Source organism: Citrobacter sp. RHBSTW-00887, from assembly GCF_013728095.1.
In the GTDB taxonomy this organism is placed as follows: Bacteria; Pseudomonadota; Gammaproteobacteria; order Enterobacterales; family Enterobacteriaceae; genus Citrobacter; species Citrobacter braakii.
In genome coordinates, this window is the sequence record NZ_CP056267.1 from 1 (window position 1) to 56,988 (window position 56,988).

The following is a 56,988-nucleotide window of genomic DNA, read 5'->3' on the forward strand; positions in this document are numbered from 1 at the left end:
GTGTCACTTTCGCTTTGGCAGCAGTGTCTTGCCCGATTGCAGGATGAGTTACCAGCCACAGAGTTCAGTATGTGGATACGCCCGTTGCAGGCGGAACTGAGCGATAACACGCTGGCTTTGTATGCGCCAAACCGTTTCGTGCTTGATTGGGTAAGGGATAAATACCTTAATAATATTAATGGATTACTCAATAACTTCTGTGGAGCGGATGCCCCGCAGCTGCGCTTTGAAGTCGGTACTAAACCCGTCACGCAAACGCTGAAAACGCCGGTAAACAACGTTGTTGCGCCCGCCTACGTGGCTCAGCAAGTGCAACCGCAACGTGCCGCTCCGTCGGCGCGCTCAGGCTGGGATAACGTCCCGGCACCGGCAGAACCTACCTATCGTTCTAACGTCAACGTCAAACACACGTTTGATAACTTCGTTGAAGGTAAATCTAACCAACTGGCGCGCGCGGCGGCACGGCAGGTGGCGGACAATCCTGGCGGCGCCTACAATCCGTTATTCCTTTATGGTGGTACGGGTCTGGGTAAAACCCACCTTCTGCACGCTGTCGGTAACGGTATTATGGCGCGTAAGCCAAACGCGAAAGTGGTGTATATGCACTCCGAACGTTTTGTGCAGGACATGGTTAAGGCCCTGCAAAACAACGCGATCGAAGAGTTTAAACGCTACTACCGTTCCGTGGATGCGCTGCTGATTGACGATATCCAATTCTTCGCGAATAAAGAACGTTCGCAGGAAGAGTTTTTCCACACCTTTAACGCCCTGCTGGAAGGCAATCAGCAGATCATCCTGACTTCGGATCGCTATCCGAAAGAGATCAACGGCGTTGAAGATCGTCTGAAATCCCGCTTCGGCTGGGGACTGACTGTTGCGATCGAGCCGCCTGAGCTGGAAACGCGCGTTGCGATCCTGATGAAAAAAGCCGACGAAAACGACATTCGTCTGCCGGGTGAAGTGGCGTTCTTTATTGCCAAGCGTCTACGCTCTAACGTACGTGAGTTGGAAGGCGCGCTGAACCGTGTGATCGCCAACGCTAATTTTACCGGCCGGGCGATTACCATCGATTTCGTGCGCGAAGCGTTGCGCGATCTGCTGGCTTTGCAGGAAAAGCTGGTCACCATCGACAATATTCAGAAGACGGTGGCGGAGTATTACAAAATCAAAATTGCGGATCTGCTTTCTAAGCGTCGATCTCGCTCGGTAGCTCGTCCGCGCCAGATGGCGATGGCGCTGGCAAAAGAGCTCACTAACCACAGTCTGCCGGAAATTGGCGACGCGTTTGGTGGGCGTGACCATACTACCGTGCTTCATGCCTGTCGCAAGATTGAGCAGTTGCGTGAAGAAAGCCATGATATTAAAGAAGATTTCTCCAATTTAATCAGAACATTATCTTCGTGACGCTATGAAATTTACCGTTGAACGTGAACATTTATTAAAACCGCTTCAGCAGGTCAGCGGCCCGCTGGGTGGACGTCCTACACTGCCTATTCTCGGAAATCTGCTGCTGCAGGTTGCTGACGGCGCGCTTTCTCTGACCGGTACCGATCTCGAAATGGAGATGGTGGCGCGCGTGGCGCTGATCCAGCCTCATGAACCTGGTGCGACCACCGTTCCGGCGCGTAAATTCTTCGATATTTGCCGTGGGTTGCCGGAAGGCGCGGAAATTGCCGTTCAACTGGAAGGCGATCGCATGCTGGTGCGTTCTGGCCGCAGCCGTTTCTCGCTGTCTACGCTGCCTGCCGCCGACTTCCCGAATCTGGACGACTGGCAGAGCGAAGTCGAATTCACTCTGCCGCAGGCCACGATGAAGCGCCTGATTGAAGCCACGCAGTTTTCGATGGCGCATCAGGACGTGCGTTACTACTTAAACGGCATGCTGTTTGAAACCGAAGGGGAAGAGCTGCGTACCGTGGCGACCGACGGTCACCGCCTGGCGGTCTGTTCAATGCCAGTCGGTCAGCAGTTACCCAGCCATTCGGTGATCGTTCCGCGTAAAGGCGTGATTGAACTGATGCGTATGCTCGACGGCGGCGACAACCCGCTGCGCGTGCAGATTGGCAGCAACAACATTCGTGCGCACGTGGGTGACTTCATCTTTACCTCCAAGCTGGTTGATGGCCGTTTCCCGGATTATCGCCGCGTATTGCCGAAGAATCCGGACAAACATCTGGAAGCCGGTTGCGATATCCTCAAACAGGCATTTGCTCGTGCGGCGATCCTCTCTAACGAGAAATTCCGCGGCGTGCGTCTGTATGTCAGTGAAAACCAGCTGAAAATCACCGCCAACAACCCGGAGCAGGAAGAAGCGGAAGAAATTCTGGATGTCTCCTATCCTGGTACTGAACTGGAAATCGGTTTTAACGTTAGCTACGTACTGGACGTACTAAACGCGCTGAAGTGCGAGAACGTTCGTATTCTGCTGACCGATTCCGTATCGAGCGTACAGATTGAAGATGCAGCCAGCCAGAGCGCGGCTTATGTTGTTATGCCAATGAGACTGTAATGTCGCTCACCCGTCTGTTGATCCGCGACTTTCGCAATATCGAAAGCGCGGATCTCGCTTTATCCCCTGGCTTTAACTTCCTGGTTGGCGCGAACGGCAGCGGCAAAACCAGCGTGCTGGAAGCCATCTATACGCTCGGCCACGGCCGGGCGTTTCGCAGTTTGCAGATTGGCCGCGTAATTCGCCACGAGCAGGAGTCGTTTGTTTTACACGGGCGTTTGCAGGGGGAAGAGCGTGAGACATCGATTGGCCTGACGAAAGACAAACTGGGCGACAGCAAAGTGCGCATTGACGGCACTGACGGGCACAAGGTCGCGGAACTGGCGCACCTGATGCCAATGCAGCTGATCACGCCAGAGGGGTTTACTTTACTCAATGGCGGCCCCAAATACAGAAGAGCATTCCTTGACTGGGGATGCTTTCACAATGAAGCCGGATTTTTCACCGCCTGGAGCAATCTGAAGCGACTGCTCAAGCAGCGCAACGCGGCCCTGCGCCAGGTGAGTCGTTATGAGCAACTGCGTCCGTGGGATAAAGAACTGATCCCGCTGGCGGAACAAATCAGCACCTGGCGCGCGGAGTACAGCGCCGGTATCGCGCAGGATATGGCGGATACCTGTCAGCAGTTTCTACCCGAGTTTTCTCTCTCCTTCTCATTCCAGCGTGGCTGGGAGAAAGAGACCGATTATGCCGAAGTGCTGGAACGCAGTTTTGAACGCGATCGCATGTTGACCTACACCGCGCACGGTCCGCACAAAGCGGATTTTCGCATTCGCGCTGACGGTGCGCCGGTGGAAGACACGTTGTCGCGTGGGCAGCTAAAGCTGCTGATGTGCGCCTTACGTCTGGCGCAAGGGGAGTTCCTCACCCGCGAAAGTGGGCGGCGGTGTCTCTACCTGATAGATGATTTTGCCTCTGAACTTGATGATGCCCGTCGTGGGCTGTTAGCCAGCCGCTTAAAAGCGACGCAATCTCAGGTCTTTGTCAGCGCAATCAGCGCTGAACACGTTCTGGACATGTCGGACAAAAATTCGAAGATGTTCACCGTGGAAAAGGGTAAAATAACGGATTAACCCAAGTTTAAATGAGCGAGAAACGTTGATGTCGAATTCTTATGACTCCTCCAGTATCAAAGTCCTGAAAGGACTGGATGCGGTGCGTAAGCGCCCGGGTATGTATATCGGCGACACGGATGACGGCACCGGTCTGCACCACATGGTATTCGAGGTGGTAGATAACGCTATCGACGAAGCGCTCGCGGGTCACTGTAAAGATATCGTTGTAACGATTCACGCGGACAACTCCGTGTCCGTTACCGATGATGGCCGTGGTATCCCAACCGGTATCCACCCGGAAGAGGGCGTTTCGGCGGCGGAAGTTATCATGACCGTTCTGCACGCAGGCGGTAAATTCGATGATAACTCCTATAAAGTTTCCGGTGGTCTGCACGGCGTAGGTGTTTCCGTAGTAAACGCCCTGTCACAGAAACTGGAGCTGGTGATTCGCCGCGAAGGTAAAGTGCATCAGCAAACTTACGTGCACGGTGTGCCGCAGGCGCCGCTGGCGGTAACCGGCGAAACAGAAGCGACGGGTACTCAGGTACGTTTCTGGCCAAGCCACGAAACCTTTACCAACGTCGTTGAGTTTGAATACGAGATTCTGGCTAAGCGTCTGCGCGAGCTGTCGTTCCTGAACTCCGGCGTCTCTATTCGTCTGCGCGACAAGCGCGATGGTAAAGAAGACCATTTCCACTACGAAGGCGGCATCAAGGCGTTTGTTGAATACCTCAACAAAAACAAAACGCCGATCCACCCAAATATCTTCTACTTCTCCACCGAAAAAGACGGTATCGGCGTTGAAGTTGCGCTGCAGTGGAACGATGGTTTCCAGGAAAACATTTACTGCTTCACCAACAACATTCCGCAGCGTGACGGCGGTACTCACCTTGCAGGCTTCCGTGCGGCGATGACCCGTACCCTGAACGCCTACATGGACAAAGAAGGCTACAGCAAAAAAGCCAAAGTCAGCGCCACCGGTGATGATGCCCGTGAAGGCTTGATTGCCGTTGTTTCCGTGAAAGTACCGGATCCGAAGTTCTCCTCACAGACCAAAGACAAGCTGGTCTCCTCTGAGGTGAAATCGGCGGTAGAACAGCAGATGAACGAACTGCTGAGCGAATACCTACTGGAAAACCCGTCTGACGCGAAAATCGTCGTTGGCAAAATTATTGATGCTGCACGTGCCCGTGAAGCGGCACGTCGCGCGCGTGAAATGACCCGTCGTAAAGGCGCGCTGGACTTAGCGGGCCTGCCGGGCAAGCTGGCGGACTGTCAGGAACGCGACCCGGCGCTGTCCGAACTATACCTTGTGGAAGGGGACTCCGCGGGCGGTTCTGCGAAGCAGGGCCGTAACCGTAAAAACCAAGCGATTCTGCCGCTGAAGGGTAAAATCCTCAACGTCGAGAAAGCGCGCTTTGATAAAATGCTCTCTTCTCAGGAAGTGGCGACGCTGATCACCGCGCTCGGCTGTGGCATCGGTCGTGACGAGTACAACCCGGACAAACTGCGTTATCACAGCATCATCATCATGACCGATGCGGACGTCGACGGCTCGCATATTCGTACGCTGCTGTTGACCTTCTTCTATCGTCAGATGCCGGAAATCGTGGAACGCGGCCACGTTTACATTGCACAGCCACCGCTGTACAAAGTGAAAAAAGGTAAGCAGGAACAGTATATTAAAGATGACGAAGCGATGGATCAGTACCAAATTTCTATCGCTCTGGATGGTGCAACGCTGCACACTAATGCCAGCGCACCTGCTCTTTCAGGTGAGTCGTTAGAAAAACTGGTTTCTGAATACAACGCGACGCAGAAAATGATTGGCCGTATGGAACGTCGTTTCCCGAAAGCGCTGCTGAAAGAACTGGTTTATCAACCGACGCTGCCGGAAGCTGATTTGGCGAACGAGCAGACCGTTACCCGCTGGGTTAATACGCTGATTACCGAGCTGAACGAAAAAGAACAGCACGGCAGCCTGTGGAAGTTTGATATCCACCACAACGCAGAGCAGAACCTGTTTGAGCCGATTGTGCGCGTCCGTACTCACGGTGTGGATACCGACTATATTCTGGACCACGAGTTTGTGACCGGTGGCGAATACCGTCGTATTTGTACGCTCGGTGAGAAGCTGCGCGGGCTGATCGAAGACGATGCGTTTATCGAACGTGGCGAGCGCCGCCAGCCGGTTGCCAGCTTTGAGCAGGCGCTGGAATGGCTGCAGAAAGAGTCACGTCGCGGCCTCGCTATCCAGCGTTATAAAGGTCTGGGCGAGATGAACCCGGATCAGCTGTGGGAAACCACCATGGATCCGGAAAGCCGTCGTATGCTGCGCGTTACCGTGAAGGATGCGATTGCCGCCGACCAGCTCTTCACTACGCTGATGGGCGATGCCGTTGAACCGCGTCGCGCGTTTATCGAAGAAAACGCCCTGAAAGCGGCGAACATCGATATCTAACTTGCACCCAGGTCTACAACCGTCCTGCAAAAGGGGAATCTCGATTCCCCTTTCTATCCCCCTTTTCGTAGCTGTTTTTTGAGCGGAATCGCGTTAGCATGAGGACGGACTCATTTAATCCGGGGAACTCATGGCTATCAAACTTATTGCTATCGATATGGATGGCACACTTCTGCTGCCCGATCACACCATTTCACCCGCGGTCAAAACGGCGATTGCCGCAGCGCGCGCGCGTGGCGTAAATGTGGTGCTGACCACGGGGCGCCCGTATGCCGGCGTCCACAGCTATCTGAAAGAATTGCATATGGAAGAACCCGGTGACTACTGCATTACCTACAATGGCGCGCTAGTGCAGAAAGCAGGGGATGGCAGTACTGTCGCGCAAACCGCGTTGAGCTATGATGATTATCGTTATCTGGAGCAGCTCTCCCGGGACGTTGGCTCGCATTTCCACGCTCTCGATCGCAACACCCTGTATACCGCGAACCGTGATATCAGCTACTACACGGTGCATGAATCGTTTGTTGCGACGATTCCGCTGGTGTTCTGTGAAGCCGAGAAAATGGATCCCGCAACCCAGTTCCTGAAAGTGATGATGATTGACGAGCCGGAGATCCTCGATAAAGCTATCTCGCGCATACCTGCGGAAGTAAAAGAGAAGTACACCGTGCTGAAAAGTGCACCGTATTTCCTCGAAATCCTCGATAAACGCGTCAATAAAGGGACTGGCGTGAAATCGCTGGCCGATGCGTTGGGTATAAAAGCTGAAGAGGTGATGGCGATTGGCGATCAGGAAAACGACATCGCGATGATTGAATACGCAGGCGTGGGCGTTGCCATGGACAACGCTATTGGGTCAGTCAAAGAAATCGCCAACTTTGTGACGAAATCTAACCTTGAAGATGGCGTCGCGTATGCCATTGAGAAGTTTGCGCTGAAATAAGATGTTATGGGCAAATGCCTTGGCGCATTTGCCCTGTTTCAGCAATTATTTGTGATACTGAGTGGTCACCTTGAGGAATATGCGCCACGCCGCTGCGCATTATCCATTTGCGGGAAAACGCCGACGTCAGGGCACGACTTTTCAGGATTTTGCCAAACAGTTTGAGACGTAACTTGCGGGTGGCTTTGCGGTAAGCGTGATTCATATCTGGTGCATCCCGCAACAATACAGATTTGAGTGCCTCCGCGCTGTCCAGCGCATAGCTAATCCCCTCCAGTGAGCTGGCGCTGATAAAACCGGCCGCTTCGCCAATCAAAAATGCGTTGTCCTTGCCACAGACGAAGTCTTTCCAGCGTGAAGGAAACAGCACCGTACATTTTTCACTTTTCACCGGTTTGCCGAACTGAAATTGGAACGCTTCCATCTTCGCTTTCAGCGCGTCAAAGCGCGCCTGGCCGTCCTTCATCGGGTAGGCACCGCCAAAGATAAAATAGCCATCTTTGCTGATACTCCAGGAATAACAGTCGGTTGCGTCGTTATCAAAAATGCAGGAATAGAACGGGACGGGATGCTTTTCCGCAAACCATTGTTGAATAGCAACATATTTACGGATCTGGTGCCGGGGATAGAGATGACGGCGTACCAGTGAGTTCGCGCCGTCGGCTCCCACCAGATAACGCGCGGTGATCTGCTGCTCCCAACCGTCGGCGCGGAAGATGACATGCCATTTATTGCCCTCGCGCCAGATTTTCCGACACAGGCTGTCGTGGTACACCTGTACATCATCAGGAATGAGAGATTTAAGCCATAAATCAAAAGCATGGCGGTTGATATTAATGTAGCTGCGCTGGTAGTTACGCGTCAAAGAGGCTGCAACATCAACCGTTTTAACGCTAAATATCTGTGGGTTAGCGATGACATCAACGGGTAAGGTTATCCCGTCGCGGATAAACGAACGCTGGGCATCCGGGGCCAACAGACCGCCGCAGGGTTTGGTGAAACCTTCGTTGCCGCACTGGTGTTTTTTATCCAACGCGATCACGCGCATTTTTCCACTCAACTGCCGCGCCAGCGCTGCGCCTGCCGGGCCTAACCCGATAATGGCTACGTCAAAATGTTCCATCTTTCTGTCCGCAAAAATGAAGATGGCGATACGCTAAAGCCTGAAAGTGAAGTGCTTGTGAAGTATGATTGCTGAAATCGTCTTGTATCAGGGCATTCCATGAAGCAAATCACCTTTACGCCGCGTAATCATCAGCTTACCAATATCAATACCTGGACACCGGACAGCCAGTGGCTGGTCTTTGATGTGCGTCCTTCCGGTGCCTCTTTTACCGGCGACACAATTGAGCGCGTCAATATTCATACTGGCGAGCTGGAGGTGATTTATCGGGCCATGCAGGGATCGCACGTTGGCGTGGTGACCGTTCATCCAAAGTCGGAAAAATATGTGTTTATTCATGGGCCTGAAAATCCTGATGAAACATGGCATTACGACTTCCATCATCGGCGTGGGGTGATAGCTACACAGGCAAAAGTGGAGAATCTGGATGCGATGGATATTACCGCCCCATATACGCCGGGTGCGCTGCGCGGTGGTAGCCATGTGCATGTATTTAGCCCGAGCGGCGAGTTTGTCAGTTTCACCTATAACGACCATGTGCTGCATGAGCGCTCACCGGCGCTGGATCTACGCAATGTCGGTGTGGCTGCGCCCTATGGTCCGGTGACGGTCTCCGCGCAGCATCCCCGTGAGTACAGCGGGAGCCATTGGTGCGTGCTGGTAACCCAGACGACACCCACGCCTAAACCGGGTAGCGATGAGATTAACCGCGCCTATGAAGAGGGCTGGGTAGGGGAAAACAGACTGGCGTTTATCGGTGATACGTTATCAGTCTCGGGCGAGAAAGTGCCGGAGTTATTTATTGTTGATTTACCACAGGATGAAAGCGGCTGGAAACAGCCGGGCGACGCTCCGCTGGAGGGCACTGAGGCAACAATGCCTGCGCCGCCATTCGGTATTAATCAACGCCGCCTGACGTTTACTCATGCGCGCGCCTTTCCCGGTCTGGTAAATCAGCCGCGCCATTGGGTGCGCAGTAATCCAAAGGCATCTGAGATTGCGTTTTTAATGCGTGATGACGTCGGCATTGTGCAACTGTGGCTGATTTCCCCACAAGGAGGAGAACCGCGTCAGCTTACCCGCTGCGCCACGGATATTCAGTCAGCATTCAACTGGCATCCGTCAGGGAAATGGCTGGGGTTTGTACTGGATAACAAAATTGCTTGTTGTGATGCTCAGACGGGAGAGGTTGATTTTCTAACGGACCGTCACGGCAACCCACCATCGGGCGATGCGATCATCTTCTCTCCTGATGGTCGACAGGTTGCGTGGATGGAAGACGTCGAGGGTTTCCGCCAGCTGTGGGTAACAGAGACTGGGCGTTAACTTAAGGAGCAGGCATTTCAGCCGGAGGGATAACGGCGTTCGCGGCCTGCGTTCTCTCCTCGCTTTTTTCTACACGGGATCTCACCGAGCTATCTTTGCGAAAGAGATCCCACGGAAGTAATACGGTATCCAGTACTGCGGTAAACGGCATATCCAGAATCGCCAGTGACTTGGTTCCCCAGTTTGTATCACTTTCGCTAATCATTGTGGCGCTGGCGCGCGTGCCAGGATACGTCCCTTCTTTGCCCCCGGTATGCGACATAATGCTGGAACAGCCGCTCACAAACGCCATCCCGCTGCACATTGTCAGTGTTACCAACATTTTTTTTATCATCATTTTTTTCATCTGTATTTATTGTGTTTGCATGGTGAGTTAAAGCGATCCGTTGCGAAAATAACATCACCATTTCGTCACACTGTGGCGGCTATCGCGATTTAACGATAACAACTGCTCCCACCAGTGTATGCAATAGACAACAAACTGCAAAAAAAGTCAGATGAATACGCTTGAAAAGTTTGTATTAAGACCCATTTTTAGAGTGTAGACAAATGAAGGGCATGCCTGATGGGTGTCCTGGCTACCTGACCTGTCCATGATGGAAGGTCTATTATTCTCGCTGATTTCAGGAGCTATTGATTATGCGTAACTTTGATTTATCCCCGCTGTACCGTTCTGCTATTGGTTTTGATCGCCTGTTTAACCTGCTGGAAAACAATCAGGGCCAGAGCAATGGCGGCTACCCTCCGTATAACGTTGAGCTGGTAGACGAAAACCATTACCGAATTGCGATTGCCGTTGCTGGTTTTGCTGAAAGCGAACTGGAAATTACTGCCCAGGACAATCTGCTGGTGGTGAAAGGTGCCCATGCGGACGATCAAAAAGAACGTACTTACCTGTATCAGGGGATTGCCGAGCGCAACTTCGAACGTAAGTTCCAGTTAGCGGAGAACATTCATGTTCGCGGCGCGAACCTGGTGAATGGTCTGCTGTATATCGATCTCGAACGCGTGATTCCCGAGGCGAATAAGCCGCGCCGCATCGAAATCAACTAATTCTGTGGGCCGCTTCAGGCGGCCCTGCTAAGCAATCGGCTTGCCGTCAGGGAGCCAAAAGGTACTTACTCGCTTCTTAGAAGGAGATTATTATGCGTAACTACGATTTATCCCCACTGCTGCGTCAATGGATCGGTTTTGACAAACTGGCCAATGCCTTGCAAAACACGGGCGAAAGCCAGAGCTTCCCGCCTTATAACATCGAAAAGAGCGATGATAACCACTACCGCATTACCCTTGCGTTAGCCGGTTTCCGCCAGGAAGATCTGGATATTCAACTGGAAGGCACGCGCCTGACCGTGAAAGGTACGCCGCAGCAGCCGGAAAAAGAGACCAAATGGTTGCATCAGGGGCTGGTCACTCAGCCGTTCAGCCTGAGCTTTACGCTGGCTGAAAATATGGAAGTCTCCGGCGCAAGCTTCACTAACGGCTTGCTGCATATCGATTTGACCCGGAATGAACCTGAAACCATCACTCCACAACGTATCGCCATCAGCGAACGTCCCGCATTAGACAGTTAAATAGCTCCATGCCTTTGCCCCGCCAGAAATGACGGGGCTTTTTTGTGCCTCAGCCCACATGAAACTATGATCTGGAGGGCAGGATGCCGGAAGCGCTGCCATTGCCAGAAAAAAGCATTCAGCAATTTCAAATCGACGTGAAGAAAAACAGTAAAGAACGCTCTTCTTAAGCGCTCCTGGGCGCTCTGTAGCATGATAATGTGCGCCACTCTGCATTCATGCCTGAACGGTTCAGTCATAATCCTCGTTAAATAAAATGTTATTCACAGGGAACAGGAAAATGAGTGATATAGCATTGACGGTCAGCGTTCTGGCAATGGTGGCAGTTGTCGGATTATGGATCGGCAACATAAAAATACGTGGTGTTGGTTTTGGCATCGGAGGCGTGCTGTTCGGCGGTATTATTGTCGGGCATTTTGTCGATCAGGCAGGGATGACCCTGAGCGGCGACATGCTGCATTTTATTCAGGAATTTGGCCTGATTCTTTTCGTCTACACCATCGGTATTCAGGTGGGGCCGGGCTTTTTTGCGTCACTGCGCGTTTCGGGCCTACGGCTGAATTTGTTTGCCGTGCTGATTGTTATCATGGGTGGCCTGGTCACCGCGATCCTGCATAAGATTTTTGCCATTCCCCTTCCCGTGGTGCTGGGCATTTTTTCCGGTGCGGTCACTAATACTCCGGCGTTAGGCGCGGGGCAGCAGATTCTGCGCGATCTGGGTACTCCTGTTGATGTGGTGGATCAGATGGGGATGAGCTATGCCATGGCTTATCCTTTTGGTATCTGCGGTATTTTGCTCACTATGTGGCTGATACGCCTAATTTTTCGCGTTAACGTCGATGCCGAAGCCCATCAGCATGAATCCACGCTGACCAACGGACACGCGCTGATTCAGACGATGAATATCCGTGTGGAAAACCCGAACCTTAACAATATGGCGATTCAGGATGTCCCAATCCTGAACAGCGACAAAATCATCTGCTCACGTTTAAAACGTGAAGAAACATTGATGGTGCCGTCGCCGGGGACGATTATTCAGATGGGCGACCTGCTACACCTGGTTGGTCAGCCTGCTGATCTGCACAATGCGCAGGTGGTGATTGGGCAGGAGGTGGACACATCGCTGTCGACGCGAGGCACCGATTTACGCGTTGAGCGCGTGGTGGTGACCAACGAACAGGTGCTGGGGAAACGAATCCGCGACCTGCATTTCAAAGAACGTTACGACGTGGTTATCTCCCGTCTGAACCGTGCGGGGGTTGAGCTGGTAGCCAGCAGCGACGCCAGCCTGCAGTTTGGCGACATCCTCAATCTGGTCGGTCGACCTTCCTCGATTGATGCTGTTGCTAATGTGGTGGGTAACGCCCAGCAAAAACTGCAGCAGGTGCAGATGCTGCCGGTATTTATCGGGATCGGGCTGGGTGTTCTGCTGGGTTCAATCCCGCTGTTCATTCCTGGGTTCCCGGTGGCGCTTAAACTGGGGTTGGCCGGTGGGCCGCTGATTATGGCGTTGATCCTGGGGCGTATTGGCAGCATCGGTAAGTTGTATTGGTTTATGCCCCCCAGCGCTAACCTGGCGCTGCGAGAGTTGGGTATCGTGCTGTTTCTCGCAGTGGTTGGTCTGAAGTCAGGCGGTGATTTTGTTCATACCCTGACGCAGGGGGATGGCCTGAGCTGGGTGGGTTACGGTATTTTCATCACCGCGATTCCGCTGATTACCGTGGGGCTGCTGGCGAGGATTTTCGTCAAAATGAACTACCTCACGCTGTGCGGAATGCTGGCTGGCTCAATGACCGATCCGCCTGCACTGGCATTTGCTAACAACCTGCATGCCACCAGCGGGGCGGCGGCGCTGTCGTATGCGACCGTTTATCCGCTGGTGATGTTCCTGCGAATTATCACGCCGCAACTGCTGGCGGTGATTTTTTGGGGGATGGGTTAAAGAGCGAGTATCCGGCCTGCATCACCTGTAGGCCGGGTAAGATGAACGTCGCCATCTGGCATGCAAACTAAACCGGTGAAACGTTGCCGAGAAAGGAGAAGATCAGAATAAGCAGGATGATGGCGCAGATAATTCCAATACCAAAAAGCAGGGCGTGAAAGGTGAGCGTTCCGCCACCAAAGCACATCGCACCACAAATACCCCAACGATTTTCTTTGCGCATGCCGCCAATAAATGCACATACCAGCGCGATGACGGCAAGAGCAATGCCGCTGTTATCCAGTATCTTATCGATATCTGTTGCTGGTTTTTCCACTGCGGCAGATGCTTGTTCGCCTTTCAGTCCAGCAAGAATACCTTTTTTAATGGCTGATACCTTCTCTGATACCACGCTTTCAAGCGTAGGAGGCGGGGCGGAAAAAGGACCGAAAGAAAAATGAAAAATGCCAAGGATCAATGCAATGGCGCCAAAAAGCATTCCCAATGAGCTACATTTGTTTTGCGATAATATGTCCATCAGACCTCCTTGTGCTGGATGGCATAAAGAGTATCAGCAATACCATGTTCGCAATTCTGAAAGTGAGCAGCGTTTTAGCTGAACTGTGAAAGTAAAAAGGAGTCCTGATGAAAATTTCCCGCCTTGGAGAAGCCCCGGATTACCGCTTCTCACTGGCAAATGAGCGTACCTTTCTGGCGTGGATCCGTACCGCGCTGGGGTTTCTGGCGGCGGGCGTTGGTCTCGACCAACTAGCACCGGATTTTGCCACGCCGGTAATTCGTGAGCTTTTGGCGCTGTTGCTATGCCTGTTTGCCGGTGGTCTGGCGATTTATGGCTACCTGCGCTGGCTGCGTAATGAGAGGGCGATGCGCCTGAAAGAGGATTTGCCCTATACCCATAGCCTATTAATCATCAGTCTGATTTTGTTGATCGTCGCGGTGATTGTCATGGGACTGGTGCTGTATGCCGGATAGCCGTAAGTCGCGACGTATCGCCGAGCCGGGGTTACAACCGGAGCGAACATCGCTGGCCTGGTTTCGTACGCTTCTGGGTTATGGCGCGCTAATGGCGTTGGCGCTGAAGCACAACTGGCATCAGGCGGGCTTCCTGTTTTGGGTTTCAATTGTGGTGCTGGCGCTGGTGGCAATCGTTTTGTGGCGCTATACCCGCAGCCGTAATCTGATGGATGTTACGCATAGCGATTTTTCTGAATCTCGCGCGGTGCGTGACAAATTTATGATCTCCCTCGCGGTGTTATCCCTCGCAATACTGTTTGCTGTAACGCATGTCCGCCAACTTATTGCGTTTATCGGGAATTTAGCATGACAGGATGTCAGGTCATGGCCAAACCAGCCAGCTCTCGTTGTAACCTGGATTGTCGTTACTGTTTTTACATCGATAAACCCACTCAACCCGAAATGGATGACGCCACCTTAGAGACGTTTATTCGTCAGCATATCACCGCACAGCCGGGGGCTGACGTGATGTTCGCCTGGCAGGGCGGAGAGCCAACCCTCTGTGGCATCGACTTTTTCCGCCGCGTAGTGACGTTGCAAAAACAGTACGGGGAAGGGAAGAAAATCCATAACGCGTTCCAGACCAACGGGATTTTGCTCAACGACGAATGGTGTCAGTTTTTGCACGATAACGGCTGGCTGGTGGGGATTTCGTTGGATGGCCCCGCCGAGTTGCACGATGCTTATCGTGTTAACCGTAGTGGAAAACCGACTCACCATAAGGTGGTGGACGCCATTGCCAGGCTCCGTAAGCATCAGGTGGAGTTCAATCTGCTGGTAGTGGTTAATTCTCTGAACAGCCAGCAACCTGAGTTGATGTATCGCTACCTTCGCCAGCTTGGCACGCCTTTTTTGCAGTTCATTCCGCTGGTTGAATATGATGAAGACGGCGAGCTTACCGCCGAATCCGTCCCGCCTCAGGCGTGGGGAACCTTCCTGAATACCGTCTTTGATATCTGGGTCAGAGAAGATATTGGCCGCGTATTCATCCAGTTATTTGATTCAACTCTGGGCGTATGGTGCGGACACCCGGCGCAGATGTGTTCGCTAAGCTCCACCTGCGGACATGCTTTTGCTCTGGAAGCGAATGGCGATTTGTATCAGTGCGATCACTATGTTCACCCTGATTTTCGCCTGGGTAATATTCATCGCACGTCGTTGAGTGAGCTCAACGCCAGCCCGAGGGCAGCGGCGTTTGGTCAGTCCAAGAGAACCACGCTGAGCGCGGAATGCCAGGCGTGTTCGCTATTACGCTTTTGCCATGGTGATTGCCCAAAGCATCGCGACAGCAGTGGAAAGAGTGCGATTTGCGGCGGATACAGCGCTTTCTTCAATCATACCGCGCCGCATATGCGCGTGATGCGTGACCTTCTGAAGCAACATCGCTCACCGATGGAACTGATGGCGATGCTGCGTTAAGTTCAGCGGCGTTTAACGTCCTTTGGTCAGATACTGCGCCATTTCGGCTTCCGGCACCATGCCGCCGCCGGTCGCCCACACCAGGTGGGTGGCGTTATTGAGCTGCTCCGCGCTGAAGCCGTGCATTTGCTGATAGTCAGCAGAAGCGCAAACGTGCTGCGGACCGGCCATCCCGGCCAGCGCCGACGGCTCAAGGTGAATGCCTTCTTCCTGCGCCAGCCAGCCCAGCATGTCGTACATAGTCTGATCGTCCAGGGTGTACAGACCGTCGAGCAGACGTTCCATTGCCCGGCCAACAAAGCCGGACGCGCGGCCCACCGCCAGCCCATCTGCCGCTGTCAGGTTATCGATGCCAATGTCCTGCACAGAAATCGTATCGTGCAGCCCGGTATAAATCCCCAGCAGCATGCACGGTGAATGGGTCGGTTCTGCGAAGAAGCAGTGCACGTTATCGCCGAATGCCAGCTTCAGGCCAAACGCCACCCCGCCAGGCCCACCGCCGACGCCGCACGGCAGGTAAACAAACAGCGGATGGTCGGCATCCACCACGCGCCCCTGCTGCGCGAACTGCGCCTTCAGACGCTGGCCGGCGACCGCATAACCTAAAAACAACGTGCGGGAATTTTCATCATCGATAAAGAAACAGTTCGGATCGGACTGTGCCGCTTTACGGCCCTGCTCAACCGCCACGCCATAATCTTCTTCATACTCCACGACCGTCACACCGTGGCTGCGCAGTTTGGCTTTTTTCCATGCGCGAGCGTCGGCAGACATATGAACCGTCACCTTAAAGCCGATACGGGCGCTCATAATGCCGATCGACATCCCAAGGTTGCCAGTGGAGCCTACGGCGATGCTGTACTGACTGAAGAACTGTTTAAACTCAGGCGAAAGCAGAATGCTGTAATCGTCTTGTGTGGTCAGCAGACCGGCTTCCAGCGCCAGTTTTTCCGCGTGGGTTAGCACTTCATAAATACCGCCTCGCGCTTTAATTGAGCCGGAAATCGGTAGATGGCTGTCTTTCTTCAGCAGAATTTCGCCGTTGATGCGCTGCCCATACTCTTTTTCCAGCCGCTTTTGCATCGCCGGGATCGCGGCCAGTTCAGATTCGATAATGCCGCCGGTGGCTGCGGTTTCCGGGAATGCCTGCGCCAGATACGGCGCGAAGCGCGTCAGACGAGCGTGGGCATCCTGAACATCGTGCTCTGTCAGGCCAACATACGGTAAACCTTCCGCAAGAGAGGTAGTGCCAGGGTTAAACCAGGTCGTCTCCTTGAGAGCGACCAGATCTTTCACTAAAGGATGCTGGGCGATAAGTGTTTGAATGTTTTCCATAGTCAGTCTCTTTGCGCTTAGATAATAAAGGAAAGCAGGAATGTGCAAACCAGTGCAATAACGGACGCGATAAATGTCGCGGTCGTATAATATTTGAACGTCTCATTTAGGGTGGCGCCGCAGTACTGCTTCACCAGCCAGAAGAGGGAATCGGTGACGATCGTGCAGCCAATCGCGCCGGAACCGATGGCAATGGCGATGATCTCCGGGCTAACGTTGGGGTAGAGCGGCAGCATCGGGGCCACGATTGCCGTCGCGCCCATCATCGCCACCGTGGCAGAGCCCACCGCAGCATGCAGGATTAACGCCACCAGCCAAGCCAGCAGAATCGGGTGCATATGCATGTTCGAGAGGATCAGCGCGAGGGTATCCGCCAGTCCGCTGCTCTTGAGGATAGCGTTGAATGCGCCGCCTGCGCCGATAATCAGCAAAATGTTAGCAATGGAGCCAAAACCGTTTTCGGTGTGGGTCAGCAGCGCACCCATGCCAATGTGCTGACGCAGGCCGAGAATGTAATAGGCCACGAAAACAGCAATAAACATCGCGGTGATCGGGTTACCAATAAACTCCAACAGCGTATAAACCGTGCTGCCTTTCGTCATGTTCAGCTCAGCGACGGTTTTTACCAGCATCAGGCCAATCGGCAGCAGTACGGTAAACAGCGTAGCGCCCAACGATGGCAGCGTACTTTCGTCGCGCACCTTGAGGTCGGAAAACTCAGCCGGAACCGGCTTAAACGGCAGACGGTTACCGAGGAATTTCAGATACAGCGGACCGCCGATCAGTGAAGCCATTAAGCCCACCAGTAAGCCGTAGACAATCACGGTGCCAATGTCCGCGCCCAGCTTGTTCGCCACGAACAGGGCGGCTGGATGCGGCGGCACGACGCAGTGTACCGCCATCAGCGCTGTACATAACGGAATCGCCAGCTTCAGTAGCGAGGTATTGGTTTTTTTGGCAATTGAAAAGGCCAGAGGAATCAACAGCACTACGCCGACTTCAACAAACAGCGTGATCCCGCAAATCAGCCCGACCAGTATCATAATGACGTCAGCGGAAAGCCAGCGACAGCGCTGTAGCGTCAGGCCGATACGTTCGGCCGCGCCGGACACTTCCATCATTTTGCCAAGAATGGTCCCAAGGCCGATAACCGCGGCGAGGAAGCCCAGCGTACCGCCGATGCCACTCTCAATGGCATTGACCATATCCAGCGGCCCCATACCCATCATCGTACCCACGAAGAAGCTGGCTAACAGCAGCGCCAGAAACGGGTGGAATTTGAACTTCACGATGGTCAAAACGATTAACACGATGCTTATCAGCAGCGTGCTCACAACCCAGATTTGAGAGTGCATAACTCACCTTGCCCTGTGATTAATATAGGGTTATTGGACAAAAATAAGGCATGGTCTGACAAACGATATAAATCCCCTTTCACATGAACCAGATTGCATCAAGTAGGTGATTTACGTCTAATTACGCTTTGTTTATGCGATATGGTTCACCTTGATTCATCTTTGTGCTGATTTTTGCAGCGAACTTTTTTACACTCCGGCGAATGAATCAGGAGGACAGGAGGTGAACATGGATCCCTTACGCGAGGTCAGAAATCGGCTGCTCAACGGCTGGCAGTTGTCAAAGCTGTATACCTTTGAAGTGGCGGCCCGACATCAGTCGTTTGCGCTGGCGGCAGATGAGCTGTCATTAAGCCCCAGCGCTGTCAGCCATCGCATTAATCAGCTGGAAGATGAGCTGGGTATTCAGCTGTTTGTTCGTTCGCATCGTAAAGTGGAACTCACCCACGAAGGCAAGCGGGTGTTCTGGGCGCTGAAATCATCGCTGGATACGCTGAATCAGGAAATCCTTGATATTAAAAATCAGGAGTTGTCCGGGACGCTCACCGTCTACTCACGGCCTTCTATCGCTCAGTGCTGGCTGGTTCCGGCGCTCGGCGACTTTACCCGTCGCTATCCATCGATTTCGCTGACCATGCTGACCGGGAACGACAACGTCAATCTGCAGCGTGCCGGGGTCGATCTGGCCATCTATTTTGACGACGCGCCCTCCGCGCAGCTCACGCACCACTTCCTGATGGATGAAGAGATCCTGCCGGTATGCAGCCCGGACTACGCTCGCCGCCATGACCTTACCGGTTCGCTGGTGAATTTACCGCACTGTACGTTGCTGCATGACAGACAGGCGTGGAGTAACGACTCCGGGACCGATGAATGGCACAGTTGGGCGCAGCATTTTTCGGTGAATCTGCCGACATCGTCGGGAATTGGTTTCGATCGTTCTGATTTGGCGGTAATTGCGGCGATGAATCATATCGGCGTAGCGATGGGCCGAAAGCGGCTGGTGCAAAAACGCCTCGACAGCGGAGAGCTGGTTGCGCCTTTTGGCGATATGGCGCTGAAATGCCATCAGCACTACTACATCACCACCCTGCCTGGCAGACAGTGGCCGAAAATCGAGGCGTTTATTCGCTGGCTTCAGGAACAGGTTAAATAAGCGGGCCGCGAATATTTTTTACGCTTTCTCGCTACACGCAAAGTGAAAAAGCATGCTAAATACGTGATATCACTCCTGATGATTTGCGTAAGGACGACCGTGTTAAAGCCGATTGTTTCCCTTTTACTGTTAGCCAGCGCCACCGTGTGTGCCGCGCAACCTGTGCTGACCGCGGCGCAGTATGCGCAGCAGCTTGGCGTTGGGATGGACGTAGACTGGGCGCGCACCGATCGGGGTATCCGTGAATTCGATCCGCTGGTGGTGCGGGATTACAGGGCGAAAGGGTTAACCCACGTGCGCATTCGCGTGGCGGGAGAGCCTACGGAGGCGCGGCTTATTCATCTGCGCAAGCTGGTGGAAGCCTGCGAGCAGTATGGCGTGATCCCGATAATTGCCTATCAGGCTGACGAATATAAAAAAGATCCCAGTACCGGTAACGAAAAAGAGGTGGTTAACTGGTGGGTGGCGGTGGCGCATTACTTTGGTCAAAGCTCGCCGTTGCTGGGTTTCGACCTGATATACGAACCCTCTGATAAGCTCAACCATAATCAGGTGTCGCTCAATCGGGTGTATGACAAAACCATTCGTACTGTCCATGCCATCGACCCGCAGCGGATGATTTTTATCGCGCCGCGACTACGCGCCGCGCCGGAAGATTTGCCTGACCTGAAACTGCCGCCGCAAAGTCAGAATACCGTGCTGGCTCAATGGCATATTTTTCCGTGGGGGCCGCTGAAAAATAATGGTAAATATCCGTGGACCTCAGGCACAGCGGCAGAAAAGGCCGCTATTCGCGCCCGTATCAATACCGCCATTCACTGGCAGCAGAAAACGGGTCATGTCAGTTGGGTGGGAGGCTGGTCGCCAGGAGAAACCATCAGGAACGCGCCTTCTGCCTCGCAAATGGCGTTTGCCCGATTTATGGCGTGCGAACTGAAAAAAGCGAAAATTCCCTATGCTATCAATGCGGATACGCAGTTTTATGATGGCGAGGAAGGCGCCTGGCGTCCGGCGCTGGAGCCGTTACTGACGACGATGATCGCGCCTGAATGCGAAAAGCCCGGCGATAAGCCGGGCCATCATACGCTTAAACCGCCTGCCCCTGATGCGACACGCGTGACGCCAGCGGAAGCCAGCAAACAAAAATCAACAGTCCCATAAGGGTCATCAGCAGGCCCAGACTGGCTTGCCCGGTCTGCGGCAGCATTGCAGAGAACCACGCCAGCACGCCGGAACCAATATTCTGTAATCCCCCAACCAGCGCACCGGCAGTGCCTGCCAGGAATGGGAAAGGCTCCATTGCGCCACTGGTTGCCAGCGGAAACAGCATCCCGGCACCGAAGAAAAATAGTGCGGCGGGAATCAGCAGCGTCCAGACGTTCATCACGTCAAACAGGCCCGGAATCCACATAATTAAACCGGCTACCAGACAGCAGATAACCGACTGCCACATCAGCGTCGAGAAACGCTTATTCGGGCGACCGGCGAACCAGGCGCCGAAAAATGCCGCCGGGATGGGCAGAATAAACAGGATACTGACCACCATGCTGCTTAAACCGAGCCTTGCGCCCAACAATACCCCGGAGCAGGCCTCGAAGACTGCAACGCCCGCCAGGCCGCCGATCAGCATCAGCACGTAACAGGTGAAAGAACTGTTACCAAACAGCGTTTTATAGCTGGCGATAAGGCGTGGACGCGGTGCGCCCGCAGGACGCGTTTCCGGCATCCAGCGCGCCATGCTAAACGTGACGCCCGCGCACAGAACCAGCAGGAAAATGTAACAGGCGCGCCAGTTCCACAAGGTATCCAGCATGCCGCCAATCAGCGGGGCCAGCAGCGGACTCACCAGAATCCCCATGTTTAACAAACTATTCGCGTGGCGCAGCTGCGTGCCTTCGTACAGATCGCGCGGTAAGGTTCGCGCCATTACACCGCCGACGCCTGTGCCCATGCCCTGGATTGCACTGGCGATAATCAGTACCGTCAGGCTGTGAGTGGTAATCGCGACCAGCGTGGCCAGCATAAAAATAGACATTCCGGCGAGGATCACCGGACGGCGGCCAACGCGATCGGAAAGTGGGCCGTAAAACAGTTGTGACAGGCCGTAGGTCAGCAGGTAGGCGGCCATCACGCTTTGCACCGCTCCTTCGCGAACGTTCAGTTCACGCGCCATATCAGCAATCGCGGGGATATAAATGGTTTGCGCCATCTGACCTACCGCCACCAGTAATACCAACATCAACAACAAATTGACGCTTCTATGCCTTTTCATTTCGCTGATTACTTTTAAAAAAGAGAAAAAAGAAGAATAAGGTGCTGTACTTTCCCGTAAATGCGCGTGGAATCTACCACAACAGAAAAAGAAGGCCAGATAGTGGGCTGGAATGTTTACGCGATGAACGGCAGGAAATGTAAACAAAAAGCGGCAACAAATGTTGCCGGATTGAATCGGGTTTACGGCGCGATCATGACAAGCGGAGTAAGACAGCGCCTACGGCAATGCCGGCGGCCGCGACAAGGCGTATTCCGGCAACCTTTTCTTTCAGCAGTAGCCAGGCGAGCAGAGCGCCAAACAGAATGGAGGTTTCACGCAGCGCTGCGACCACCGCCAACGGAGCCTGGGTCATGGCCCACAGCGCCAGACCGTAAGAACCCATCGTACCAATCCCGCCCAGAATACCTTTCTTCCACTGTTGTACCAGATAGCGCGATGCTTCCCGGCGCCGGGCGATCATCGCCCAGCCCAGCAGACAGGAACCGTTCAGAAAGAAGGTCCACAGCGTATAACCGAGCGCGGTTTCTGATAAGCGTACGCCGGTGCCATCAACCAGCGTGTAACCGGCGATAAAGCAGGCGTTAATGAGCGCCAGTACGATCCCGCGTTGTGAGCTGCTGCGTCCGTTAAATGCCATGCCGAGAATGGCCAGACAGATCGTAGCAATCCCCACCCAGGCAAACACAGACAGGCTATCGCCAAGGAACAAGACGCTGATAATCGCAACCAGCAGCGGTGCTGTCCCACGCATCAGAGGATAGGTCTGGCTCATATCCGAAACCTGATAGGTTTTGGCGACCAGGACCGTATACACCACTTGCAACGCGGTTGAGACGGCCAAAAACGGCAGGCTGGCGGCTGAAGGCTGAGGCGCGAAGGGTAAGCAGATCAATGCCATAATCGCCGCGGAGCCGCTGACGCCAATCGCCGAGTACAGTTTATCGTTTCCAGCTTTAACAATGGCATTCCAACTGGCATGCAGCAGCGCGGCAAACAGCAAAATGCAGAAAACAGAAAGCGTCATGGTGGCGTTCTTCCCTGAGAATGTCATAAAAACGTAACATATTGGCGCGAGACAAGCACCAGGGAGAAGGTGAAAGGGGAGCGGAGTGTTACCCGCTCCCCTTAGGTGCGACTTGAATCCGAATTACTTAACGTATTTCAGAACGGCATCAAGTAGTTGCAGTGCTGCAACAATGAGTTTGAGGATAAGAATAGCGATATCCACGAGGCTCATACGCTCTCCTTTTGGTACAAGGAGCACGGTGCTGACGTACCTCGCCGCTGCCTGTTGCCAGCACCTTTGTTGACATAACACAGTGTGCTCACACGGGGGTTAAGGCGCTGACGGCACCACCCGTTTCAGCCAGGACTTTGATGCGCCGGTTTACGATGCGGCCCCCGCATAACACATTGCGTACCGAGACATTATAGATAAATACTGTATAAATTAACAGTATTTTATGGACATTGTGCCATTCATGTTCCATACTCAAAACCATCAAAATTCGTGCCGAAATTGCGTGTTCTTCGCAGAACGCGTATACTTTTTCCGTTGACATAACACAGTGTGTTCGGCGGCTACCAACCGCACAGCGCTGAAAAAAACCTCGCTCCGGCGGGGTTTTTTGTTTTCCGACTCTGCACAGCGAAATGTGATCGTTGACGCATTTTTATGCAGATGAAAAATTTTCCATTGTCACGCTGAAAAACCTGTGTTTGTATAAATCCAGTTAATCAACAAACAGACAGGTCCCTAATGAACCCTTCCATGCTGACTGCGACCCTACTAAAAACTGCGCCATCTCGCGCAGCGGTCGTCGTGCGTGTGGTGGTGGTCGTCGGCAATGCGCCGTAGGGTCCGGATCAACACACGATTCCAAAACCCCGCCGGCGCAAACCGGGCGGGGTTTTTCGTTTAAGAGACCTGCCCGAAGCAAAGGCCCAGAATAAAAGGACTGGAGCATGGCAAGTTCGGGCATAACATCCAAGCGTACGCGTTTTACGGGCGCAGAATTCATCGTTCATTTCATGGAACGCCAGGGGATTCAGGTGGTCACCGGTATTCCTGGCGGATCGATTCTTCCCGTCTATGACGCCTTGAGCCAAAGCACGCAAATCCGTCATATCCTGGCGCGCCACGAGCAGGGCGCGGGGTTTATCGCGCAGGGGATGGCGAGAACCGATGGTAAACCCGCCGTCTGTATGGCCTGCAGCGGACCGGGCGCGACCAACCTGGTGACCGCCATTGCCGACGCGCGGCTGGATTCCATCCCGCTGGTGTGTATCACCGGGCAGGTTCCGGCCTCAATGATCGGGACCGACGCCTTTCAGGAAGTCGATACCTACGGCATCTCTATCCCCATCACCAAGCACAACTATCTGGTCCGCCATATCAGTGAATTACCTCAGGTCATGAGCGATGCGTTCCGCATTGCGCAGTCCGGCCGTCCGGGACCGGTGTGGATAGACATTCCTAAGGATATTCAAACCGCCGTTTTTGAAATTGAAGAGATGCCGGAGCCCGCGCAGAAAATGGCGGCACCGGCGTTCAGCCAGGACAGCATTCGCGATGCCGCAGCCATGATTAACGCCGCACAGCGTCCGGTGCTGTATCTCGGCGGCGGCGTGATTAACGCGCCTGAGCGGGTTCGTGAACTGGCAGAAAAAGCCATGCTGCCCACCACCATGACCTTAATGGCGCTCGGTATGCTGCCGAAAGCGCATCCGCTGTCGTTAGGCATGTTAGGTATGCACGGCGCGCGCAGCACTAACTTTATTCTGCAAGAAGCGGACTTATTGATTGTTCTGGGCGCACGTTTTGATGACCGGGCGATTGGTAAAACCGAGCAGTTCTGTCCGAACGCCAAAATCATCCATGTGGACATCGACCGCGCGGAGCTGGGTAAAATCAAACAGCCGCATGTGGCGATTCAGGCGGATGTCGATGAGGTTCTGGCGCAACTGATCCCATTAATTGACGCGCAGCCGCGAGAGTCGTGGCATCAAATGGTGGCCGATTTACAACGCGAATTCCCCTGCAGCATTCCGCAGGAAAGCGACCCGCTCAGCCACTATGGGCTGATCAACGCCGTAGCGGCCTGCGTGGATGACAATGCCATTATCACCACCGACGTAGGCCAGCATCAGATGTGGGCCGCACAGGCTTACCCGCTGAACCGTCCGCGTCAGTGGCTGACCTCCGGCGGTCTGGGAACCATGGGCTTTGGCCTGCCGGCGGCAATTGGCGCAGCGCTGGCCAACCCGGACAAAAAGGTGCTGTGCTTCTCCGGCGACGGTAGCCTGATGATGAATATTCAGGAAATGGCGACGGCCAGCGAAAATCAGCTGGATATTAAAATCATCCTGATGAATAACGAAGCGTTGGGTCTGGTGTATCAGCAGCAGAGTTTGTTCTATAAGCAGGGCGTTTTTGCGGCGACATATCCGGGGATGATTAACTTTATGCAGATAGCCGCCGGGTTTGGCCTCGAAACCTGCGATTTGAATAACGAAGCGGATCCACAGGCAGCGTTGCAGGAGATTATTAATCGCCCTGGACCTGCGCTGATCCACGTGCGCATCGATGCCGAAGAAAAAGTGTACCCGATGGTGCCGCCGGGTGCGGCAAACACAGAAATGGTGGGGGAATAAGCCATGCAACAGCAGACTCATGACAACGTAATCCTGGAACTCACCGTACGCAACCATCCGGGCGTAATGACCCACGTCTGCGGGCTGTTTGCCCGCCGCGCGTTCAACGTGGAAGGCATTCTCTGTCTACCGATTCAGGACAGCGACAAGAGCCGCATCTGGCTACTGGTCAATGACGATCAACGTCTTGAGCAGATGATAAGCCAGATCGACAAGCTGGAAGATGTGGTGAAAGTGGCCCGCAACCAGTCCGACCCGTCGATGTTTAACAAAATCACGGTTTTCTTTGAGTGAGTTAGTCGCCGTCTGAATCCGGGGTGATGACTTTGACAGAGCCGTTCCGGCAGTGGGTTGCGTAATCTGCCGGCAACGGGCGATCGCTTATCAGTACGTCAAAAGTGGAAAGCGGACCAATGCTGGCGGGAGCAACCTCATCAAACAGGGCGTGGCGGGTTAGCAGAATTTTGCGCAATCCGCGTTCCATCGCTTTGCGTTTGGTGGCCAGATCGTCCGGATTGAACCAGCTAACGCCGAAATGCTCATGGACTCCGCTGGCAGAGATAAACACTTTTCGTGGGTTGAGCGCATCCAGCGGAGAGGGATTGCTGGTGTCGTAAAAGGCATCACTTTTCGCCCGATAGGTGCCCCCGCAAAGAATCACCGTGGCGTTGGGTTTTTCATTTAGCGCCACGAATACCCGGTGTGAGTAGCAAATTCCGGTAAAGGTAATATCGTCCGGGATCATGCTGACGACTAATGGCATTTCCGCACCATTATCAAAAAAGACCAGATCGTTTTCACTGACCAGTCCCGCGGCCAGAATGGCAACCGGTAAATCGTCGCGATGATACTGCTTTTGCACGGGGAGCGGAGCGTTAACGAGGGTGGCGGGCTTGTTCACCATCACGATGTAACCACCGAGTAGCGTAAGCGGCAATGGTTCGTCATCCTGGCTGAGATCCCGACGGATGGTCATCACGGAAACCTCCAGCATGCGCGCCGCCTCTTTCAGATGGATTCTGTCGGTCTTCTTCAACAATTCCATCAGACGTCGAATACGTTCTTTTTGCTTGGTTTCCATGCACACTCTCCACGAATCATGTTTTCATGTTCCTTCAGTAACATTTATGTGTTTCTGGGGACATGATATTGCTGCATTACTATACGTCTGACCATTGGGAAATAAAAGCGTGTTTTTACACGTTTTATTGATTATAAGCAGCGAGTTTTCAGTCAATTGTAAGCAATTTAATCATTTTGAGTGTGATAGAGATGCAACATTTAGCATAATAAATAAACAATAAAATGATCCTCCAATCGCGATCCTAGTCACAAATGATACGGAAGTAACATGATAATGTTATTTTAATATCATTGTTGTGTGATTGTTTCTGAGAGGTAGTAAAATGGATATCGCGGTTATTGGCTCCAACATGGTGGATCTCATCACCTACATCAACCAGATGCCCAAAGAAGGGGAAACACTGGAAGCACCCGCCTTTAAAATTGGTTGTGGCGGTAAAGGGGCAAATCAGGCCGTTGCGGCTGCTAAGCTCAATTCCAAAGTGCTGATGCTGACGAAAGTCGGTGATGATATTTTTGCGGATAACACCATTCGTAATCTCGAATCCTGGGGGATTAATACAACCTATGTCGAAAAGGTACCCTGCACCAGCAGCGGCGTTGCACCGATCTTTGTTAATGCAAACTCCAGCAACAGCATTCTGATTATTAAAGGTGCCAACAAGTTTCTCTCCCCGGAAGATATCGATCGCGCGGCGGAAGATCTGAAAAAGTGTCAACTTATTGTCCTGCAGCTGGAAGTACAGTTGGAAACGGTTTATCACGCGATTGAATTCGGTAAAAAAAACGGTATTGAAGTGTTATTAAATCCCGCCCCTGCATTACGGGAATTAGATATGTCTTATGCCTGTAAATGCGATTTCTTCGTGCCAAATGAAACCGAGCTCGAAATATTAACCGGTATGCCGGTGGATACCTATGACCATATTCGCGCCGCGGCACGTTCTTTGGTCGATAAAGGTCTGAACAATATTATCGTCACCATGGGGGAGAAAGGTGCTCTGTGGATGACGCGTGACCAGGAAGTCCATGTCCCGGCGTTTAAAGTGAACGCTGTCGATACCAGTGGCGCAGGTGACGCTTTCATCGGTTGTTTTGCCCACTATTACGTTCAAAGCGGTGATGTCGAAGCCGCCATGAAAAAAGCCGCTCTCTTCGCTGCATTCAGCGTTACCGGGAAAGGCACTCAATCATCTTATCCAAGTATCGAACAATTTAATGAGTTTCTTACCTTAAACGAATAATACTCCTGCATTGTAAAAGGTAGCACTATGAACGATAAAAACATCATTCAGATGCCCGACGGCTATCTGAATAAGACGCCTCTGTTCCAGTTTATTTTGTTATCCTGTTTATTCCCTTTATGGGGATGCGCAGCCGCATTAAATGATATTCTGATTACGCAATTCAAAAGCGTATTTTCACTCAGCAACTTTGCTTCGGCATTAGTTCAGAGTGCCTTTTATGGCGGTTATTTTTTAATTGCGATTCCTGCATCTTTGGTGATTAAAAAGACCAGTTATAAAATCGCCATCTTAATGGGACTGACCCTTTATATTGTTGGCTGTACGCTCTTTTTCCCGGCATCGCACATGGCCACCTACACCATGTTCCTCGCGGCAATTTTTGCGATTGCGATTGGCCTGAGCTTCCTGGAAACTGCAGCCAACACCTACAGCTCCATGATTGGCCCAAAAGCGTATGCCACCCTGCGCCTGAACATCAGCCAGACCTTTTACCCCATTGGCGCAGCCGCCGGTATTCTGCTGGGTAAATATCTGGTCTTCTCTGAAGGCGAGAGTCTGGAAAAACAGATGGCTGGGATGAACGCGGAGCAGATCCACAACTTTAAAGTGTTGATGCTGGAAAATACCCTTGAGCCTTACAAGTACATGATTATGGTGCTGGTTGTGGTGATGGTGTTGTTCCTGCTGACCCGCTTCCCGACCTGTAAAGTCGCGCAAACGGCGAGTCATAAACGTCCGTCAGCGATGGATACGCTGCGTTATCTGGCCAGCAATGCCCGTTTCCGCCGTGGGATTGTGGCGCAGTTCCTGTACGTGGGGATGCAGGTCGCGGTGTGGTCATTTACCATCCGTCTGGCGCTGGAATTGGGTGATATCAACGAGCGCGACGCCTCAACCTTCATGGTCTATAGCTTTGCCTGCTTCTTTATCGGCAAGTTTATCGCCAACATCTTGATGACACGCTTCAATCCGGAAAAAGTGCTGATCCTCTACTCCATCATTGGCGCACTGTTTCTGGTCTATGTTGCGCTGGCGCCAAGCTTCAGCGCCGTGTACGTTGCCGTACTGGTGAGCGTCCTGTTTGGACCCTGCTGGGCGACAATCTATGCCGGTACGCTGGATACCGTGGATAACGAACATACTGAAATGGCGGGAGCGGTTATTGTCATGGCCATTGTTGGTGCAGCGGTGGTTCCGGCAATTCAGGGCTATGTGGCCGATATGTTCCACTCGCTACAACTCTCGTTCCTGGTCTCCATGTTGTGCTTCGTGTACGTCGGTATCTACTTCTGGCGTGAAAGCAAAGTGCGCAATAACCTGGCTGAAGCGACTGTTTCCTGAGGAGAGCGATCATGACAACACGTATCACGCTGTGGCGGGAACTCTTTGCAGAGCATCCGCGAATCTTACTGAAGAATAGCAACTTCACGGTTACCGCATTTCGTTACGCCAGCGGTGTGGAAGGGCTGAAGATAGAAAACAGTCGTGGACATCTGGTTATTCTGCCCTGGATGGGGCAGATGATCTGGGATGCTCAGTTTGACGGGCATGAACTGACCATGCGCAACATGTTCAGTCAGCCGAAACCGGCTGCGGAAGTGGTAGCGACATACGGCTGCTTTGCTTTCCACTCGGGTATATTGGCTAATGGCTGCCCTTCGCCGGAAGATTCTCACCCGTTGCATGGCGAAATGGCCTGTGCCGCGATGGATGAGGCCTGGCTGGAGCTGGAGGGAGAGAATTTGCGCGTGAGCGGACGCTACGAGTATGTGATGGGGTTCGGTCATCATTATCAGGCGCATCCTGCAGTGATTATGCGTAAAGCGAGTGCGCTGTTTGATATCCAGATGGCGGTCACCAACCTCGCCTCAGTGGCAATGCCTTTACAGTATATGTGCCATATGAACTATGCCTACGTACCGGAAGCGACCTTCAGCCAGAATATCCCGGATGAAGCCATGAAGCTGCGTGAGTCGGTACCCGCGCATGTTAAGCCTACCGAGCAGTGGCTGGCGTTTAATCAGCGGATCATCCAGGGCGAGACCTCGCTGGGGCGCCTCAACGAGCCCGATTTTTACGATCCGGAAATCGTTTTCTTCGCTGACCAACTGGACCGATACACGGATAAGCCTGAATTTCGCATGATCGCACCTGATGGCACCACGTTCGTGACGCGTTTCTCCAGCGCGGAGCTGAATTATGTCACCCGTTGGATCCTCTATAACGGCGATCAACAGGTGGCAGCCTTCGCCCTACCTGCGACCTGTCGCCCTGAAGGCTTCCTGGCGGCGCAGCGAAAAGGCACGTTGATTCAGCTAGAACCGCAGCACACCCGCACATTTACCGTCACAACTGGCATCGCCTGATCGCTCAAGGCTTAAACAGCAGCGCGTCGGAACACAAAATCCTTCAAGCTGCATAAGGCGGCAAGTCTGATAATCCCCAGGAGCTTACTTAAGTCAGTGACTGGGGTCAGCAGACCAAGCCAACGCAGAGGCTGCTTGAAGGATAAAGTGTATATCGTTAAGGTAAGCACGTTTTTTATCCCCCAGGACAGAACCCATGATCACCGTTGCCCTTATCGACGACCACACTATCGTCCGCTCCGGCTTTGCCCAGTTGCTGGGGCTGGAACCTGATTTGCAGGTTGTGGCTGAGTTCGGCTCAGGCAGTGAGGCGTTGGCGGGATTACCGGGACGTGGCGTGCAGGTATGTATCTGTGATATCTCGATGCCTGATATCTCCGGTCTTGAACTGTTAAGCCAGTTGCCAAAAGGGATGGCGATTATCATGCTCTCCGTCCACGACAGCCCGGCGCTGGTGGAGCAGGCGCTCAACGCGGGTGCGCGTGGTTTCCTTTCTAAACGCTGTAGTCCTGATGAGCTGATCGCGGCGGTGCATACCGTGGCGACCGGCGGCTGCTATTTGACTCCGGATATCGCCGTTAAACTAGCGGCTGGTCGTCAGGATCCGCTGACCAAACGCGAACGTCAGGTGGCGGAGAAACTGGCGCAAGGCATGGCGGTTAAAGAGATTGCCGCCGAACTGGGCCTGTCGCCGAAAACGGTGCACGTGCATCGCGCTAACCTGATGGAAAAACTGGGCGTTAGCAACGATGTCGAACTGGCCCGCCGGATGTTTGACGGCTGGCAATGAACACGCTCTGTTCCCGGTTAATCACCGTTGTTGCCTGCTTCTTTATCTTCTCTGCCGCGTGGTTCTGCTTGTGGAGTATCAGCCTGCACCTGGTTGAGCGCCCGGAGCTGGCGGTACTGCTGTTTCCGTTTGGCCTGCGTCTGGGGCTGATGCTGCAATGTCCACGCGGCTACTGGCCGGTGCTGCTGGGTGCGGAATGGCTGCTTCTTTTCTGGCTGGCGCAGGAAGTGGCGCTGGCTCACTTGCCACTTTTGATGATCGGAAGCTTCCTCACGTTACTCCCGGTGATGCTGATTTCGCGATACCGCCATCAGCGCGACTGGCGCACGCTGCTGTTACAGGGCGCGGCGCTGACGGCGGCGGCGTTGCTGCAATCGCTGCCCTGGCTTGGGCAAGGCGAAGAGGCGTGGAATGCCCTACTGCTGACGCTCACTGGTGGATTAACGCTGGCTCCGATCTGTCTGGTTTTCTGGCACTATCTTACCAGCACCACCTGGTTGCCGCTGGGCCCGGCGGTGGTGTCTCAGCCGGTGAACTGGCGCGGGCGGCATCTGGTCTGGTATCTGCTGCTGTTTAGCGTCAGCCTGTGGTTGCAGCTTGGCCTGCCCGATGAACTGTCACGCTTCACGCCGTTTTGCCTCGCACTGCCGATCATTGCGCTCGCCTGGCACTACGGCTGGCAGGGGGCACTGATTGCCACGTTAATGAACGCCATTGCGCTGATTGCCAGCCAGACCTGGCACGATCATCCCGTAGACCTGTTGCTCTCCCTGCTGGTGCAAAGCCTGACCGGGCTGCTGCTCGGCGCGGGGATCCAGCGTCTGCGCGAGCTTAACCAGTCGCTGCAAAACGAATTAGCGCGCAACCACCGTCTGGCGGAACGCCTGCTGGAGACCGAAGAGAGCGTGCGCCGGGATGTGGCGCGCGAACTGCACGATGATATCGGTCAGACCATCACCGCCATTCGCACCCAGGCGGGCATTGTCCAGCGGCTGGCGCCGGAAAACGCAGGGGTGAAGCGCAGCGGGGCGCATATCGAACAACTTTCTCTTGGCGTTTACGATTCGGTGCGTCGTCTGTTGGGTCGTCTGCGTCCGCGCCAGTTGGATGATCTCACGCTGGAACAAGCGATCCGCTCATTGATGCGTGAAATGGAGCTGGAAAGCCGTGGCATCGTCAGCCACCTTGACTGGCGAATTGACGAATCTGCACTCAGCGAAAGTCAGCGGGTGACGCTGTTTCGCGTCTGTCAGGAAGGGCTGAACAACATCGTTAAGCACGCCAACGCCAGCGCGGTGACGCTTCAGGGCTGGCAGCAGGATGAACGGCTGATGCTGGTGATTGAGGACGACGGCAGCGGCCTGCCGCCGGGGTCGAATCAGCAGGGATTTGGCCTCACCGGGATGCGTGAACGTATTACCGCCCTCGGGGGATCGCTCTCGATTTCCTGTACGCACGGCACGCGGGTCAGCGTGTCGTTACCCCAGCGTTATGTGTAAGGAGCGGTCATGTTTTCGTTTTTAAAAGCCCCAGTCAGCGCGCCGCTCATCACCGATAAGCGTGAAGTGGATGCCCTCTACCGCTACTGGCGGCGGCATATTCTGACCACTATCTGGCTCGGCTACGCGCTGTTCTATTTCACACGCAAGAGCTTCAACGCCGCCGTACCGGATATCCTCACCAGCGGCGTGCTGACCCGCAGCGACATTGGTCTGCTGGCGACGCTGTTTTACATCACCTACGGCCTGTCGAAGTTTGTTTCCGGTATCGTCAGTGACCGTTCCAACGCCCGTTATTTTATGGGGTTTGGGCTTATCGCCACCGGCGTGGTGAACATTCTGTTTGGCTTCTCCACCTCGCTCTGGGCTTTTGCGGTGCTCTGGGCGCTGAACGCCTTTTTCCAGGGCTGGGGGTCGCCGGTCTGCGCGCGTTTATTGACCGCGTGGTATTCGCGTACCGAACGCGGCGGCTGGTGGGCGCTGTGGAATACTGCGCACAATGTTGGCGGGGCGCTGATCCCTATCGTGATGGCGGCGACGGCGCTGCACTACGGCTGGCGTGCCGGGATGATGATCGCCGGGCTGCTGGCGATTGTGGTGGGGGTTTTTCTCTGCTGGCGGCTGCGCGACAGGCCGCAGGCGATTGGTCTGCCGCCGATTGGCGACTGGCGCCATGATGAGCTGGAAATCGCCCAGCAGCAGGAAGGCGCAGGGCTGAGCCGTAAAGAGATCCTCACCCGCTATGTATTGCTGAATCCCTATATCTGGCTGCTGTCGCTGTGTTACGTGCTGGTGTACGTCGTCCGCGCCGCCATCAACGACTGGGGCAATCTGTATATGTCGGAGACGCTCGGCGTGGATCTGGTGACCGCCAATACCGCCGTGACCATGTTCGAATTGGGCGGATTTATCGGCGCGCTGGTCGCAGGCTGGGGCTCGGACAAACTGTTTAACGGCAACCGCGGTCCAATGAACCTGATTTTCGCTGCCGGAATTTTGCTCTCCGTGGGCTCGTTGTGGCTGATGCCGTTCGCCAGTTACGTGATGCAGGCGGCGTGCTTCTTCACCACCGGATTCTTCGTCTTCGGCCCGCAAATGCTGATCGGCATGGCGGCGGCGGAGTGCTCGCACAAAGAGGCAGCGGGCGCGGCAACCGGATTTGTCGGGCTGTTTGCCTATCTGGGGGCATCGCTTTCCGGCTGGCCGCTGGCGAAGGTGATGGAGGTCTGGCACTGGACCGGATTCTTTGTGGTGATCGCCATTGCGGCGGGGATATCCGCGCTGCTGCTGCTGCCGTTTTTGAACGCCCAGGCTCCACGCGAACTCAACGAAGCGTGATGCACCTCACCTTTTTGCCCCGAGTAGGGTAAAACTAAGAAATTTTCCCGGTTTCACCTGGACGCTGTCTCAGGCGCGTCTCCCGGCTGATTTTTACAATGCCTGCCATTCGCAGGTATAAAAATTAGCTCGGGAGTGTCAAATGCTGGCCTTTCTAAACCAGGTACGCAAGCCGACCCTGGATCTGCCGCTCGATGTGCGGCGTAAAATGTGGTTCAAACCGTTCATGCAGTCCTATCTGGTGGTCTTTATTGGCTACCTGACCATGTATCTGATCCGCAAAAACTTCAACATCGCGCAGAACGACATGATCTCCACCTACGGGCTGAGCATGACGCAGCTGGGGATGATTGGCCTGGGCTTCTCCATCACCTACGGCGTGGGTAAAACGCTGGTTTCCTACTATGCCGACGGCAAAAATACCAAGCAGTTCCTGCCGTTTATGCTGATCCTCTCCGCCATCTGTATGCTCGGCTTCAGCGCCAGCATGGGGGCGGGTTCAACCAGCCTGTTCCTGATGATCGCCTTCTACGCGCTGAGCGGTTTTTTCCAGAGTACCGGTGGCTCGTGTAGCTATTCCACCATCACCAAATGGACGCCGCGTCGCAAGCGGGGTTCTTACCTCGGTATGTGGAATATCTCCCATAACCTCGGTGGTGCGGGTGCGGCTGGCGTGGCGCTGTTTGGCGCCAACTATCTGTTCGACGGTCACGTCATTGGTATGTTTATCTTCCCGTCAATTATCGCCCTGATTGTCGGCTTTATCGGCCTGCGCTACGGCAGCGACTCCCCGGAGTCTTATGGCCTCGGTAAAGCTGAAGAGCTGTTCGGCGAGGAGATAAGCGAAGAGGACAAAGAGACTGAAGAAAATGAGATGACCAAATGGCAGATCTTTGTTGAGTACGTGCTGAAAAACAAAGTGATCTGGCTGCTGTGCTTCTCCAACATTTTCCTGTACGTGGTGCGCATCGGTATCGACCAGTGGTCCACTGTCTACGCTTTCCAGGAGCTGAAGCTCTCCAAAGAGGTGGCGATTCAGGGCTTTACCCTGTTTGAAGTGGGCGCGTTGGTCGGCACGCTATTGTGGGGTTGGCTCTCTGACCTGGCTAACGGTCGTCGTGCGCTGGTAGCCTGCGTGGCGCTGGCGTTGATTATCGCGACCCTGGGCGTTTATCAGCACGCCAGCAACCAGTATGTCTATCTGGCTTCGCTGTTTGCGCTGGGCTTCCTGGTGTTTGGCCCTCAGCTGTTAATCGGCGTTGCAGCCGTCGGATTCGTACCGAAAAAAGCGATCGGCGCAGCCGATGGGATTAAAGGCACCTTCGCATACCTGATTGGTGACAGCTTCGCCAAGCTGGGTCTGGGGATGATTGCCGACGGCACGCCGATCTTTGGTCTGACCGGCTGGGCGGGCACGTTCGCCGCGCTGGATACCGCCGCCATCGGTTGTATCTGCCTGATGGCCATCGTGGCCGTGTTTGAAGAACGTAAAATTCGCCGCGAGAAAAAAATTCAACAATTGAAAGTCGCTTAAGTTAAGTGTGCATTGGTAACTTTTGCCCGCCTGGATGGCGGGCTTTTTTATGTCGCGGATCCATCCTGAATCGTGTTGATACGTTCAGTCGTCGACAGAGAGGAATTTGCCGTTATGATGGGCATCCTGTCTGGTAATGGATGTGCGCATGATTTGGATAATGCTGGCCACATTGGTCGTTGTTTTTGTAGTGGGTTTTCGGGTGTTGACGTCCGGATCTCGACGGGCAATTCGCCGTCTGAGCGAGCGACTGAATATTGATGTTGTGCCGGTAGAGTCGATGATCGATCAGATGGGAAAAGTACAGGGTGAGGCCTTTTTACAGTACCTCCACCGCCCAGATGAATCGCATCTGCAAAATGCTGCCCAGGTGTTGTTGATCTGGCAAATCGTTATTGTCGACGGCAGTGAGTCGAATCTGCTGCAATGGCACCGTTGGCTGCAAAAAGCCCGATTGGCCACGCCGATTACTGACGCACAGGTGCGTCTGGCGCTCGGTTTTCTGCGCGAAATAGAGCCGGATATGCAGGAGTTTAATGCGTTTCAGATGCGCTATAACGCCTTTTTCCAGCCCGAAGATGGCGTGCACTGGCTGCACTGACAGTCATGCCTGTTGGCGTTACGTGACTCAGGCCGACAAAGGGACCCTGCCGCTGGTCGAATAAGACACGTCGACATTCAGCGGTAAAGTTGCCAAAACGTTAAATGCGTCACAAATTTAGTGTTACACTGCGTAACTTTTCTGCAATAACCCCACGCAGGTAACAAAATGAGAGAAGCTGTTGAACAAAAATCCCGCGCTGAGGCAAATGCCCGACCGAACTGGTCGGCGGTATTCGCCGTGGCGTTCTGCGTTGCCTGCCTGATAACCGTTGAGTTTCTGCCCGTTAGCCTGTTAACGCCGATGGCGCAGGATCTGGGGATTTCTGAAGGTGTTGCCGGACAATCGGTGACTGTGACGGCATTTGTTGCCATGTTCGCCAGCCTGTTTGTGACGCAAATTATCCAGGCGACCGATCGTCGCTACGTGGTGATCGTGTTTTCGGTGCTGCTGACGCTCTCCTGCCTGTTGGTTTCCTTTGCCAACTCTTTTTCACTGCTGCTCATTGGCCGCGCCTGTCTCGGTCTGGCGCTTGGCGGATTCTGGGCGATGTCGGCGTCGCTGACCATGCGTCTGGTTCCCGCCCGTACGGTACCGAAAGCGCTGTCGGTGATTTTTGGCGCGGTCTCTGTCGCGCTGGTGATTGCTGCGCCGCTGGGGAGTTTTTTGGGCGGTATTATCGGCTGGCGCAACGTGTTTAATGCGGCGGCGGTAATGGGCGTGCTGTGCACGATTTGGGTGGTGAGAGCGCTGCCGTCGTTGCCAGGTGAACCTTCGCATCAGAAACAAAATATGTTCAGCCTGCTGCAGCGCCCGGGGGTGATGGCCGGGATGATTGCCATCTTTATGTCCTTTGCCGGACAGTTCGCCTTCTTTACCTATATTCGCCCGATCTATATGAATCTGGCAGGCTTTGAAGTTGATGGCCTGACGTTGGTGCTGCTGAGTTTTGGTATCGCCAGCTTTGTCGGGACATCGCTCTCCTCGGTGGTTCTGAAGCGCTCGGTCAAACTGGCCTTAGCCGGTGCGCCGCTGGTGCTGGCGCTTAGCGCGCTGGTCCTGATCCTGTGGGGTAGCGACAAAGTTGTGGCGGCAGGTATTGCGATTATCTGGGGCCTGGCGTTTGCGTTGGTTCCGGTCGGCTGGTCGACGTGGATCACCCGATCGCTTGCCGATCAGGCAGAAAAAGCCGGATCCGTCCAGGTCGCCGTGATCCAGCTTGCCAATACCTGCGGGGCAGCGGTGGGAGGCTATGCGCTCGATAACCTCGGACTGCTTTCACCCCTGATGCTTTCCGGCAGCCTGATGCTGCTGACGGCGCTTCTGGTCACGATGAAGGTCAGAATACAGTGAGATTGTTGCCTGATGGCGCGCAGCTTTCAGGCAACACCGTTATCTGACGACTGAATCAATCAAAACCATTGTTTTCGGCGGTATGGGCAAACCATTCGCCGCTTTTCTTCACCGTACGTTTTTGCGTATCTAAATCTAACTGGACAAAACCGTAGCGGTTTTTATATCCGTTGAGCCAGGACCAGTTATCAATAAAGGTCCACATATGGTAGCCAAGACAATTACACCCTTCGCTAATGCCTTTATGTAGCCATTTAAGATGCGCGGAAACAAATTCAATACGGTAGCTGTCGTTGATTTGGTCCTGCTGAATAAAACGTTGCTCATTTTCGACTCCCATGCCGTTTTCAGAAATAAAACAGCGCGGGTTGCCGTAGTTATCACGCAGATTAGTAATAATATCGTATATACCTGGCTCGTAAATTTCCCAGCCACGGTAAGGGTTCATTTTACGCCCCGGCATTTCGTAATAATCAAACAGCCACTCCGGCATAAACGGCGCGTCAGGATTGACGGCAGTATCACGACATTTCACGCGGCGCGGCTGATAATAATTAATACCGAGCAGGTCGATTTTGCCATCGGCGATGAGCTGACGGTCGCCTGGCTGACATGCTGGGAGTTGATCGTACTCTTTTAGCAGCTCTATCAGATCCGCCGGATATTCACCTTTTAGTACCGGGTCAAGGAAGCTGCGGTTAAACAGCAGATCCGCATGGTGCGCAGCTTTTACATCTGCCGGGTGTTGTGAGCGCGGATAAGAGGGCGTTAAATTCAGGATCACACCGATTTCACCGTCATAACTACCGGCGTGATATGCGCGCACTGCCGTGGAATGCGCCAGTACGGTGTGATACGCCACGGTGGCCGCGCGTTTGAAATCCACCACATTAGGGTAATGGAAGTCATACAGATAGCCGCCTTCTACCGGGACAATCGGTTCGTTAAAGGTGAACCAGTGCTTCACCCGATTGCCGAACAAGGTAAAACAGGTTTGTGCGTAGCGACCAAACGCCTCAACCACATCACGGTTTTCCCAGCCACCTTTCTCCTGCATCACCATCGGCATATCGAAGTGAAACAGGGTGATAAATGGCGTAATGCCTTGCGCCAGCAGCTCATCGATGACGTTGTTATAGAAATCAACCGCCTGCGGATTGACGTCGCCAGTACCGTCCGGGATCAGTCGTGACCAACTGATTGAAGTGCGGAAGCTGTTGTGCTTCAGCTGTTTGAGCAGTGCGATGTCCTGTTTCCAGTGCTGATAAAAGGTCGAGGTGTTCGCCGGGCCAACCCCCTGATGGAAACGCCCAGGCTGGCGGTCGAACCACACGTCCCATGTCGTCTGGCTTTTGCCGCCGTTCAGACTATCCCCTTCGGTTTGCAGCGCCGAGCAGGCACTGCCCCACCAAAAGTTTTCGGGAAAACGGTATCGCATTATCTTGCTCCTTGATGTGTTTCATTTCCCTACACAATAGGCGATTTTGCAAAACAGAAACCGGTTACAGCACTCGTTTTTCAATGCGATAGTTACAAATCCGGGCATTCAACTTTGCCCAGCGCTTCCCAGTAGTTGTTCTGATTGTTTCTTTGTATTGCCAGAATGGCTTCGCGGATGTGTTGCTGATTACGGGTATCAGCCATAATCGTTTTTTCCCACACCTCATCCGATGGCGACCCCTGCGGGGTACAAATCTTGCGCAAATCCTTCAATACGGTGTTTTTTTCATGAACGGACTGTAGAGAGCCATAAGCCGAATCGGCCTGCGCCAAACCCGGCAGCATGAAAAGAATGGCAATAAGCGGTAAAACGGCTTGTTTCATGATAATAATCCTTGTTGTCGATGCGCATCATCTCAAGAGTAAGTGTAGACGGCATGCGCCTCACTCATCAGCCTGTGTTAATTTCTAAAAAGAAAATCAGCCAGAAGTTTTAGTTTTTCAGGAGGATAGGATGCAAATACAGATTACAGATACCATTACTGAAGACGATCAAAATGCTCTGCTTGTTGGATTGCGCGCCTACAATCGCCAGTTCCTGAGGACCACCAATTTTGGCGACCTGGCGGTGTACTGGCGCGATGAGCACAATGAAATACTGGGCGGGCTGATCGGTAAAATCAAAGGCGAATGGCTGTGCGTTGATTTCCTGTGGATGCATGAATCGCTGCGTAAAGGCGGTTACGGCACAAAGTTGATGCAGGCCGCTGAACAGACGGCGCGTGAGAGAGGATGCCTGCATGCGCTGGTGGACACGATGAGTTTCCAGGCGCTGCCGTTTTATCAGAAAAACGGCTATCAGTTGCAAATGACCCTCGATAACTTTCCAGAAACCGGTTCCGCGCGCCATTATTTGTCGAAAACGTTTTGATGACCGGAAGGACTGCAAAAGGGATGACTTGAAGGCAAACAGGAAGAAGCGTTGCGTATAGCCCAAGCCATGCTTGAAAAGGGGATTGATCGTGAACTGGTGCTAATTATTACTGGGCTTTCCTTTGATGAGCTAACGGCACCTTCCGACTCATTTTCCTTTTCGCATTATGCTTTTTTCTTCTTGCTGATGCTTTTTCGTTTTTTAAACCGCAGCGGCCTTCCCGCTATAGTCATTTCATTACTCATCAGGCGGTTATTGCAAAAGGATAAAACGTGAAACTGAAGATACCTTATTTCGGGGCTGGGGCGGCGTTATTACTGTCGGGATTATTGCTGGCAGGATGCGATCAGCAGAACAATGATGCAAAGCATATTAAAGTGGGCGTGATTAACGGTGCAGAGCAGGATGTGGCGGAAGTCGCGAAGAAAGTCGCTAAAGAAAAATATGGCCTGGAGGTGGAGTTGGTGGGGTTTAGCGGTTCTCTGCTGCCCAACGATGCCACTAATCATGGTGAGCTGGATGCCAACGTCTTCCAGCATCGTCCGTTCCTTGAACAAGATAATAAAGCGCACGGCTATAAGCTGGTAGCGGTGGGCAATACCTTTGTGTTCCCGATGGCGGGTTATTCGAAGAAAATCAAAACCGTTGCTGAACTAAAAGACGGTGCGACGATTGCGATACCTAACGATCCGACCAACCTTGGGCGGGCGCTGTTGCTGCTACAAAAAGAGAAGTTAATCACTCTGAAAGCGGATACCGGCCTGCTGCCAACGGCGCTGGATATTACGGATAATCCGCGACATCTGAAAATTATGGAACTGGAAGGGGCTCAGCTACCGCGCGTGCTGGACGATCAAAAAGTGGATGTGGCGATTATCAGTACCACCTACATCCAGCAAACCGGGCTTTCTCCGGTACATGACAGCGTATTTATCGAAGACAAAAATTCACCGTACGTGAACATTCTGGTGGCGCGAGAAGACAATAAAGATGCCGAGAATGTGAAAGAATTCCTGCAATCTTATCAGTCACCGGAAGTGGCGCAGGCCGCTGAAACTATCTTTAACGGCGGCGCAGTTCCGGGCTGGTAATCGTCACCCGTTGCCGCGCCAGTTGGGTTAAACCGCTCTGGCGCGGCGACGTGAGTCCATTGAGATCAGCACGACCGATGAGAGGATCAAAAGCGTACCCAGCCAGTCTGGCAGGGTAAAGGTGATGCCTAACAGCAGCAGGGACAGCAACGCACTGCTCAACGGTTCCGCGCAGCTTAAAATGCTCGCTTTCGGTCCGCCAATCATCTGCGCGCCTTTTAGGTACAGGCTAAACGTGAGTGACGTGCCGATGACCACCAGATAGAAAAACGCCAGAATTAAACTGCCATTCACCACGAAATGAGTTCCCTGCCCTGCATAGAACGGCAGTAGGATCATTCCACCGATTAACATACTCCAGCCGACGACCGGTAATGTGCCGTAGCGCGCGATGAGCGTTGAGGGGTAGGTGGTATAGAACGCGGCGGCAAACGCCGAGGCTATTCCCCAAAACAGCGCGGCAGCTGAGATAGATAACGACGTCGGGTTACCGTGGGTGACCAGTAAGAAAGTACCGATGAGCGAGGTGAAGATCGCCGTCAGCACTAAAACCCCCGGCCGCGCTTTGCGCACCACGGAGAACCACGCCACGATAATGGTCGGTGACAAAAATTGCAGCACCGTCGCGGTGGCGGCGTTGGATTTTTCGATGGTCAGCAGGAAGGTTAGCTGTACGGTGAGTGCCCCGACCACGGAAAAAATCAGCAGGCTGATGGCGTCCTTGCGGTTTTTGATAATGGAGAATACGTTGTCGCCGTGAACGAAAGAGAGCATCAGCAGAATGAGCCCCGCGAAAATCAGGCGCGTCATGGTCAGAAACTGCGACGACATCTGGCTTTGTTCCATGATGTACTGCGCGCAAACGCCTGAACTTCCCCATAATACGGCGGCAATCAGGACGTTCATCATCCCTCTTCTGGTGGAACTCATCTTTCCCTCTGCATGTTGTTTTGTTTTATTTGTGTGCAGGCATCATAGCAGAGATAACGAAGCGAGTGAGATATGACCCCCCACACCGCAGGGGGCTTCGGCAGTCATCTTACGGCGCAATCGGCGTCAGATAATCCAGTCGTAGCGGTTCGGCCAGCAGCTCGTTCATTTGCAGAATAAACGTCTGGAAATGGGGCAGGGCGATATGCTCGTCCAGACCGGCCTGACCGCGCCAGGATTCACGAACGTAGAAGACATCCGGTGTGTCGCGCAACTGGAACAGGGCATACTCAATATTGCCCGGCTCCTGGCGCGTGGGCAGCAGCAGAGCCTGCAGCGCCTGTTTTAGTGCGTCGATTTTCCCCGGTCTGGCTTTCAGTACCGCAATAATTGAAATCACCTCTGAATCAGACATGTTAAAACCCCTCCAGCACAATCTTGCCGACTGAACGACCGGTTTCAATTTGCGCGTGCGCTTTTTGCAGATTCGCCGCGTTGATTGCGCCAAAATGCTCGCCCAGCGTGGTGCGAATGGTGTTGTCATCGATCAACTGTGCCACGCGGGTTAATAGCTGATGCTGCGCAATGATGTCGTGGGTGGTAAACATCGAACGGGTAAACATAAATTCCCAGTGCAGCGAAATGCTTTTGGCCTTCAGTGGACGTGCATCGAGGGTTTGCGGATCGTCAATCAACGCCAGTTTGCCCTGCGGCGCCAGGGCGGCAATAATTTGCGGGTAGTGCTGCTCGGTATTGTTCAGGCTGGCAACGTGCGTCACCTCTTTAATGCCTATCCGAGCCAGCTCTTCCATCAGCGGTTTGCTGTGGTCAATCACATGATGAGCGCCTGCTTCACGTACCCATTTCTGGCTCTGTGGACGTGAAGCGGTACCGATGACAGTCATTTTGGTCAGCTTACTGGCCAGTTGCGTCAGGATAGAACCGACGCCGCCAGCAGCGCCAACAATCAATAACACATCATTTTCATTGCCATTTTCCTCAACGCCCAGGCGGTCGAACAGCATTTCCCAGGCGGTGATGGCGGTCAGCGGCAGTGCCGCAGCAGAAGCGTTGTCCAGAGATTGCGGCTTCAGCGCGGTAATACGTTCATCAACCAGCTGAAATTCACTGTTACTGCCAGCGCGACCCAGCGCACCGGCGTACCAGACTTCATCGCCAGGAGCGAACAGAGTGACTGCTTCACCCACGGACTTCACTACGCCAACGGCGTCCCAACCCAGCACGCGGGGCACATCAGCGTTAAAACCTTCGCGGACCTTGGTATCAACGGGGTTGACGGAAATGGCCTTCACTTCAACCAGCAGATCGTGCCCGGAGGCGACGGGCATGGGCAGGTCAATCTCTTGTAAAAATTCAATGTTACTGCCGTCGGTTGCGGCGCGGGTAATAGCGATGGCTTTCATAATCTCTCCGGTTAATAAACCTTCTATCTGTTGAATAATTCGATGGTAAACCGGTAGCAGAACGGGAAAAATAGCCCTTCGGCGACAGGACTTATACTCGGGGAGTGAAAATGTTCCGGCTTGAAGATCTCACGTTGTTTGTCCGCGCCGCGGCGCTAAATAGTTTTAGCGATGCCGCACGCGAAGTCGGCGTTCAGCCTGCTCAGGTCAGTTCTGCTATTAAGCGCCTGGAGTCTACGCTGGCTATCCGCTTGTTCGCCCGCTCCACGCGCAGTCTGCGCCTGACGCCTGAAGGTGAGGTCTGGCTACCCTATGCCCGCCAGATGCTGGACGTGATGCATGCCGGGCTGCAAAAAATTCAGACCCCGGAAGATGAAGTTTCAGGCACGCTGCAAATCGCTGTACCTTCCGATCTCGGTCGGAACCTACTGCTTCCGGTCTTTCAGTCGTTTCGACGCCGCTATCCCGCGCTGCGCCTGCGGATTTTTTTCTCCGACCAGGTGACGGATGTCTTTAAAGACCCCGTCGATGTAGCGTTTCGCTATGGCAACACCGAAGACGCATCTTACATTGCGCTGCCTGTCGCATCGGGTAACCGACGCGTGCTGGTGGCATCACCGGAATGGGTTGTGCAAAACGGCGCGCCGCAAACTCCGGATGATTTAACACAGCTCAACGCCATGACCTTCGTCTTACGCGGACGCCTGCACGATCGCTGGACGTTTACGCATAACGGCGAGGTTAGCAGTGTGCAGGTTAACGGCACCATTATGAGCGACGATGCTGAAGTAATCCGACGGCTGGCGATTGCCGGAGAAGGCATCGCATACAAGTCGTGGCTGGATGTCAGCGAGGATGTGCGTGATGGACGATTGCAGCTACTGATGCCTGATTACCTGGGCGAGAAAGCCCCGCTGAATATGATTTGCCCACATCGTAAGCAGCTTTCAACGGCTGTCCGTCTGCTGCATGACGCCGTGAAGGCGCGGTGTGACACGTTGGGCATTTCCCCGTGAGGTGTTCAATCTCAGGAATATTATTCGATAGCCATACGCATAAATAATAGCTAATCTCTGTTGCTGGCATTAATCTGATCGGAACGCCGATCAGTTAGTGATAATTGTTTCAATGAGTATAGTTTCTTCGATAAATATTATTTCTTAAACTAATGCAGTGTTTATAATATTTATGTTAAGGATTTTGTGGTCGATGATTTAATGACTTGTATATTTATTAAAAGGTATTTGACGAGATACCTTCTGCTACGATATAAAACATAATAGCCCCGATACATACCTATTTCTTTGCCTGATTGTTAAACGCATTGATGCTTTTTGTTACTACGTTATTTATTGGGGTAGGAGAGGGCCATTGAAGTCAAAGACTATAAATGATGCATTGTATTATATAGAAGATAATTTTGTTTCAGGCATTGGTATTGATGACATTTCACAGTTTTCCGGATACAGCCGCAGGCATATACAGAATATTTTAAAACAGCGAATAAATATGCCTGTGGGGCTTTATATTCGTAGGCGACGGATAACCAAAGCAGCAAGCTTGTTACGCCTTACTCATATGGATATTATCGATATTTCAGTGCGGGTGGGATTCGATTCTCAGCAATCTTTCTGCCGTGAATTTAAAAAACTAACCGGTTATACCCCCACAGAATACCGTAAAAATCCCAGTTGGGACCTTTCGCCGTTAATGTCGTTTGTACTGCGCAGTGATATTGTTGTCGGCGAATTGCAACTACGTACCTTACCTGCTGATACCGTGCATGGATTTCAGTACAACTATGACACACCAATCCCGCCTGCCAGTGACTCGCATCTGCATCGATTAAATCTAATATTTGAGCAACTTACCAGTTCAAAACAAAATGTGTGGGCATTAACCGATTTCTCGTCTAATCCAAACTCAATGATGCGGTTGAAAGTTAAAAGCATCATTGGTAATAAAAGTCATCATTCGCCCAATGCCTATAATCGTTATGAGTGTCCTTCGGGAACGTATGCCTGTTTTTCATTCAGATTCAAGAAAGAGGACTATCCACTCTATTCAAGATATATTTATTTTAATATGTTGCCGGAGAGTAAATTAAAAAGGAAGGCAGGCTATGATATTGAAATATTCCATTATAACCAAGAGGATCTTAAAAACAAAATAATTACCTGTGAACATTACATTCCGATAGATGTGTAATGTAAAAAAGCTCCACTTGCGTGGAGCAAAGACCTCGCAGTACGCCTAAATTAGGATTAATTATTGGTACTCAGCATTGAAATACAAAACTGAACGTACAATGCCGGGACTGACATTGTTAGCTGTTTGATAATACTGAGCATAAAACGGGATGGAATGATTACCTTTATCTTGAGGTGCTAAATTGATATATGAAGGTGTATTGAATTTAACAGGCTGTTGTTGTTGATCTAACACCTGAATGCCGATGCCAGCAGCGCCTTTGGGTTGGATATTCTTTAGTACACCGATAATACTGCGGTGACCATTCTCTGTGTCGCTCCAGCTTAGAATAACCCGGGAAGGCGTCGTAAAATCACTTTTACAAAGAAGGTCGATAGTAAATGGTTTTCTTCCCGCAGTGCTTCCATAGCCTCTGAATTGCTCAAGTGCTATATCGGGCAGTTTGACGTTGATCGAGCGGTTACCTTTGATTGTGCATGACCGGTTGAGCATCGTGATATATTTTGCCGGCATAATGATATCCACCACGGGCAACGATTGAGCCTCACTTCTGATTTGCAGGTTGATGGAACCCGCAGCGGCTCCTGCCGCAAGCTGATCATCCAGTTTGATCAGCTCAATCTTTATTTTGCTGTTCCTGAATTCATCTGCCGTCGCTCTGAAAGTTGATGGCCACTGGATCGTTTGTCCGGTTGAGGTTTCCAGGGTGACTTTAATGCCAATCCCACTCACATTGCTGCGTATAATACCGGGTTGTTTCATTGCGGACCGATCGCCAATAATCTGTGCGGAAAAAGGCTGGTTGTTAGTACAGCCTGACGCCTGAATATTCTGTAGTGAAAGCGTGCGCGTCTGAATAACTCCCCCTGACTGGATTGATTGCTTATCGTTAACGATTTCCGGCGACAAAATAAACTTTTGTGTGGTCAGGGTACATGCAGCACTGGCTGTCTGATGAATGCCCAAGGCACAGCCCAGAATTAAAGCGGTACGTATTACCGACATGTGGCCTCCTGGTTTTTTAACACGATCGTGCATTTCCCTGTTTCCAGTGAAACGAACACTTCTGGTGAGGTGGTTTCATCAATATAAAGCGCACCGCCTTGTCCGACGTAGCCGACATGATTATTGGCATTGTCGCGGATGATGGCACCGAATGGTATTCTCTGCTGACCCTGCAGGCGGGGATAAATAATGTTCTGTTTTCTGAGCGTCGTTTCAAAGGTGACTGGAATGACATTACCTTCGTAAGGCGCAACCTTGGCCTGAGTTTTGGTAAAGTTCAGACCTTCAGTTGAACCTTTTGGATCGATAGTAACGTCATTCACGCGCCACGGACGAAGCCAGGGCAGAATGGCGTAGCCATTTTTATCGAAGCGGGTTCCAGGTACGCCTTCAAGATGAGCGCCATGCGCATCAGGCGCATAGACCAGCGCGACGGTATCTGAGCGCTCTGGCGAGAAGGTTATTCCCCCCGCGTGCCCAACCAGCATGCCACTCATTCCACCGCTTACCTGGTGCCATGAGTTACTCTGACTCCACGTCCCGTTCAGCGAGGTATAAGGCGTACGCACCATGCCGTTTGCTCCCCATTCCACACTACCGCCGCGGAGATAGCCGGTATTGACCCCCCAAACGATATTGTTTTCCTCATCAGTCGAGGTCGTGAAGCCGAGGCGTGTATTGCTGGCTTTGCCGTTATTGCTGTAGCTATCAGAGGAGATCTGCGTAAAACCGGCGTTATCCCGGGGCAGGAAATAGCTGAATGAGAGCATGATTTGGTCATCTTTGATGACCGAACCCTGTTGATCCTCATTCCAGAAACGCTGGGCGGATATACTCCAGGTCAGGTTGCCCCAGGCATTGGTGTATCCCACGGCATACTGGCGATAATTATCCTGCTGATCCCAGAACTTCTTAAGAGAGCCGGATAAATAGAATGAACCCCAGGTATCGGATAACGGCTGATTAATACTGGCGCTAAACGACTGCTTCTCGCGTGACGAGAAATATTGGCTGACGAATGCCTGTGCATCCAGGGCATCCAGCGCATCGCGTTGACCGTAAAAGTGATGTGAACTGTATTTTGCTTCCAGCCAGAGCGCGGTTGCCGACCAGGGTAGGGTGCTATTCCATGTCAGACGATACTGTTGTCCTTGTTGACGATTGTCCTCAAGCTTCAGGCGCGATTGGGTGATATCAAGGGCGAATGCGCCGAGTTGGGTGTTCAGACCGCTACCGATGAGGGCTGACTGATAGCGCTCGAATCCAGAGGCCCCGGTATACAACGTTAAATAGTTGTTCAGGCCATACTGCCAGTAGGCCTGGGCTAAAAACGGATCTTCATCATAATTATCTTCATCGACGGTGCCGAGAGTGATGCCATAGCGCGAAATGCCGGGTTTTAGTAGCTGTGGTACCGAAGAGTATGGAACGGTAAAGCGGCGGATACGCCCGTCTGATTCCTGAATCGTGACCAGCAACTCGCCGCCAGTATTCGCGGGCAACACGGAATCAATCGAGAATGGCCCAGCCGGAACCGAGGACTGATGAATGGTTTGACCATCCTGGGTAACGGTAATACGGGCGTTGGTCTCAGCTACGCCGCGAATAATCGGCGCCCAGTTCAGCGTGCTATCCGGGCGCATTAAATCCTCAGAAGCCAATCCCACTCCGAGAATAGCCATACTGTCGAACATCTGGCTGTCAGTATAGAACTTGCCAGCGCTTAACATGGATTTCCAACGAGTGATGGGCCGTTTTAGCGTCGTGCGATTATTGGCGTAATGGCTACCTATTTTGCTGTCCCAATTTTGGCTACCAAAATGTTCAATTAGCCACCCTCCAGCAGAGCTTCGTATATCCATCCCCACCCAGGCGCTGTCCGTACTTGAACGATCGTTACCACGTTGCTGGGTGCTGTAGTAATCGGCGTTATAGCTGAAATTAATCGCCGGCGCCCCTGGTTGCCAGAGTTCAGGTTGGACATAATTGTTTTCGATATTATCAACATAAGCCTGCGGGATGGTGATGCGCAGCTCAAGCTGGCTGGTGTTGAGTCTCTCCGTTGCTTTCCCGCTGGTGTCCCAATCGGCAATGCTGCCGCAGCGTGAAGGGTGAGCTGCCAGCGTTTGATTCATTTTTTCTGGGTTAATGCCCACGCCTTTGAGAAATGCTTCTGAATAACAGCTAACTAAATCGCCGTGATTATCTTTTTTGAATAAGAGTTCACGACGTCCACGCCAGTTATCATTAATATAAATATCTACGATATATGTCCCAGGCAATAAGCCTGCGGCATTAAAGGACTGCAAATCGTTAAGTGAAGCATTGCCCATTAAGATGGCGTTATCGAACTCGTAGCGAGTGCTGTCTTCTGCGTGAGCTCCAACGGAAAATAATGAACCATGAAAAATAATGAAACAGGGTATGGTGAGGATCCTTTTACATAAACCCATTACTAATTCCTTTTATCCCTTTTTATTAATTAATGGTTGTTTTGTGTTCCACAATTCCGCCGTAATCGCTGATTGCTTGTAAAACAACCGATTCACCCTGGCTGACTTGTTGTTTTGCATTGATAGTCGTTCTGCTTTTCGGGGCGACCATGACCCCTTCGTTTATGAGTCCATGGCCTGATGACGTCACAATATCCGCAACCGTGATGAAGAAGGGGGTGGGGTTTACCAGCGTTATGTCACGTTGGTTAGCAATAATTTTTATCTTATTTTCCGCGTTTTGACGGTCACCTAACCCACTGGGTCGCCAGAAAAACTTAAAGCGTGAGCGAATGGCTAAATTGAGCACAGCTGAATTGTCCGTGACGCTATTCTTATCCACGGAAGGAATATCCAGTATGTTAAGCCACCACATAGACTCACGGTCGGTGGCGACAATATTTTTATCAACGGCTTTTTTTATTCTGAGTGATTGCCCATTGCCTGCGTCAACGCGGGCAATGGGGGGAGAAATAATAAATGGAGTGGAAATTTCTTCCGGTAACTTTTCTGGATTTCCCTCATCCAACCATACCTGGGCCAACGATGGATATTTTCCCGTATTCGTCATTTGTATCGTGATCTCTGCGGAATCTTCAGAGTAAATAAATCGGGTGCCATTGACAATGATATTATTTGCATGTGCGGTAGAGAGAGCAAATAGAGCTAATAAATAAATGAAAATTTTCATGAAGCCTCTATTAAAATAAATGCTATAGCGCAAGGCAGCTATAGCATTGTGTATTTAGAGATAAGTAATACTATAGTTTGCCTGAGCGCTTACCGGTCCCGGTTGAACATATGATGAACCACTATTTTCACGTGGTATAATGTAACCCACGCTGAATTTATAAGTTAAAGTCGGGCTATCATTGCCATGTAGGAGATAATCTTTCTCAGGTTCAAATCGGTCATTCTTATTCCTCAGGTTAATATTTTTTTCACGATTATCCTTAAGGACTAGCGCTACGTTTTGGGCTCCACCCCTTGTCGTATTTTTGAGATATCCATCGTGAGTTAGAGGGGAATTAACATTCCAGGCTAATTTGGGAACTATTTTTTCATTAATATAACAACCCTTCACTTTAATACTGAATTGCTGGAGTTGCGTTGCATGTAATTTGCTAACTAATGTATTGAGAACTGGGTTTAATTTTACCTGTTTATCTTTATCACCGGCTTCAATTATGCACGAATTGGAATAAACATGACCGGAAAAATTAACAACGCCTTTTTGATCCCTGTTGGGGCCATGTCCAAAATCTGCCATAGCGGAAGGAATTGCGATGGCACAGCTAATTAAACTTATAATGGATAGTTTACTCATAATGCGCTCCTCATTTAGAGATAGATCGTCCCTATTATCAGTAACATTGTCTGGGGTCCTTTTTTCTTGCGCCCTGTAAGGCTGTCGCCCGCTATCAATTATGTTAGATAAATTATTGTTGTACATCGTAGATTGGACGTATTTCACTCATCCTATAATATTAATAATGATCATTAACTATGAGTATTAATGAATTATTATTATCTATAAGTAGATTGTGATTGAGATAGTCCTTTACTCAAAGGTCAAATAAAAACACTTGGAATACAATATGTTATGTTTGTATTGTGATACTTCTTTAAGTGCTATAAAGAAAAATCGAATCCTGCGCTCGGAAAAAGCGAATGATCGAATTGCACAATTAGCTAAATTCTTATAATTCAATCAGATTATCTTTAATCTTAAGTAGTGACTTGTTATTGGCTTGGCATGCAATAACGATAAGGAATATTGTCAATCATCATTTGAATGAAGGCTACATATGCTTAACATGGACAGTAAGATAATACTCATTAGTAACCAATCAATACAGACGCAACTCTTGCTGGATTATCTCAATAAGCAAAACGATATCTTGGTTGATTTTGTTAACATTAGCAGACCAGACATGTCATTTATCGTTGAGGGAAGTATCATCCTCTATGATATACAGGCATCAAGCCGTAAATTAAAAAATGTCTGGTCAAAATTACTCAATGACAGCGCATATAGTTTGCGCGTTTATATTATTAACTGCCTGCGGTCGCTCCCGCTCTATGAGAGCATGCTATGGCCAAATTTTGAGTCGATCGTACCAAATAATTGCTCTACAGAATATTTGTTAGAACTCCTTAAAGAGGGGCTAAAAACCTCCCGTCCACCACGCTCACTGTCACCGCTGCCAGAGTATGTAAACCTCACGCCATCAGATAATAACTACGGCGTTTTAACCGAAAGAGAATATGAAATTTTAACTGAGTTGTCGAAAGGTGCGTCTAATGTAGAAATTGCTAACGCATTTTTTATTAGTGAAAATACAGTGAGAACGCATATTTATAATATATTTAAAAAGATATCTGTGAATAACCGAACACAGGCAGCTTGCTGGGCCAACTTGCATCTAAGAAGTCTGGCTCTCGATCAACTGCCGCGGAAGGAAATGTAAGCCGTACTACTGGCGCAAAGTTTTGAAGCTTACTTTGCGCCAGCATGTCATCGTGTCGTTACTCAGTCTTTTTTCGCAGCGTTTGCGAAGAAGATATCAGACTGAATGTCTTTAGTGCGGATGGTAAACAGCTGATTAGTTAGATCTTCCGTCAGCTTCTCGGCATCGGCCATGATGCGCAAGTTGAAGTCATTCAGCATCTTATCTGCGGCAGGTTTATCGGTTTTTGCCATCTTCAGATATTTTGCTTCGACCTCTTTTTGCTCCTTCGCCACTTTATCTTCCCATGCTTTGTAGGTTTTTTTGACGATTGGCGCGAGCTTCGGATAATCGGTCATCGTCAGCGTCTGTAACTTACGGTATTTCCAGTAAATGGACTGATCGTCCGCTTTATCGGTACCCATCGTATAGTTTGCCGGATACGCTTTCAGGCCGCTGTAGTACGGAACAAACGCGGTGAGGTCGGCCATACCCAGACCAATGTAGGTCGTTTCACCAATCTCTTTTGGCAACCACGGACGGACCTGCATCACGTGCGCTTCATAGGTGCGGAAGACGCTAACCGGACGCCATGGCTCTTTGCCGTTCAGACCGTTGGTGTACGGGTCATGGCTGGTGCCTTCGTAATGGTTACGCAGCACGGCCTTCACATCGTCCAGCGTCATCTTCTTCTCTGGCGTCATGAACACCGGAAATTCGCGCCCTTTGGCCATATCCTGATTTACGGAAGGATTGAACTCTTTCTGGATGGTCCATACGCGAGGATCGTTATACGTGCGGTCACGCTCATCATCACGGGTATAGGCTTTGGAGAAGTTGAATTTGCCATCTTTTGCCGGTTCGTACAGACCTTTTTCGGTCGCAAATTGAATCAGGTTTTTTGACGCCATCATGTCCGGGTTTTTAGGGTCGTAATCCTGTAAGCGGCCCTGATTACCGGTGGCAAAATACTGGTTATTCGGCAGGCGCTGCGCCATCCACTGGTGACCGCTGCCGGTTTCCAGGTACCAGATTTCGTTATCGTCGACGACGGCCACGCCAAAACCTTCCCCAGCGCCGACGGTCTCAACGATATGACCCAGTAGCGCCACGGCTTCACGCGCGGTTTTGCTCTGGGACAGCAGAATATCCGGGATATCATCTTCGGTGATCCCTTTATCTTCAACGTAGGGGTCGGCAGCCAGTGCTTTTGCTGAGGCAAAAATAGATTCTGTACCGCTCACGCCAACGCCCAATTCGTTAAATCCGGTCGCGCCGTGCAGTTGGGTTTTCCAGTTTGGAACGGTGGTATAACGCAGAGAGTTTTTGGGTAGCGGCCAGGTAAAGTCATTTGCGCCATTATGTGCTTTGGTGCTGTATACCCCGGTCTGATTCTGCTTGGCCGGATGAATGACAAAATGCTGCGCTTTCAGGGCATCACTGTCAGCGCTACGGGCTACCAGCATGGAGCCGTCCGCTGATGCTTCATTACCGACCAATAGGGTCGTACAAGCAAAACCTGATGAAACAACGGCCAAATTTATAGAAAGTGCAATCAGGCACTTTTTAAAAGTAAACATTACGTATCCCTCATATGTACGCCAAAAATACACCGGAAACACACCGTTTCCTGAAATGCGATAACGCCTGAACGCTCAGACATTGCTCGCGAGAGAGATAAACGCCCCTGTCCACGTCTTCTCCAAATATCCATCCGTAGGTTGAAGTCTTCTGGGCAAAATAAAACGCCCATTTCGCTTAATTATTGCGCAATGGATATCGTGGTATTCAGGATGTTTCCTGATTCGGGATGAAGAATAGCAATGGGATATGAGTGGATTCAGTGACCCATGTCGCGTAAGTCGATGATGGCAAATATGAATTCTATTGAAGGGGGCGTGCTTTTTGTATCCGGATATGACGTTACCTTTTGCGGCAATACAGCGAGGGGACATTTGAGCTGGCAAAAATCCATGCGCCCTTATACTCCTCCATGACCAGGCTCAGGTTTCGTCCGCTTTGACGGTAAAATCCGGGTAATGTGTTGTTAATATCAGCTTCATCGGCGCTATCAGCGAAGGTTTTGACCACCTGCATTGCCTGTAGCACTCGGGCTTCGTGCTGCCGGGTATAACTGAAATAGATGTTCCTGCTAATGTCTGAGGTATTACGTCCGTACAGTTTTCCGGTAATGGTCGCTAGCCCTGCATCTTTGTACATCCGAAATGAAACCGTACCTGCAAAGCGGTTGCTGCCAATATTCCATTCGACATTTCCAACACAATTTAGCTGCTTTTCGGCATAGCGTGATTGCCATAGCCATCCGCCTGATCCGAGCAATGTCGCCAGGCCGATTACGATTAAAATAAGGTGATGTATTTTTTTCATTGCCCGCGCATCCAGTAATAATGGGTAGTACAAAACGCGTACGCATCTACCCGTGCATCTTTATCACAAACAAATGCCACGATCCTCTCCGCTTTACGGTAGCCGGAAAGGAAAACATGCTTGTTGTTTTCACAGAGAGAAGGGTGCAGTTGCATCAGATTGAAATAATTTTCCTGATCGTGATCATTCAGTGAGTAATAAATTTTACAGTTTTGCCGAGATGGGACCTGCATAGAAACAGAAATGAATTTGCTAAACGGCATAACAGGACGTGTCTGATACCACACCAGCCAGATAATCAATGTGGCAATAACGATGCCAGCGCTAAATATAATATTCCACCAGGGGACCCGCGTCGTTTGTTGTGCCGCGGGAGGAATTATCTTTGGGGGCGCGTATTCCTCTATTAGCGGTGACTGGAAAACTTCACTCTGAGGATGCGTTATCGCCTCTACCTGCGTATTTCCATTTAATCTGAGTCCGCGTCGTGAAATAGTCTTCACCGTATCACGTGGCAGACCCACATCCGCCAGCGCGTTACGTAGCGTCAGAATAGCCTGGTAAAATGTGTTGGTTGTGGTCACATTATTTCTCTCACCCCAACCCACTTTTATCAATGTGTTCTGCGAAACAATGTCACTTGCGTGAGTAATTAAATAGAGAAAGCAAAGCGAAGCTGGGAGTTGAAGTTGTATTGCGCGCCCGGTCTGACGATTGACCAGACTTTTGCTGTCAGGATTAAATTCGACCAACTGATTGATAAGGTACAATTGCCCAGCCCTCAGTAACTATAACGTATCACCGCGTGTGCCTACACATACCTTAAATTTTACATCCAAATCGTGAATATGCCTCACTCTTTGTACGTGATCGAAGATAAGAATTTCACTTAAGGATTAAAAACACTTTAAATACAATGTGTTACGTCTGTAAATTCTTAGGTAAGTATTAACTAATGTTAAATAATGAGAATTCATTACAGTTTTATCTGAATTCTCATTATATTTATCAACAGCACTTCAAGGGGGATTGAGTTATCAGGATTGTGTAATTAATAAGTACCCCTTTCATTGATTAATTTTTAGCAAATAGTGCTTTTTTAATGTTTATTCTGGGATTTGGATTTATGCATAAAATTCCTAATTCCCAGGCTGTTATTCTTAGGTAAAGTAGAAAAAAGCTTAGCGCAATCGCATTACTTACAGCCTATACATAATAGCGTATCAGGAGTTTATTACATTTTTTAAGTGTCACTGTTATTAACTGACAAGGAATGTCACACGTGTCGGATTGACACATTTATTTACCAATGAAATATTTATGGAAAAATAACAGGAGTCATTTTTGATGAAGAGATCACCATCACAGAGTGTTCGTTGCATAAGCTGTGAATTATCCTGTCAATTATTTCCGGATACTGTGGTACGCGCCAACTACTGTCACCGAGCCACTTTTGCGATCTGGCCAGAGGGAAATAGTTTTCTGCAAAAAGGAATTATTGAAAAACTTCTCCTTAATAATCAAAATCATTTGTCGCGTGGGTTTATTTTTGTGGACCTTTCCTTCCCAAACCTGCGCCTGTTCGCCGATCCGCAATGGGTTGACCGGCTGGCCTACAGCGGTATGTATATTGTGTTGATAGCGGACAGGAATCTCGCGCCGTTAGCCAACTACTGGCTGTCGAAAAGCAATAAAATACAAGGGATTATATATTCCGATGATGATGATGAAGTTCAGCATCAGAAAATTCGCCGATTATTTACCGGCCACCTTGCGAACAGTAAACGCGGACGCTCACTCAACTATACAGAAATGATATTACTGAAGCGATTTGTGTCAGGGAAAAGTATTCAGCAAATTACCAAAATAGATAATATAGATATTAAGAAAATATATGTCTACAAGCTCAGGCTTGAAGATAAATTAGGCCATAGCATTCATCAAATACTGTCGAATATTTTATAACGCATTTTTGATTCTTACTATTTTCACATCTTTGCGATGTGGTGGACGCCCTACGCCCGAAAGCAGGAGGCTATTATGAAAAAACCTAAGCATTACTCACGCATTGCGATAGCGGTATCAACCGCGTTAACGTCAATGGTATTTTCAACCCACGCGGCCTGGATTGATATTGATAGTCTTCCTGCCAGTGGATTGGTGAGCAGTCTTTCGCCGGAGTTGCAGGCTTTATTTCCTGCACAGGCAAATGGCAGTTTCGAAAAAAAAAGCGCTATGCCGAATTATGTTTATCAGTGGAGTGCCGGTACCATTCCCGTTTATGGTCATGGATTAACGCTGAATGGGCCAGGAGGAGAAGCCTTCGAACACACCATTACCGTTATTCAGAACAGCGCGACGGGTAGCCCGGGCGTTATTTTCGGTGACGACCTGACGATTCGCACACAGTCAAAGAATGCCGCTAATAATGGTAAAGATGTTGACGGTATCCGCACGCACGGGGCTAATACGCCGGATAATCCAGTCTTTATTATCACCGGGGATCGCACCAGTATTTATGTGGACGGCCAGGATGGTGATGGTATTAACGCCGGTTACAACGCCATCGGTCAGGGTGGGATAGGCTCAGCAAACATCTACGTCGGCGACGATCTGTATATTCAAACCACCGGTAACCAGGGACGTGGCATCACCGCCAACGCGTTTAGAGACGCAACGCTTGCCAAAAATACGATTATTGTCGGCGACCGGGCACACATTGTGACGACCGGTAACAGCTCAGAGGGAATCCGCTCCGGACAGAGCGGGTCCTCAATCCGCCTTGGCAATGACGCCACCATCGAGACATCGGGCACTTCCTCAATAGGGGTCTACGCCGCCTCATCTTCCAAAACGGAACTGGGCAATAACGCCACTATTTCGGTGAGCGGAGCCAGCGCCCATGCGGTCTATTCCTATAATGCGACGGTGAATCTGGGTGATAATGCGACGATTCGTGTTAACAGCATCGATAAAGTTTACTCATTCAGCAAGGCCCCACGCGGCCTGTATGCGATTTCACGCGGCACGGTAAATCTCGGTGGCGGCGCTACTATTGCTATGGCGGGCAATCACAGCAATGAAAGCTATGCCATCAGTACAGAAACGGGAGGCATCGTCGACGGTTCTGCTGGCGGGCGTTTCCTTATCGACGGCGATCTTCACGCCGCCGGTGCTACTGCCGCAAACAACACCCAGCCGCAGCAAAACAGTACCATCAAACTCAATATGACTGACAACTCGTTGTGGAGTGGGGCGTCATACGTCACCAGCGCCACTGCCGGGACGGGGGTTATCTCGCTGCAAATGAGCGATGCGACCTGGAACATGACCAACAGCTCAACGCTCACTGACCTGACGCTGAACGGCGGGTCAGTAGTGAACTTTGGGCATGCTGACGGCGAACCGTGGCAGACGCTTACTATCAATGAAGATTTTACCGGCAACGGCGGAAAACTCGTTTTCAATACCGTCCTGAATGACGATGCCTCCGAAACCGACAAGCTGAAAGTGCTCGGCAACACCGCGGGTAACGCATTTGTGGCAGTGAACAATATTGGCGGAACCGGGGCGCAAACCGTTGAGGGAATTGAGATCATCGAAGTGGCCGGTAATTCTGACGGTACTTTTGAGAAAGCGGGCCGTATTGTTGCCGGTGCGTACGACTATAA

Annotated in this window: 54 protein-coding genes, 2 pseudogenes and 1 other annotated feature (1 of these 57 only partly in view); of the genes and pseudogenes, 35 read left to right on the plus strand and 21 right to left on the minus strand. The window is 51.7% G+C overall.

Translation table 11 applies throughout. The annotated features are described in order from the left end of the window. The 5 genes from dnaA to yidA all read left to right on the plus strand — a co-directional run bounded on the left by dnaA (position 1) and on the right by yidA (position 6,968). The gene (dnaA, locus tag HV314_RS00005; RefSeq protein WP_047498800.1) at positions 1-1,404 is read left to right on the plus strand and encodes a chromosomal replication initiator protein DnaA; all 1,404 of its coding nucleotides are present in this window, start codon (positions 1-3) and stop codon (positions 1,402-1,404) included. A gap of 4 nt (positions 1,405-1,408) precedes the next feature. Further along, entirely contained in the window at positions 1,409-2,509 is a 1,101-nt protein-coding gene (dnaN, locus tag HV314_RS00010; RefSeq protein ID WP_016155068.1) for a DNA polymerase III subunit beta, read from the plus strand. Next, on the plus strand, positions 2,509-3,582 hold the full coding sequence (gene recF, locus HV314_RS00015; RefSeq protein WP_016155067.1) for a DNA replication/repair protein RecF: 1,074 nt from the start codon (positions 2,509-2,511) through the stop codon (positions 3,580-3,582). Before dnaN ends, recF begins: the two co-directional genes overlap by 1 nt. A gap of 28 nt (positions 3,583-3,610) precedes the next feature. Continuing rightward, positions 3,611-6,025: a DNA topoisomerase (ATP-hydrolyzing) subunit B gene (gene gyrB, locus HV314_RS00020; protein WP_047498797.1), complete on the plus strand. Its 2,415-nt coding sequence runs from the start codon at positions 3,611-3,613 to the stop codon at positions 6,023-6,025. A gap of 130 nt (positions 6,026-6,155) precedes the next feature. Further along, a complete protein-coding gene (gene yidA, locus HV314_RS00025) occupies positions 6,156-6,968 on the plus strand; it encodes a sugar-phosphatase (protein ID WP_016155065.1) in 813 nt (270 codons plus the stop codon). 4 nt (positions 6,969-6,972) lie between these two features. Here yidA and cbrA read toward each other — a convergent pair whose 3' ends face one another. Beyond that, on the minus strand, positions 6,973-8,091 hold the full coding sequence (cbrA, locus tag HV314_RS00030) for a colicin M resistance lipid reductase CbrA (protein ID WP_181547003.1): 1,119 nt from the start codon (positions 8,089-8,091) through the stop codon (positions 6,973-6,975). A 99-nt stretch (positions 8,092-8,190) separates the two neighbouring features. Between cbrA and HV314_RS00035 the strand changes: the two genes are divergently transcribed. Next, on the plus strand, positions 8,191-9,417 hold the full coding sequence (locus tag HV314_RS00035) for a DUF3748 domain-containing protein (protein WP_181547004.1): 1,227 nt from the start codon (positions 8,191-8,193) through the stop codon (positions 9,415-9,417). Position 9,418: 1 nt separating this feature from the next. Here the strand turns inward: HV314_RS00035 and HV314_RS00040 are convergent, their stop codons facing one another. Continuing rightward, positions 9,419-9,751 carry a YceK/YidQ family lipoprotein gene (locus tag HV314_RS00040; protein ID WP_162489540.1) on the minus strand — a complete coding sequence of 111 codons (333 nt, stop codon included), beginning with the start codon at positions 9,749-9,751 and terminating at the stop codon, positions 9,419-9,421. A gap of 239 nt (positions 9,752-9,990) precedes the next feature. Beyond that, positions 9,991-10,063, plus strand: a sequence feature (ROSE (Repression Of Heat Shock gene Expression) occurs in the 5'-region of heat shock genes and acts as an RNA thermometer to modulate expression.). Here HV314_RS00040 and ibpA point away from each other — a divergent pair. The 4 genes and pseudogenes from ibpA (at position 10,057) to HV314_RS00055 (ending at position 12,933) form a co-directional block, all read left to right on the plus strand. Then, on the plus strand, positions 10,057-10,470 hold the full coding sequence (gene ibpA / locus HV314_RS00045; RefSeq protein ID WP_003023882.1) for a small heat shock chaperone IbpA: 414 nt from the start codon (positions 10,057-10,059) through the stop codon (positions 10,468-10,470). It overlaps the preceding feature by 7 nt. 92 nt (positions 10,471-10,562) lie before the next feature. Next, positions 10,563-10,991 carry a small heat shock chaperone IbpB gene (gene ibpB, locus HV314_RS00050; RefSeq protein WP_181547006.1) on the plus strand — a complete coding sequence of 143 codons (429 nt, stop codon included), beginning with the start codon at positions 10,563-10,565 and terminating at the stop codon, positions 10,989-10,991. 68 nt (positions 10,992-11,059) lie between these two features. Continuing rightward, positions 11,060-11,161 (plus strand): annotated as a pseudogene (locus HV314_RS27515) (DNA damage-inducible protein D); the annotation flags it as partial. Between the two features lie 110 nt (positions 11,162-11,271). Beyond that, positions 11,272-12,933 carry a putative transporter gene (locus tag HV314_RS00055; protein ID WP_181547008.1) on the plus strand — a complete coding sequence of 554 codons (1,662 nt, stop codon included), beginning with the start codon at positions 11,272-11,274 and terminating at the stop codon, positions 12,931-12,933. A gap of 67 nt (positions 12,934-13,000) precedes the next feature. Here HV314_RS00055 and HV314_RS00060 read toward each other — a convergent pair whose 3' ends face one another. Continuing rightward, entirely contained in the window at positions 13,001-13,450 is a 450-nt protein-coding gene (locus HV314_RS00060) for a hypothetical protein (protein WP_181547010.1), read from the minus strand. A 107-nt stretch (positions 13,451-13,557) separates the two neighbouring features. Between HV314_RS00060 and HV314_RS00065 the strand changes: the two genes are divergently transcribed. Genes HV314_RS00065 through HV314_RS00075 form a run of 3 tightly spaced genes read left to right on the plus strand, consistent with a single transcriptional unit; the run spans position 13,558 to position 15,366 of the window. Further along, a complete protein-coding gene (locus tag HV314_RS00065) occupies positions 13,558-13,905 on the plus strand; it encodes a YidH family protein (RefSeq protein WP_016155059.1) in 348 nt (115 codons plus the stop codon). Then, a complete protein-coding gene (locus HV314_RS00070; protein WP_181547012.1) occupies positions 13,895-14,257 on the plus strand; it encodes a DUF202 domain-containing protein in 363 nt (120 codons plus the stop codon). Before HV314_RS00065 ends, HV314_RS00070 begins: the two co-directional genes overlap by 11 nt. Beyond that, positions 14,254-15,366 (plus strand): anaerobic sulfatase maturase, encoded by a 1,113-nt coding sequence (locus tag HV314_RS00075; protein WP_159162434.1) that lies wholly within the window; start codon positions 14,254-14,256, stop codon positions 15,364-15,366. The genes HV314_RS00070 and HV314_RS00075 overlap by 4 nt, the downstream gene beginning before the upstream one ends. Before the next feature lie 12 nt (positions 15,367-15,378). On the opposite strand, the gene dsdA is transcribed toward HV314_RS00075, so the two are convergent. Then, entirely contained in the window at positions 15,379-16,701 is a 1,323-nt protein-coding gene (gene dsdA, locus HV314_RS00080; RefSeq protein ID WP_047358468.1) for a D-serine ammonia-lyase, read from the minus strand. Between the two features lie 17 nt (positions 16,702-16,718). Continuing rightward, a complete protein-coding gene (gene dsdX / locus HV314_RS00085) occupies positions 16,719-18,056 on the minus strand; it encodes a D-serine transporter DsdX (RefSeq protein WP_181547019.1) in 1,338 nt (445 codons plus the stop codon). Positions 18,057-18,285: 229 nt separating this feature from the next. On the opposite strand from dsdX, the gene dsdC reads away from it, so the two are divergent. Both dsdC and HV314_RS00095 read left to right on the plus strand, forming a co-directional pair. Continuing rightward, positions 18,286-19,212 (plus strand): DNA-binding transcriptional regulator DsdC, encoded by a 927-nt coding sequence (dsdC, locus tag HV314_RS00090; RefSeq protein ID WP_016155054.1) that lies wholly within the window; start codon positions 18,286-18,288, stop codon positions 19,210-19,212. Between the two features lie 78 nt (positions 19,213-19,290). Continuing rightward, entirely contained in the window at positions 19,291-20,373 is a 1,083-nt protein-coding gene (locus tag HV314_RS00095) for a cellulase family glycosylhydrolase (RefSeq protein ID WP_047358470.1), read from the plus strand. Here HV314_RS00095 and emrD read toward each other — a convergent pair. The 3 genes from emrD to tisB all read right to left on the minus strand — a co-directional run bounded on the left by emrD (position 20,300) and on the right by tisB (position 22,724). Further along, positions 20,300-21,484 carry a multidrug efflux MFS transporter EmrD gene (gene emrD, locus HV314_RS00100; protein ID WP_181547022.1) on the minus strand — a complete coding sequence of 395 codons (1,185 nt, stop codon included), beginning with the start codon at positions 21,482-21,484 and terminating at the stop codon, positions 20,300-20,302. The two genes, HV314_RS00095 and emrD, sit on opposite strands and share 74 nt — an antisense overlap. A 193-nt stretch (positions 21,485-21,677) precedes the next feature. Continuing rightward, positions 21,678-22,511 (minus strand): DMT family transporter, encoded by an 834-nt coding sequence (locus tag HV314_RS00105; protein WP_016157806.1) that lies wholly within the window; start codon positions 22,509-22,511, stop codon positions 21,678-21,680. A gap of 123 nt (positions 22,512-22,634) precedes the next feature. Beyond that, positions 22,635-22,724 carry a type I toxin-antitoxin system toxin TisB gene (gene tisB, locus HV314_RS00110; RefSeq protein WP_003023909.1) on the minus strand — a complete coding sequence of 30 codons (90 nt, stop codon included), beginning with the start codon at positions 22,722-22,724 and terminating at the stop codon, positions 22,635-22,637. A 522-nt stretch (positions 22,725-23,246) separates the two neighbouring features. On the opposite strand from tisB, the gene ivbL reads away from it, so the two are divergent. The 3 genes from ivbL (at position 23,247) to ilvN (ending at position 25,435) form a co-directional block, all read left to right on the plus strand. Next, positions 23,247-23,345 (plus strand): ilvB operon leader peptide IvbL, encoded by a 99-nt coding sequence (ivbL, locus tag HV314_RS00115; protein ID WP_003827118.1) that lies wholly within the window; start codon positions 23,247-23,249, stop codon positions 23,343-23,345. A 107-nt stretch (positions 23,346-23,452) separates the two neighbouring features. Further along, positions 23,453-25,141, plus strand: a complete 1,689-nt coding sequence (ilvB, locus tag HV314_RS00120; RefSeq protein WP_181547025.1) for an acetolactate synthase large subunit — start codon at positions 23,453-23,455, stop codon at positions 25,139-25,141. Between the two features lie 3 nt (positions 25,142-25,144). After that, a complete protein-coding gene (ilvN, locus tag HV314_RS00125) occupies positions 25,145-25,435 on the plus strand; it encodes an acetolactate synthase small subunit (RefSeq protein ID WP_003023914.1) in 291 nt (96 codons plus the stop codon). Between the two features lies 1 nt (position 25,436). On the opposite strand, the gene HV314_RS00130 is transcribed toward ilvN, so the two are convergent. Further along, positions 25,437-26,222 (minus strand): DeoR family transcriptional regulator, encoded by a 786-nt coding sequence (locus HV314_RS00130; protein WP_016157805.1) that lies wholly within the window; start codon positions 26,220-26,222, stop codon positions 25,437-25,439. A 325-nt stretch (positions 26,223-26,547) separates the two neighbouring features. Between HV314_RS00130 and rbsK the strand changes: the two genes are divergently transcribed. The 9 genes from rbsK (at position 26,548) to nepI (ending at position 36,952) form a co-directional block, all read left to right on the plus strand. Then, positions 26,548-27,468, plus strand: coding sequence for a ribokinase (gene rbsK / locus HV314_RS00135; RefSeq protein WP_181547027.1), 921 nt, complete (start codon positions 26,548-26,550; stop codon positions 27,466-27,468). Between the two features lie 27 nt (positions 27,469-27,495). Further along, a complete protein-coding gene (fucP, locus tag HV314_RS00140) occupies positions 27,496-28,812 on the plus strand; it encodes an L-fucose:H+ symporter permease (protein ID WP_003023919.1) in 1,317 nt (438 codons plus the stop codon). A gap of 11 nt (positions 28,813-28,823) precedes the next feature. After that, positions 28,824-29,837 (plus strand): aldose 1-epimerase family protein, encoded by a 1,014-nt coding sequence (locus HV314_RS00145; protein WP_181547029.1) that lies wholly within the window; start codon positions 28,824-28,826, stop codon positions 29,835-29,837. A 196-nt stretch (positions 29,838-30,033) separates the two neighbouring features. Further along, positions 30,034-30,627 carry a transcriptional regulator UhpA gene (gene uhpA, locus HV314_RS00150; RefSeq protein WP_016155044.1) on the plus strand — a complete coding sequence of 198 codons (594 nt, stop codon included), beginning with the start codon at positions 30,034-30,036 and terminating at the stop codon, positions 30,625-30,627. Next, complete coding sequence (gene uhpB, locus HV314_RS00155; protein ID WP_016157802.1) at positions 30,624-32,126, plus strand: signal transduction histidine-protein kinase/phosphatase UhpB; 1,503 nt, start codon at positions 30,624-30,626, stop codon at positions 32,124-32,126. The genes uhpA and uhpB overlap by 4 nt, the downstream gene beginning before the upstream one ends. A 9-nt stretch (positions 32,127-32,135) precedes the next feature. Further along, complete coding sequence (locus HV314_RS00160; protein ID WP_049042685.1) at positions 32,136-33,464, plus strand: MFS transporter; 1,329 nt, start codon at positions 32,136-32,138, stop codon at positions 33,462-33,464. A 142-nt stretch (positions 33,465-33,606) separates the two neighbouring features. Further along, the gene (gene uhpT / locus HV314_RS00165) at positions 33,607-34,998 is read left to right on the plus strand and encodes a hexose-6-phosphate:phosphate antiporter (protein ID WP_003023929.1); all 1,392 of its coding nucleotides are present in this window, start codon (positions 33,607-33,609) and stop codon (positions 34,996-34,998) included. A 148-nt stretch (positions 34,999-35,146) separates the two neighbouring features. Further along, on the plus strand, positions 35,147-35,599 hold the full coding sequence (locus HV314_RS00170; protein WP_016157801.1) for a DUF1198 family protein: 453 nt from the start codon (positions 35,147-35,149) through the stop codon (positions 35,597-35,599). Between the two features lie 168 nt (positions 35,600-35,767). Next, positions 35,768-36,952, plus strand: coding sequence for a purine ribonucleoside efflux pump NepI (gene nepI, locus HV314_RS00175; protein WP_181547030.1), 1,185 nt, complete (start codon positions 35,768-35,770; stop codon positions 36,950-36,952). Positions 36,953-37,007: 55 nt separating this feature from the next. On the opposite strand, the gene HV314_RS00180 is transcribed toward nepI, so the two are convergent. After that, a complete protein-coding gene (locus HV314_RS00180) occupies positions 37,008-38,390 on the minus strand; it encodes a glycoside hydrolase family 1 protein (protein ID WP_137380133.1) in 1,383 nt (460 codons plus the stop codon). 92 nt (positions 38,391-38,482) lie between these two features. Then, a complete protein-coding gene (locus tag HV314_RS00185; RefSeq protein WP_019078023.1) occupies positions 38,483-38,776 on the minus strand; it encodes a YicS family protein in 294 nt (97 codons plus the stop codon). 130 nt (positions 38,777-38,906) lie between these two features. On the opposite strand from HV314_RS00185, the gene HV314_RS00190 reads away from it, so the two are divergent. The 3 genes and pseudogenes from HV314_RS00190 (at position 38,907) to nlpA (ending at position 40,417) form a co-directional block, all read left to right on the plus strand. Then, positions 38,907-39,323, plus strand: a complete 417-nt coding sequence (locus HV314_RS00190; protein ID WP_181547032.1) for a GNAT family N-acetyltransferase — start codon at positions 38,907-38,909, stop codon at positions 39,321-39,323. A 27-nt stretch (positions 39,324-39,350) separates the two neighbouring features. Beyond that, positions 39,351-39,473: pseudogene (locus tag HV314_RS00195) on the plus strand (ISNCY family transposase); the annotation flags it as partial. 125 nt (positions 39,474-39,598) lie between these two features. Continuing rightward, positions 39,599-40,417 (plus strand): lipoprotein NlpA, encoded by an 819-nt coding sequence (gene nlpA, locus HV314_RS00200; protein ID WP_181547034.1) that lies wholly within the window; start codon positions 39,599-39,601, stop codon positions 40,415-40,417. 27 nt (positions 40,418-40,444) lie between these two features. On the opposite strand, the gene HV314_RS00205 is transcribed toward nlpA, so the two are convergent. The 3 genes from HV314_RS00205 to HV314_RS00215 all read right to left on the minus strand — a co-directional run bounded on the left by HV314_RS00205 (position 40,445) and on the right by HV314_RS00215 (position 42,771). Further along, positions 40,445-41,347 (minus strand): carboxylate/amino acid/amine transporter, encoded by a 903-nt coding sequence (locus HV314_RS00205; protein WP_016155035.1) that lies wholly within the window; start codon positions 41,345-41,347, stop codon positions 40,445-40,447. Positions 41,348-41,456: 109 nt separating this feature from the next. Continuing rightward, positions 41,457-41,762 carry a putative quinol monooxygenase gene (locus tag HV314_RS00210; RefSeq protein ID WP_047415729.1) on the minus strand — a complete coding sequence of 102 codons (306 nt, stop codon included), beginning with the start codon at positions 41,760-41,762 and terminating at the stop codon, positions 41,457-41,459. A 1-nt stretch (position 41,763) separates the two neighbouring features. Next, on the minus strand, positions 41,764-42,771 hold the full coding sequence (locus HV314_RS00215; protein WP_016155033.1) for a zinc-binding alcohol dehydrogenase family protein: 1,008 nt from the start codon (positions 42,769-42,771) through the stop codon (positions 41,764-41,766). A 110-nt stretch (positions 42,772-42,881) separates the two neighbouring features. On the opposite strand from HV314_RS00215, the gene HV314_RS00220 reads away from it, so the two are divergent. Next, the gene (locus HV314_RS00220) at positions 42,882-43,787 is read left to right on the plus strand and encodes a LysR family transcriptional regulator (protein ID WP_016155032.1); all 906 of its coding nucleotides are present in this window, start codon (positions 42,882-42,884) and stop codon (positions 43,785-43,787) included. 355 nt (positions 43,788-44,142) lie between these two features. Then, positions 44,143-44,979, plus strand: coding sequence for a helix-turn-helix domain-containing protein (locus tag HV314_RS00225; RefSeq protein ID WP_181547036.1), 837 nt, complete (start codon positions 44,143-44,145; stop codon positions 44,977-44,979). Between the two features lie 60 nt (positions 44,980-45,039). On the opposite strand, the gene HV314_RS00230 is transcribed toward HV314_RS00225, so the two are convergent. From HV314_RS00230 to HV314_RS00245, 4 genes are read right to left on the minus strand one after another with little or no spacing between them, the layout of a single operon-like run. Continuing rightward, entirely contained in the window at positions 45,040-45,987 is a 948-nt protein-coding gene (locus HV314_RS00230) for a fimbrial protein (protein WP_181547038.1), read from the minus strand. Beyond that, positions 45,978-48,440 (minus strand): fimbria/pilus outer membrane usher protein, encoded by a 2,463-nt coding sequence (locus HV314_RS00235; RefSeq protein ID WP_181547040.1) that lies wholly within the window; start codon positions 48,438-48,440, stop codon positions 45,978-45,980. The genes HV314_RS00230 and HV314_RS00235 overlap by 10 nt, the downstream gene beginning before the upstream one ends. Before the next feature lie 25 nt (positions 48,441-48,465). Then, positions 48,466-49,170, minus strand: coding sequence for a fimbrial biogenesis chaperone (locus tag HV314_RS00240; protein ID WP_181547042.1), 705 nt, complete (start codon positions 49,168-49,170; stop codon positions 48,466-48,468). 54 nt (positions 49,171-49,224) lie between these two features. Beyond that, a complete protein-coding gene (locus HV314_RS00245) occupies positions 49,225-49,806 on the minus strand; it encodes a fimbrial protein (protein ID WP_046274747.1) in 582 nt (193 codons plus the stop codon). 481 nt (positions 49,807-50,287) lie between these two features. On the opposite strand from HV314_RS00245, the gene HV314_RS00250 reads away from it, so the two are divergent. Further along, positions 50,288-50,950: a LuxR C-terminal-related transcriptional regulator gene (locus tag HV314_RS00250; RefSeq protein WP_016155026.1), complete on the plus strand. Its 663-nt coding sequence runs from the start codon at positions 50,288-50,290 to the stop codon at positions 50,948-50,950. A gap of 62 nt (positions 50,951-51,012) precedes the next feature. Here the strand turns inward: HV314_RS00250 and HV314_RS00255 are convergent, their stop codons facing one another. From HV314_RS00255 to HV314_RS00265, 3 genes are all read right to left on the minus strand, one after another. Beyond that, complete coding sequence (locus HV314_RS00255; protein ID WP_181547044.1) at positions 51,013-52,509, minus strand: C69 family dipeptidase; 1,497 nt, start codon at positions 52,507-52,509, stop codon at positions 51,013-51,015. 343 nt (positions 52,510-52,852) lie between these two features. Beyond that, on the minus strand, positions 52,853-53,317 hold the full coding sequence (locus HV314_RS00260; protein ID WP_181547046.1) for a hypothetical protein: 465 nt from the start codon (positions 53,315-53,317) through the stop codon (positions 52,853-52,855). Further along, positions 53,314-54,087 carry a winged helix-turn-helix domain-containing protein gene (locus HV314_RS00265; RefSeq protein ID WP_142418047.1) on the minus strand — a complete coding sequence of 258 codons (774 nt, stop codon included), beginning with the start codon at positions 54,085-54,087 and terminating at the stop codon, positions 53,314-53,316. The genes HV314_RS00260 and HV314_RS00265 overlap by 4 nt, the downstream gene beginning before the upstream one ends. 577 nt (positions 54,088-54,664) lie before the next feature. Between HV314_RS00265 and HV314_RS00270 the strand changes: the two genes are divergently transcribed. Next, positions 54,665-55,282: a helix-turn-helix transcriptional regulator gene (locus tag HV314_RS00270; RefSeq protein ID WP_181547048.1), complete on the plus strand. Its 618-nt coding sequence runs from the start codon at positions 54,665-54,667 to the stop codon at positions 55,280-55,282. Between the two features lie 75 nt (positions 55,283-55,357). Beyond that, positions 55,358-56,988, plus strand: the 5' portion of a protein-coding gene (misL, locus tag HV314_RS00275; RefSeq protein WP_181547050.1) for an intestinal colonization autotransporter adhesin MisL. The gene runs 1,213 nt beyond the window's last position; 1,631 of the gene's 2,844 nt are visible here — the first part of the coding sequence; the start codon lies at positions 55,358-55,360; its stop codon lies beyond the right edge, outside the window.

What these genes read in the sequence shown, in the direction of transcription:
- HV314_RS00075 (WP_159162434.1), top strand. Translation starts at nt 14,254, where the DNA reads ATGACAGGATGTCAGGTCATGGCCAAACCAGCCAGCTCTCGTTGTAAC.
- tisB (WP_003023909.1), bottom strand. Translation starts at nt 22,724, where the DNA reads ATGAGCCTCGTGGATATCGCTATTCTTATCCTCAAACTCATTGTTGCA.
- ibpB (WP_181547006.1), top strand. Translation starts at nt 10,563, where the DNA reads ATGCGTAACTACGATTTATCCCCACTGCTGCGTCAATGGATCGGTTTT.
- HV314_RS00230 (WP_181547038.1), bottom strand. Translation starts at nt 45,987, where the DNA reads ATGTCGGTAATACGTACCGCTTTAATTCTGGGCTGTGCCTTGGGCATT.
- HV314_RS00035 (WP_181547004.1), top strand. Translation starts at nt 8,191, where the DNA reads ATGAAGCAAATCACCTTTACGCCGCGTAATCATCAGCTTACCAATATC.
- ilvN (WP_003023914.1), top strand. Translation starts at nt 25,145, where the DNA reads ATGCAACAGCAGACTCATGACAACGTAATCCTGGAACTCACCGTACGC.
- HV314_RS00235 (WP_181547040.1), bottom strand. Translation starts at nt 48,440, where the DNA reads ATGGGTTTATGTAAAAGGATCCTCACCATACCCTGTTTCATTATTTTT.
- HV314_RS00260 (WP_181547046.1), bottom strand. Translation starts at nt 53,317, where the DNA reads ATGAAAAAAATACATCACCTTATTTTAATCGTAATCGGCCTGGCGACA.
- ibpA (WP_003023882.1), top strand. Translation starts at nt 10,057, where the DNA reads ATGCGTAACTTTGATTTATCCCCGCTGTACCGTTCTGCTATTGGTTTT.
- HV314_RS00185 (WP_019078023.1), bottom strand. Translation starts at nt 38,776, where the DNA reads ATGAAACAAGCCGTTTTACCGCTTATTGCCATTCTTTTCATGCTGCCG.
- yidA (WP_016155065.1), top strand. Translation starts at nt 6,156, where the DNA reads ATGGCTATCAAACTTATTGCTATCGATATGGATGGCACACTTCTGCTG.
- HV314_RS00055 (WP_181547008.1), top strand. Translation starts at nt 11,272, where the DNA reads ATGAGTGATATAGCATTGACGGTCAGCGTTCTGGCAATGGTGGCAGTT.
- nepI (WP_181547030.1), top strand. Translation starts at nt 35,768, where the DNA reads ATGAGAGAAGCTGTTGAACAAAAATCCCGCGCTGAGGCAAATGCCCGA.
- HV314_RS00095 (WP_047358470.1), top strand. Translation starts at nt 19,291, where the DNA reads ATGATTTGCGTAAGGACGACCGTGTTAAAGCCGATTGTTTCCCTTTTA.
- HV314_RS00270 (WP_181547048.1), top strand. Translation starts at nt 54,665, where the DNA reads ATGAAGAGATCACCATCACAGAGTGTTCGTTGCATAAGCTGTGAATTA.
- uhpA (WP_016155044.1), top strand. Translation starts at nt 30,034, where the DNA reads ATGATCACCGTTGCCCTTATCGACGACCACACTATCGTCCGCTCCGGC.
- HV314_RS00245 (WP_046274747.1), bottom strand. Translation starts at nt 49,806, where the DNA reads ATGAGTAAACTATCCATTATAAGTTTAATTAGCTGTGCCATCGCAATT.
- dsdC (WP_016155054.1), top strand. Translation starts at nt 18,286, where the DNA reads ATGGATCCCTTACGCGAGGTCAGAAATCGGCTGCTCAACGGCTGGCAG.
- dsdA (WP_047358468.1), bottom strand. Translation starts at nt 16,701, where the DNA reads ATGGAAAACATTCAAACACTTATCGCCCAGCATCCTTTAGTGAAAGAT.
- HV314_RS00105 (WP_016157806.1), bottom strand. Translation starts at nt 22,511, where the DNA reads ATGACGCTTTCTGTTTTCTGCATTTTGCTGTTTGCCGCGCTGCTGCAT.
- HV314_RS00040 (WP_162489540.1), bottom strand. Translation starts at nt 9,751, where the DNA reads ATGATAAAAAAAATGTTGGTAACACTGACAATGTGCAGCGGGATGGCG.
- HV314_RS00060 (WP_181547010.1), bottom strand. Translation starts at nt 13,450, where the DNA reads ATGGACATATTATCGCAAAACAAATGTAGCTCATTGGGAATGCTTTTT.
- HV314_RS00190 (WP_181547032.1), top strand. Translation starts at nt 38,907, where the DNA reads ATGCAAATACAGATTACAGATACCATTACTGAAGACGATCAAAATGCT.
- recF (WP_016155067.1), top strand. Translation starts at nt 2,509, where the DNA reads ATGTCGCTCACCCGTCTGTTGATCCGCGACTTTCGCAATATCGAAAGC.
- fucP (WP_003023919.1), top strand. Translation starts at nt 27,496, where the DNA reads ATGAACGATAAAAACATCATTCAGATGCCCGACGGCTATCTGAATAAG.
- HV314_RS00220 (WP_016155032.1), top strand. Translation starts at nt 42,882, where the DNA reads ATGTTCCGGCTTGAAGATCTCACGTTGTTTGTCCGCGCCGCGGCGCTA.
- dsdX (WP_181547019.1), bottom strand. Translation starts at nt 18,056, where the DNA reads ATGCACTCTCAAATCTGGGTTGTGAGCACGCTGCTGATAAGCATCGTG.
- ivbL (WP_003827118.1), top strand. Translation starts at nt 23,247, where the DNA reads ATGAACCCTTCCATGCTGACTGCGACCCTACTAAAAACTGCGCCATCT.
- ilvB (WP_181547025.1), top strand. Translation starts at nt 23,453, where the DNA reads ATGGCAAGTTCGGGCATAACATCCAAGCGTACGCGTTTTACGGGCGCA.
- HV314_RS00240 (WP_181547042.1), bottom strand. Translation starts at nt 49,170, where the DNA reads ATGAAAATTTTCATTTATTTATTAGCTCTATTTGCTCTCTCTACCGCA.
- emrD (WP_181547022.1), bottom strand. Translation starts at nt 21,484, where the DNA reads ATGAAAAGGCATAGAAGCGTCAATTTGTTGTTGATGTTGGTATTACTG.
- HV314_RS00065 (WP_016155059.1), top strand. Translation starts at nt 13,558, where the DNA reads ATGAAAATTTCCCGCCTTGGAGAAGCCCCGGATTACCGCTTCTCACTG.
- HV314_RS00205 (WP_016155035.1), bottom strand. Translation starts at nt 41,347, where the DNA reads ATGAGTTCCACCAGAAGAGGGATGATGAACGTCCTGATTGCCGCCGTA.
- HV314_RS00070 (WP_181547012.1), top strand. Translation starts at nt 13,895, where the DNA reads ATGCCGGATAGCCGTAAGTCGCGACGTATCGCCGAGCCGGGGTTACAA.
- HV314_RS00130 (WP_016157805.1), bottom strand. Translation starts at nt 26,222, where the DNA reads ATGGAAACCAAGCAAAAAGAACGTATTCGACGTCTGATGGAATTGTTG.
- HV314_RS00160 (WP_049042685.1), top strand. Translation starts at nt 32,136, where the DNA reads ATGTTTTCGTTTTTAAAAGCCCCAGTCAGCGCGCCGCTCATCACCGAT.
- HV314_RS00215 (WP_016155033.1), bottom strand. Translation starts at nt 42,771, where the DNA reads ATGAAAGCCATCGCTATTACCCGCGCCGCAACCGACGGCAGTAACATT.
- dnaN (WP_016155068.1), top strand. Translation starts at nt 1,409, where the DNA reads ATGAAATTTACCGTTGAACGTGAACATTTATTAAAACCGCTTCAGCAG.
- uhpB (WP_016157802.1), top strand. Translation starts at nt 30,624, where the DNA reads ATGAACACGCTCTGTTCCCGGTTAATCACCGTTGTTGCCTGCTTCTTT.
- uhpT (WP_003023929.1), top strand. Translation starts at nt 33,607, where the DNA reads ATGCTGGCCTTTCTAAACCAGGTACGCAAGCCGACCCTGGATCTGCCG.
- HV314_RS00210 (WP_047415729.1), bottom strand. Translation starts at nt 41,762, where the DNA reads ATGTCTGATTCAGAGGTGATTTCAATTATTGCGGTACTGAAAGCCAGA.
- rbsK (WP_181547027.1), top strand. Translation starts at nt 26,548, where the DNA reads ATGGATATCGCGGTTATTGGCTCCAACATGGTGGATCTCATCACCTAC.
- HV314_RS00145 (WP_181547029.1), top strand. Translation starts at nt 28,824, where the DNA reads ATGACAACACGTATCACGCTGTGGCGGGAACTCTTTGCAGAGCATCCG.
- HV314_RS00180 (WP_137380133.1), bottom strand. Translation starts at nt 38,390, where the DNA reads ATGCGATACCGTTTTCCCGAAAACTTTTGGTGGGGCAGTGCCTGCTCG.
- gyrB (WP_047498797.1), top strand. Translation starts at nt 3,611, where the DNA reads ATGTCGAATTCTTATGACTCCTCCAGTATCAAAGTCCTGAAAGGACTG.
- cbrA (WP_181547003.1), bottom strand. Translation starts at nt 8,091, where the DNA reads ATGGAACATTTTGACGTAGCCATTATCGGGTTAGGCCCGGCAGGCGCA.
- HV314_RS00170 (WP_016157801.1), top strand. Translation starts at nt 35,147, where the DNA reads ATGATTTGGATAATGCTGGCCACATTGGTCGTTGTTTTTGTAGTGGGT.
- HV314_RS00250 (WP_016155026.1), top strand. Translation starts at nt 50,288, where the DNA reads ATGCTTAACATGGACAGTAAGATAATACTCATTAGTAACCAATCAATA.
- HV314_RS00255 (WP_181547044.1), bottom strand. Translation starts at nt 52,509, where the DNA reads ATGTTTACTTTTAAAAAGTGCCTGATTGCACTTTCTATAAATTTGGCC.